45 protein-coding genes (2 of these 45 cut by a window edge) are annotated in these 57,671 nt (G+C 55.0%); 30 read left to right on the forward strand and 15 right to left on the reverse strand.

What is annotated here, in order from left to right; translation table 11 throughout:
* The 3 genes in view from NST43_RS06315 to NST43_RS06325 are tightly spaced (at most 28 nt apart) and all read left to right on the forward strand, a layout consistent with a single transcriptional unit that may run on beyond the window.
* Positions 1-335, forward strand: the final stretch of a protein-coding gene (locus NST43_RS06315) for a sugar ABC transporter permease (RefSeq protein WP_209993799.1). It extends 556 nt beyond the left edge of the window; 335 of the gene's 891 nt are visible here — the last part of the coding sequence; its start codon lies off the left edge, out of view; it ends in the stop codon at positions 333-335.
* Positions 336-353: 18 nt separating this feature from the next.
* The gene (locus tag NST43_RS06320; protein ID WP_209993862.1) at positions 354-1,196 is read left to right on the forward strand and encodes a carbohydrate ABC transporter permease; all 843 of its coding nucleotides are present in this window, start codon (positions 354-356) and stop codon (positions 1,194-1,196) included.
* A 28-nt stretch (positions 1,197-1,224) separates the two neighbouring features.
* A complete protein-coding gene (locus NST43_RS06325; RefSeq protein ID WP_339223179.1) occupies positions 1,225-2,187 on the forward strand; it encodes a family 43 glycosylhydrolase in 963 nt (320 codons plus the stop codon).
* 514 nt (positions 2,188-2,701) lie between these two features.
* On the opposite strand, the gene NST43_RS06330 is transcribed toward NST43_RS06325, so the two are convergent.
* The 5 genes from NST43_RS06330 to NST43_RS06350 all read right to left on the reverse strand — a co-directional run bounded on the left by NST43_RS06330 (position 2,702) and on the right by NST43_RS06350 (position 9,036).
* Entirely contained in the window at positions 2,702-4,024 is a 1,323-nt protein-coding gene (locus NST43_RS06330; RefSeq protein WP_209993797.1) for a DUF4179 domain-containing protein, read from the reverse strand.
* On the reverse strand, positions 3,963-4,559 hold the full coding sequence (locus NST43_RS06335; RefSeq protein ID WP_339223182.1) for a sigma-70 family RNA polymerase sigma factor: 597 nt from the start codon (positions 4,557-4,559) through the stop codon (positions 3,963-3,965). Before NST43_RS06335 ends, NST43_RS06330 begins: the two co-directional genes overlap by 62 nt.
* Positions 4,560-4,716: 157 nt before the next feature.
* Positions 4,717-5,571, reverse strand: coding sequence for an AraC family transcriptional regulator (locus NST43_RS06340; protein ID WP_209993795.1), 855 nt, complete (start codon positions 5,569-5,571; stop codon positions 4,717-4,719).
* A 130-nt stretch (positions 5,572-5,701) separates the two neighbouring features.
* Positions 5,702-8,299: a beta-L-arabinofuranosidase domain-containing protein gene (locus NST43_RS06345; protein WP_339223183.1), complete on the reverse strand. Its 2,598-nt coding sequence runs from the start codon at positions 8,297-8,299 to the stop codon at positions 5,702-5,704.
* 209 nt (positions 8,300-8,508) lie between these two features.
* Complete coding sequence (locus NST43_RS06350; protein WP_209993793.1) at positions 8,509-9,036, reverse strand: hypothetical protein; 528 nt, start codon at positions 9,034-9,036, stop codon at positions 8,509-8,511.
* 278 nt (positions 9,037-9,314) lie between these two features.
* Here NST43_RS06350 and NST43_RS06355 point away from each other — a divergent pair, with 278 nt between their 5' ends.
* The 5 genes from NST43_RS06355 to NST43_RS06375 all read left to right on the forward strand — a co-directional run bounded on the left by NST43_RS06355 (position 9,315) and on the right by NST43_RS06375 (position 16,945).
* Positions 9,315-10,718, forward strand: coding sequence for a helix-turn-helix transcriptional regulator (locus tag NST43_RS06355; protein ID WP_339223186.1), 1,404 nt, complete (start codon positions 9,315-9,317; stop codon positions 10,716-10,718).
* 149 nt (positions 10,719-10,867) lie between these two features.
* Positions 10,868-12,475 (forward strand): ATP-binding protein, encoded by a 1,608-nt coding sequence (locus NST43_RS06360; protein ID WP_209993791.1) that lies wholly within the window; start codon positions 10,868-10,870, stop codon positions 12,473-12,475.
* A gap of 258 nt (positions 12,476-12,733) precedes the next feature.
* The gene (locus tag NST43_RS06365; protein WP_339223188.1) at positions 12,734-14,500 is read left to right on the forward strand and encodes a sensor histidine kinase; all 1,767 of its coding nucleotides are present in this window, start codon (positions 12,734-12,736) and stop codon (positions 14,498-14,500) included.
* Positions 14,487-16,118, forward strand: coding sequence for a response regulator (locus NST43_RS06370; protein ID WP_209993789.1), 1,632 nt, complete (start codon positions 14,487-14,489; stop codon positions 16,116-16,118). Before NST43_RS06365 ends, NST43_RS06370 begins: the two co-directional genes overlap by 14 nt.
* Positions 16,115-16,945, forward strand: a complete 831-nt coding sequence (locus NST43_RS06375; RefSeq protein ID WP_209993788.1) for an AraC family transcriptional regulator — start codon at positions 16,115-16,117, stop codon at positions 16,943-16,945. Before NST43_RS06370 ends, NST43_RS06375 begins: the two co-directional genes overlap by 4 nt.
* Here the strand turns inward: NST43_RS06375 and NST43_RS06380 are convergent.
* Positions 16,932-18,449, reverse strand: coding sequence for an FAD-dependent oxidoreductase (locus NST43_RS06380; protein WP_209993787.1), 1,518 nt, complete (start codon positions 18,447-18,449; stop codon positions 16,932-16,934). The two genes, NST43_RS06375 and NST43_RS06380, sit on opposite strands and share 14 nt — an antisense overlap.
* Before the next feature lie 221 nt (positions 18,450-18,670).
* On the opposite strand from NST43_RS06380, the gene NST43_RS06385 reads away from it, so the two are divergent.
* The 13 genes from NST43_RS06385 (at position 18,671) to NST43_RS06445 (ending at position 35,718) form a co-directional block, all read left to right on the forward strand.
* Positions 18,671-19,894, forward strand: a complete 1,224-nt coding sequence (locus tag NST43_RS06385) for a hypothetical protein (protein ID WP_339223190.1) — start codon at positions 18,671-18,673, stop codon at positions 19,892-19,894.
* Between the two features lie 144 nt (positions 19,895-20,038).
* Positions 20,039-21,454 (forward strand): extracellular solute-binding protein, encoded by a 1,416-nt coding sequence (locus tag NST43_RS06390; protein WP_339223193.1) that lies wholly within the window; start codon positions 20,039-20,041, stop codon positions 21,452-21,454.
* Between the two features lie 68 nt (positions 21,455-21,522).
* On the forward strand, positions 21,523-22,422 hold the full coding sequence (locus NST43_RS06395; protein ID WP_339223194.1) for a sugar ABC transporter permease: 900 nt from the start codon (positions 21,523-21,525) through the stop codon (positions 22,420-22,422).
* A gap of 13 nt (positions 22,423-22,435) precedes the next feature.
* Positions 22,436-23,335 (forward strand): carbohydrate ABC transporter permease, encoded by a 900-nt coding sequence (locus NST43_RS06400; RefSeq protein ID WP_339223196.1) that lies wholly within the window; start codon positions 22,436-22,438, stop codon positions 23,333-23,335.
* Between the two features lie 35 nt (positions 23,336-23,370).
* Positions 23,371-24,759 (forward strand): FAD-dependent oxidoreductase, encoded by a 1,389-nt coding sequence (locus NST43_RS06405; protein WP_339223198.1) that lies wholly within the window; start codon positions 23,371-23,373, stop codon positions 24,757-24,759.
* A complete protein-coding gene (locus tag NST43_RS06410; RefSeq protein WP_339223200.1) occupies positions 24,756-25,802 on the forward strand; it encodes an SGNH/GDSL hydrolase family protein in 1,047 nt (348 codons plus the stop codon). Before NST43_RS06405 ends, NST43_RS06410 begins: the two co-directional genes overlap by 4 nt.
* Positions 25,803-26,587: 785 nt before the next feature.
* The gene (locus NST43_RS06415) at positions 26,588-27,595 is read left to right on the forward strand and encodes a glycoside hydrolase family 130 protein (protein ID WP_339223202.1); all 1,008 of its coding nucleotides are present in this window, start codon (positions 26,588-26,590) and stop codon (positions 27,593-27,595) included.
* 180 nt (positions 27,596-27,775) lie between these two features.
* Positions 27,776-29,584: a sensor histidine kinase gene (locus NST43_RS06420; protein ID WP_339223203.1), complete on the forward strand. Its 1,809-nt coding sequence runs from the start codon at positions 27,776-27,778 to the stop codon at positions 29,582-29,584.
* Between the two features lie 3 nt (positions 29,585-29,587).
* The gene (locus NST43_RS06425; protein WP_339223205.1) at positions 29,588-31,219 is read left to right on the forward strand and encodes a response regulator; all 1,632 of its coding nucleotides are present in this window, start codon (positions 29,588-29,590) and stop codon (positions 31,217-31,219) included.
* A gap of 172 nt (positions 31,220-31,391) precedes the next feature.
* The gene (locus NST43_RS06430) at positions 31,392-32,780 is read left to right on the forward strand and encodes an extracellular solute-binding protein (RefSeq protein ID WP_339223206.1); all 1,389 of its coding nucleotides are present in this window, start codon (positions 31,392-31,394) and stop codon (positions 32,778-32,780) included.
* A gap of 106 nt (positions 32,781-32,886) precedes the next feature.
* Positions 32,887-33,789: a sugar ABC transporter permease gene (locus tag NST43_RS06435; protein ID WP_209993777.1), complete on the forward strand. Its 903-nt coding sequence runs from the start codon at positions 32,887-32,889 to the stop codon at positions 33,787-33,789.
* A 14-nt stretch (positions 33,790-33,803) separates the two neighbouring features.
* Positions 33,804-34,640: a carbohydrate ABC transporter permease gene (locus NST43_RS06440; RefSeq protein WP_209993776.1), complete on the forward strand. Its 837-nt coding sequence runs from the start codon at positions 33,804-33,806 to the stop codon at positions 34,638-34,640.
* Positions 34,641-34,710: 70 nt separating this feature from the next.
* Positions 34,711-35,718, forward strand: a complete 1,008-nt coding sequence (locus tag NST43_RS06445) for a glycoside hydrolase family 130 protein (RefSeq protein WP_339223208.1) — start codon at positions 34,711-34,713, stop codon at positions 35,716-35,718.
* 610 nt (positions 35,719-36,328) lie between these two features.
* On the opposite strand, the gene NST43_RS06450 is transcribed toward NST43_RS06445, so the two are convergent.
* Together NST43_RS06450 and NST43_RS06455 are read right to left on the reverse strand one after the other, a co-directional pair.
* Positions 36,329-37,531 (reverse strand): ROK family protein, encoded by a 1,203-nt coding sequence (locus tag NST43_RS06450; RefSeq protein WP_339223210.1) that lies wholly within the window; start codon positions 37,529-37,531, stop codon positions 36,329-36,331.
* A gap of 181 nt (positions 37,532-37,712) precedes the next feature.
* Positions 37,713-38,168 carry a CBS domain-containing protein gene (locus NST43_RS06455; RefSeq protein ID WP_339223212.1) on the reverse strand — a complete coding sequence of 152 codons (456 nt, stop codon included), beginning with the start codon at positions 38,166-38,168 and terminating at the stop codon, positions 37,713-37,715.
* Positions 38,169-38,287: 119 nt separating this feature from the next.
* Here NST43_RS06455 and NST43_RS06460 point away from each other — a divergent pair, with 119 nt between their 5' ends.
* Entirely contained in the window at positions 38,288-38,722 is a 435-nt protein-coding gene (locus NST43_RS06460) for a MarR family transcriptional regulator (protein WP_339223213.1), read from the forward strand.
* 120 nt (positions 38,723-38,842) lie between these two features.
* Here NST43_RS06460 and NST43_RS06465 read toward each other — a convergent pair whose 3' ends face one another.
* Positions 38,843-40,348: an amidase gene (locus tag NST43_RS06465; protein WP_339223215.1), complete on the reverse strand. Its 1,506-nt coding sequence runs from the start codon at positions 40,346-40,348 to the stop codon at positions 38,843-38,845.
* A gap of 102 nt (positions 40,349-40,450) precedes the next feature.
* The gene (locus NST43_RS06470; RefSeq protein WP_339223217.1) at positions 40,451-41,032 is read right to left on the reverse strand and encodes a TIGR00730 family Rossman fold protein; all 582 of its coding nucleotides are present in this window, start codon (positions 41,030-41,032) and stop codon (positions 40,451-40,453) included.
* Positions 41,033-41,613: 581 nt separating this feature from the next.
* On the opposite strand from NST43_RS06470, the gene tyrS reads away from it, so the two are divergent.
* Positions 41,614-42,873, forward strand: coding sequence for a tyrosine--tRNA ligase (gene tyrS / locus NST43_RS06475; protein ID WP_339225352.1), 1,260 nt, complete (start codon positions 41,614-41,616; stop codon positions 42,871-42,873).
* A gap of 704 nt (positions 42,874-43,577) precedes the next feature.
* Here tyrS and NST43_RS06480 read toward each other — a convergent pair.
* The 4 genes from NST43_RS06480 to NST43_RS06495 form a co-directional block, all read right to left on the reverse strand.
* On the reverse strand, positions 43,578-44,516 hold the full coding sequence (locus NST43_RS06480; RefSeq protein ID WP_339225308.1) for an IS3 family transposase: 939 nt from the start codon (positions 44,514-44,516) through the stop codon (positions 43,578-43,580).
* Positions 44,498-44,836, reverse strand: a complete 339-nt coding sequence (locus tag NST43_RS06485) for a helix-turn-helix domain-containing protein (protein ID WP_039310863.1) — start codon at positions 44,834-44,836, stop codon at positions 44,498-44,500. The genes NST43_RS06480 and NST43_RS06485 overlap by 19 nt, the downstream gene beginning before the upstream one ends.
* A gap of 354 nt (positions 44,837-45,190) precedes the next feature.
* Positions 45,191-45,691 (reverse strand): YfbM family protein, encoded by a 501-nt coding sequence (locus NST43_RS06490; protein ID WP_339223218.1) that lies wholly within the window; start codon positions 45,689-45,691, stop codon positions 45,191-45,193.
* Positions 45,692-45,721: 30 nt separating this feature from the next.
* On the reverse strand, positions 45,722-45,907 hold the full coding sequence (locus NST43_RS06495; protein WP_339223219.1) for a hypothetical protein: 186 nt from the start codon (positions 45,905-45,907) through the stop codon (positions 45,722-45,724).
* A 221-nt stretch (positions 45,908-46,128) separates the two neighbouring features.
* On the opposite strand from NST43_RS06495, the gene NST43_RS06500 reads away from it, so the two are divergent.
* Positions 46,129-47,160, forward strand: a complete 1,032-nt coding sequence (locus NST43_RS06500; RefSeq protein WP_339223221.1) for an FIST N-terminal domain-containing protein — start codon at positions 46,129-46,131, stop codon at positions 47,158-47,160.
* A gap of 116 nt (positions 47,161-47,276) precedes the next feature.
* Positions 47,277-48,338, forward strand: a complete 1,062-nt coding sequence (locus tag NST43_RS06505; RefSeq protein ID WP_339223223.1) for a methyl-accepting chemotaxis protein — start codon at positions 47,277-47,279, stop codon at positions 48,336-48,338.
* Between the two features lie 276 nt (positions 48,339-48,614).
* On the opposite strand, the gene NST43_RS06510 is transcribed toward NST43_RS06505, so the two are convergent.
* Positions 48,615-50,603, reverse strand: coding sequence for a beta-galactosidase (locus tag NST43_RS06510; protein ID WP_339223225.1), 1,989 nt, complete (start codon positions 50,601-50,603; stop codon positions 48,615-48,617).
* A 485-nt stretch (positions 50,604-51,088) separates the two neighbouring features.
* Between NST43_RS06510 and NST43_RS06515 the strand changes: the two genes are divergently transcribed.
* From NST43_RS06515 to NST43_RS06535, 5 genes are all read left to right on the forward strand, one after another.
* Entirely contained in the window at positions 51,089-52,060 is a 972-nt protein-coding gene (locus NST43_RS06515; protein WP_339223226.1) for a sugar ABC transporter permease, read from the forward strand.
* Positions 52,061-52,076: 16 nt separating this feature from the next.
* Positions 52,077-52,961 (forward strand): carbohydrate ABC transporter permease, encoded by an 885-nt coding sequence (locus NST43_RS06520; protein ID WP_339223228.1) that lies wholly within the window; start codon positions 52,077-52,079, stop codon positions 52,959-52,961.
* Positions 52,962-53,003: 42 nt separating this feature from the next.
* The gene (locus NST43_RS06525; protein ID WP_339225353.1) at positions 53,004-54,605 is read left to right on the forward strand and encodes an extracellular solute-binding protein; all 1,602 of its coding nucleotides are present in this window, start codon (positions 53,004-53,006) and stop codon (positions 54,603-54,605) included.
* 90 nt (positions 54,606-54,695) lie between these two features.
* Positions 54,696-57,062 carry an AraC family transcriptional regulator gene (locus tag NST43_RS06530; RefSeq protein ID WP_209994183.1) on the forward strand — a complete coding sequence of 789 codons (2,367 nt, stop codon included), beginning with the start codon at positions 54,696-54,698 and terminating at the stop codon, positions 57,060-57,062.
* A 117-nt stretch (positions 57,063-57,179) separates the two neighbouring features.
* Positions 57,180-57,671 carry the 5' portion of a hypothetical protein gene (locus NST43_RS06535; protein ID WP_339223230.1) on the forward strand. It continues 2,406 nt past the right edge of the window, so 492 of the gene's 2,898 nt are visible here — the first part of the coding sequence; the start codon lies at positions 57,180-57,182; the stop codon falls past the right edge of the window.

A 57,671-nucleotide genomic window follows, 5' to 3' on the forward strand; every position in this document is an offset into this window, starting at 1 on the left:
GATCTTATTATGAAGCGGCGGAGCTGGATGGAGCGAATGGCTTCCAGTCCTTCTGGCATATCACCTGGCCGATGGTGCGCCCGGTAACGTTTTTCATCATCGTGACCAACATTATTGGAGGATCGCAAATTTTTACCGAGATGAACATTATGACCCCTACAGGCGGACCCGAATATGCTTCGGCCTCCGTGGTATTCTACATTTGGCAAAAAGCCTTCGGCAACTTCCAGATGGGTTATGCCTCTGCTATGGCGGTATTCCTCGGCGTGTTCATATTTGTTGTGACTCTTATCCAATTCCGAATGAACGAGAAGCAATCGTTCGATGTCGATTAACTGAAGAGGGAGGAGACCATAAATATGACGAGCAGAAGAAGAGTTACCCATAGCATTATCTTTGTTCTACTTTTAATCGGCGCGGTGTTCATGATCGGCCCGCTGCTCTGGATGCTGTCCACCTCATTCAAGGATAAGCAGGATGTGTTCGCCCTGCCTCCGGTGTGGATTCCCCGGCCGTTCCATTTCGATAAATACAGTGAGATCTGGGAGGCGGGGCCGCTGCTGAGCGGGATCAAGAACAGCTTGATTATCGCCGTCACGGTAACGGTCGTAGGTACGTTCACCTCCAGTCTGGCGGCGTTTTCCTTCTCCAAATTACGGTTTCCGGGTAAAAATAAAATATTCCTGCTGATGCTCTCATCCCTGATGATTCCGTATCCGGCAGTCATGATTCCGCAGTTCTTCATGTTCTCGAAGCTGGGCTGGATTGACACGCTGCTGCCGCTGATCGTTCCTGGCCTGTTCGGCAATATCGTGATGATCTTCTTCCTGCGGCAATACCTGAGCAGTGTGCCGAATGCCATTATCGAAGCGGCCAAAATAGACGGAAGCTCGTATTTCCGCCTGTACAGCTCGATTACCTTCCCGCTGATCAAGCCGGCGGTGGCTGCACAGCTGATCCTGTGGTTCATGGGCATCTGGAACGACTACCTGTCTCCGATTATCTATCTGAATTCACCGGAGAAGCAGACCCTCCAGCTGGTTATCGCCAACTTCAATGCGACCTATGCGATCCAGACGGACTATCCGCTGATTATGGCGGCTTCGATTATTGCCCTGCTGCCGATGCTGATTATCTTCCTTGTTTTCCAAAAGCAAATTATTGAATCTGTTGCCATCTCCGGAGTGAAGGGCTAACAGAGACAAGACCAAAGGAGAAACCATAATGAATACAAATAGAGAGTACACTAACCCGCTTGTCGAACAGCGCGCAGATCCCTGGGTATACAAGCATACCGACGGCTATTACTATTTCACTGCTTCTGTGCCGGAATATGACCGGATTGAAGTACGCAGAGCGTTAACGATTGAGGGGCTGCGGGATGCACAGCCGGTAGTCGCCTGGCGCAAATATGAGAGCGGCCCGCTCAGCGCCAATATCTGGGCACCCGAAATTCATTACATCGATGGTAAATGGTACATATACTTCGCGGCGGCCCGGACTACGGAGACAAAGGAAGGGCTGTTCGACCACCGGATGTACGCTCTGGAGAATACTTCAGCGAACCCGCTGGAAGGAGAGTGGACGGAGAAGGGGCAGGTGAGAACCGCCTGGGAATCCTTCGCCCTGGACGCTACAACCTTCGAGCATAGGGGCGTGCACTACTATGTATGGGCGCAAAAGGACCCTGAGATTGACGGAAATTCCAACCTGTATATCTCAGCCATGGAGAACGGCTGGACACTTAAGGGTCCGCAGACGATGATCTCAACACCGGAGTATCCTTGGGAGGTCATCGGCTTCAAGGTAAACGAAGGCGCTGCGGTGCTAAAGCGGGGCGGCCGGATCTTCATGAGCTTCTCGGCCAGCGCCACCGATCACAACTATTGCCTGGGACTGCTTACCGCAGACGAGGACAGCGATCTACTGGACGCTGCATCCTGGACTAAGCATCCAGAGCCGATGTTCCAGACCAGTGAGGAGAACGGGCAGTACGGCCCGGGTCATAACAGCTTCACAGTGGACGAGAACGGCGAAGATGTGCTGATCTACCATGCCCGCAACTATAAGGAGATTACCGGAGACCCGCTCTACGACCCGAACCGCCACACCCGTGCCCAGCGCCTGCGCTGGAACGCGGATGGTACGCCGGATTTCGGGGTGCCGGTGAGGGATGGCGTGAAGTAGGGCAGAGTTCAGTCGGGAAGAGAGTAGGATAGCACGCAGCACTGCGGAGTTCCGTTGAAGGCCGCTCCGAGGGTTGGTTAACGGCTGCATAGAGTGAAATGCAAAAAGTCCCGCAACCCTCTGGGGGAGCGGGACTTTTTGGTGCTGAGCTGCGGCAATAGGATATAGGAACAGAGGGGCTGTAACTGGACCTTGCGGTTGCAGTTACAGGATTTCCGCGCTGGCAGCTCCTATTGAGCCGCATTGTTGCACTTATTGCAGGAATTTTCTACACTTGTTACTGGCTGAGGCACATTGTTGCACTTATTGCAGGAATTTCATCGATTCGGTGCTAGTTTGGGCTACATTGTTGCAATTAGTGCAGGATTTTCACATAGGCCGCTTCTATTGAACCGCATTGTTGCAATTTGTGCAGGATGCTGGCATTGATCACGTCTAATGAGCCGCATTGTTGTATTCCGTGCAGGATTGCCATGCTGGCTGGTCGCCAGTACTTTATTCTGCGCAAACGCCCTTATTTGCCCCCTACAGGAACCGGAACAGTCTGTCTATAGAACTTAATATAGTGGAAGCCGTCCATCTCCAGGAATTCCGGCTTCTCTGTGGTCTGGAAGGAATATGTGCGTTCCCACAGGATATTGCCGTTCTTGAGATCCCACGGGCGGGAATCGGATATCGAAGTGACGGGAACGGCGGCACCTCCGGCTTGAACAGCCAAAGTATCCTTATCCAGCATAGTGAATTGTCTCCCGGCGATCACGATATCATAACCGTCAGCAGTCCTGGTGACACTGCGAATCCATAGTTTCTCCAGGCCGACCGTAACGGAGTGGTCTGAGGGTGAGGCCATCGAGATCGGCTCTTCTACGTTCTGATATCCGCTGAAATTATCCAGTACAAGTTCAACACTCTGCAGCTTGTCTGTCGGCAACACATCGTATTCAATTATAAATTCCGGGGCTCCCTTTTTGCTGGAATTCGTACCCCGCATAGACCTGAAATTCATTTCTATCCCATTCACATACAGTTTGGTTACAGCAGAGAATCTTGGATTTTCGCCATTATCCATCTTATAATGTCCCTTTACGATGGTTGACGTAGGAGAAGCCGTAATCGTGTCATAGTAGACGGTTCCCTGATCCACCGGTACAGCCTGGTCAATATCTGCGACGAGCAGGCTTTTCATGGCAAGGTTCGGGTCATATTTGAAGGAGACAGGATAGTGTGCCACTTTCCCGTTCTCCAGCAGCTCGCTGAAGGTAACGGTCAATGTTCTGGAGAAGGGGCTGGCCGGCTCGAATTTGTATACTCCCTCGAAGCGGCTACTGTCCTTGCTGCCGCCGCTCCCCCCCAGGGGATCTGAATCCGTCATGAACCCTTCCAGTTTATCTACTCCGTAACGGAGTGAATAGTTGCCGTCAGGGAAGTCGCCGGTATATATACTGCCCGAAGCCGGATCAATGCTGTAATACATCGTCAGGGCGTTGTCGTCTGCAATTACCCCGTTAATGGTAATCACCGTTCCGTCACCTAAAGTTTTGCTTTTGTTGACGCTTTGTCCGTATCCGTGGTCCGCCAATTCAGAAAAGGCCATCGTATTCAGCTCAGTCTGACTGAACAGCTTCCCGCCGTAATAAGCTAAGGCAGGATATTGATACACGCCTACAGTCAGCAGGAGTGCCGCAGCCGAAGCGGCGACCCATGTTCTTGCTCTTCTAATCCGGGATCTCGGCCGTCTAACCGGAGCCTGCTCCAGCGCCTTCCGCAATCTGCCTTCAAGTTCTGACGGCGTCATGGTCTGCTGATGCTCCTGTAATCTCTCCTCGATCGTTCTCATAACGGTCACCTCCAATCATAGCTTTTAGTTTCTGTATCCCCTGCGAAATTCTGGACTTGATCGTGCCGACCGGTGCTTCGGTAATATCGGCAATGGTCTGATACGGCAGATCGTGGACATAACGCAGCTCAATCGCTTCCCGCTGCCGGGGATTCAGATGCGCGAGCAGGACGGACAGATCCATTTCGGACTCGGTATCGCGGTACGGGTTAGTTGCAGTCCATGCCTCTATTGCAGGCTCCGGCGCCTCGTCCTCCTCCAGGGGAACGAACCGGTTCTGGTTGCGGAGGACGGTTTTGCAGCGGTTGACCAGAATGGTTTTGCTCCAGCTGTAGAAGGCCTCGCTCTTCTTCAGTTGCGCAAGCTTCTCATAGAGCGTGACAATCATATCCTCCATCACATCCATCGCGTCATGCTCATTCCTCATGTAGCTATAGGCAAGACGATAATAAGCGTCCTGTTCGGCTAGGATTAGTTCTAATAATGCTTCTTTGTTGCCACGCTGTGCGGCTCTGACAAGACGGCTTATATTCATGTGCTCACCCCTTTCACAGATAAGAGTGCGTAGCAGCCCGGAAAGTTCATTATGCTCTCAAAAAAATATCCACAGCCTATTCCAGAGAAATCGTTAGTCTCTGGAAGGGCTGTGGAGGGAGCGAAGAAGAGGCAGAACCTGACGCATGCTCTCACGCTCATTCGTAGAACAGCAGACGCTTGGCATAAGCGTTGCGGAACTCGGTGGGGGTGAGGCCGACAATTTTTTTGAACGATTTCATGAAGTTATGGCAATCCTTATACCCTAGCTGCAATGAGACTTCACTGACGTTCTGGTTGGTGTCGGTCAGCAGGAATTTCGCCAGCTCCATCTTCTGCTGCAGAATATATTGCTTCAGGGAGATCCCGGAGATGACGGTGAACAGATGGGAGAGATACTTCTCGTTATAGCCGAAATAGGCGGCGATCTGGGATACCTTAATATGCTCGCTGCGGCTCCATTTGATGTAGTCCACAATATCGTTGTAGAGCTGCTCCTGCTTGGTTCTTTTGAACGGATCGGCATCGGTTGGAAGGGTCTGGCTGTACAGCTCGCACAGAATAACGGTAGACATATAGTTATTGAGCGCCGTCTGATCATAGCTCCGCACCGAATCCTGGAGCTGCTTCATCATCACGATGATTTTCTCCACATTCCGCAGGCTTCCATATTGAGGCAAGTGAATTACATATTCTTCCTTGCCGCCGGTTAACGGAGGGGAGCCCGCAGTCTGACTGCTGTTCGCGGCGTGAAAATGCAGCCAATAGAAGCTACAGTCTGAAGACTTGTACCCGTATTGTCTGGTAAGCGGAGGCAGGAGCAGGAACTCGCCCTTGGAGACGACGAACTGCTGGTTGTCACCCGCCAGGTAGAGCACACCTTCGGTCATAACAATCAGCTCATAATCCTGCAAAATCCGGCTTAAGTGAATCCACTCTGCCGAGGGGGCCACGAATTTACCGGTCATCTCCAGATGTACCGGCTTATCTACCAGCAGCTTGAATGCAGTCATGTTATAATCTCCCTCGGTGTGAAAATAGTCTTATCCTATTACAATATCAAATAAGGGCTATCTTGAATACAGCAGAAGCTGCATCCGAGATAACCCTTGTGTGGAACAGTGATTTGCATTATGCCAATTGTTATTCTTTCACAATCTGAAGCTTATATTCCTGCACCGTAACATGATCCTCCGCCTTAACCGTGAGATTCACCTCAGTGCGGCTGTGCGGCAGCTTGATCTCGCGCGGGAGTGAATCCTCAATCAGAATTCCGTCTGCATAGACCAGGGCATTGTGATGGTGTGGTGTAACATTCAGTTGTACCTGGGATGCGGCTTGCGGAACGCTCAGGCTATACGTGGTTATGCCGCTGCTGAAGGAGGTAGACAGCGTTCCTTCACTGAAGGCGAGCTGGCGCAGTCCGGCATTGTGATCATAACCGGTCATCATGCGCAGCAGGTCGAAGATGCCGTTGTCCTTCTCTGGAACCACGAATTTGACCTCCACCTCAGTCTTCCCGCCAACCGCTTCAGCAGGAATCAGATAACTCCGCTCGTAGAAGCTGCGGGCTTCATCCGTATGCAGCACTTCGCTCGCAATCTGTTCCCCGTCTACATAAATCGCTATTTTCTTACCATTATTTCCTGAGAAATAAGTGACCGAGAGGTAGTTATCTGTGCGCGGTGCCACCTTCATCCGGTAGCTGAACCAGCCGCCATTCTCCGCTTTGCGGATGTTATACCCGTCCCAAGTAGCAACAGAGGTATTCTCTCCCTCAATGCTATGCTCCAGCTCGTACTGGTCATTGCCGACAGGCAGGCTGTCCAGGGTAGCGTCCTGCACACGCTGCCGGATTTTTCCTTGTAAAATATGCTTCTGCAGTTCAGCCGAATCGGCCTCCACCAGACGCCAGTAGATGCCGTAACGCTCATTATGCTGCTTATAATGCGGAGTGAAGACCAGCCGCTGATCCTCATCCGTTCCCCGCAGTGCAAAAGCCAGTTCGTCTTGCTCCAGCCGGACTGTACGGTCCGCAAGCTGCTCCAGCCACTCCTGCGGGCTCTCATTCACCGTCGTGATGAAGTCCTTCACCAACATATTACGGGTCGGCACACTGACAGCAACCCCTGTAGCCGATACAGACAGATCGCTCTGGCCCAGCGCGGCACTCAGCACCACCGGTCCATACTTGAACGCGACCACCTGGCGGGCATCCGGCAGGCTGAAGTGCGTCAGCTTCATCGGAAGCTTGAGTTGAAGCATGTCGCCGTCTTCCCATACTCTGTCCGTCAAGAGGTAACCTCCGCTGACCGCTGAGTTCACAGGCTGCCCGTTCAATAGAAGCTCAGGTTCTCCGGCCAGCCAATCCGGCAGACGAAGCTTCAGCGTGGTGGACTGAGCCTGGGGCTGCATCACTGAAATTTTGAACTCTACAGTATCGCTATAAGGCAAGTTGGCCGACTGGATCAGCATCAGGCCGTGCGCGGCAGAGTCCAGAGTAGAGCTGAAGTACTGGTTGACCACAATGCTGGCCGCATCATGGAAATACAGGCTGTCATTCAGCTTGGTGAAGCTCTCCATGCCGGTTCCCGTACAGCACCAGAAATGCTCGAACGGCGAGCTGTACACCTTGAAATACCCGGTCGCCATAGGCTGGAAATACATCGTCATCCCGGTATGCGGGTGCTGTGACGACACGATGGCATTCAGATAGGTGTTCTCGTAAAAGTCGGCGTAACGGGTATCCCCCGTGATTTTGAACAGCTCGCGGGTCAGCTTGAGCATATTGTAGGTGTTGCAGGTCTCCGCTGTGAAGTTGGAGCGTTCCCGGTCCAGCATATCCGGATCACCGAAGTGCTCCCATTCGCTGTTCCCTCCGGTGATGTAGCTGTGATGATGGACAACCATCTCCCAGAACTGCACCGCCGCTTCCAGATAAAAGACTTCGTTCTCCCCGAGCGTCCGGTAACGGTTCAGCGCACCGAGGAATTTCGGAATCGTAGTATTGGCGTGCTTGCCCTTGAGAATATCCTTGCCCTCATGGACTGGAGTGAACAGCGTCAGCTCGTCAAAGCTATGTGCGGCGCTTAAGTAGCCTTCTTTCCCGGTGACTCTATACAGCTCGTACAGGCAGTCATTCATCCCGCCGTATTCAACCGATAATACACGCTGATGGACCTCTTCAGACCAGGAGGCCGTGCGGCGGTATACCCAGTCACCGAGCTTATCCACCAGGGCATAGGCCGTTGTGCTGCCGGTGGCAGAATAGGACGCGGTGAGTCCGGCGATGATTTTGTGCATCGTATACCAGGGGACCCAGGCTGGCTGCTTGTTCTCCACATTATCGAAAAGGCGTTCCCCGAACGCGGAGAGGTAACCGCTCTCATGCTGGCACAGGGCCAGCTCTTCCAGAAGATAGTTCAGCCTGAGCGCCAGCCCGTCATCCCGTGTACAGGCATAGGCTTGGGACAGCGCCGACAGATAGTGGCCCAGTGTGTGCCCGCGGATCTCCGTGCTCTCCCAGCCGGGATATTTGTCGGCACGCTTCGGCAGTCCCCGGTTCTCGCGGAAGCCCGCCAGCAGGCGGTCTGGATCATAGCTGGTCAGATAATCGATCTCCTTGGCAAAGGCGTTTGCGATATACGGATCGGACACACGGACCTGGTCCATGCGGTATTCCTCGTACAAGGGCTTACCCTGAATCGGGATCGTAAGGGGCTGTGGGGGTGTAATTGTCATTTTTGTATCCTCATTTCTATGAATTCTGTAGGGTGAAGGGTGGTGAATATCCTATATTTAAGCTTATAGATAAAGGTCTTGGGGGTAAATAGTGATAGGATCGAATATGTGTGAAAAGGTTAGATTGGTGGGGGGAGATGCAAAAAAGCCACAACCGCTGCTGGGCAACAGGCTGTGGCTTGGTAGGGAAGGATTAAGGCAGGAGCTTCTTATGGAGTGTACTGCTGCACGATCGATACAATCTGGCCATCCTTGATCGTGAGGTGATAAGGCGAACCGCTTAGATCGAATACATCCGTCTTGGCAAATTCATGAATGAACTTCTCCAAAGTGAGCGATTCGTTCCAGTTAATATCTAATTCTTCAAGCTTGCCGGTGCGGTCATAAATCTGCATGGTGACCTTGGCATCCGGAGCTACCGTATAAGTGTTCAGCGAGTCGCTGTCATTCACGATATAGTAACCGTCCGGGGCACCGCCGATTTCGGCTGCGGATTCCGGCTCCCGCTGGGCGAAGACAGCATCGGCTGCTGCGCCTTGATACCATTCGATCTCATCTCCGGTGAGGGTCGTCTTACCGTTCCGGGTCTCTATGGAATGTATATACACCGTCAGATGCTGGGTTGGACTATCGCTTTTGGCATCTGCAGTTTTTATAGTTGTGCTTGCCGTAGTCACGAGGGAAAGAAACAACAGGACCAGTACAGGAAGCAGGTAGACGTTTTTGTTTTTTAACATTATGAATTTCCCCCTTGGCGTAATCTTACACGGCTTGAGTCTACACTCCTTATTTACCCTGCCGGCATATTCTCAAACTTGTTTATACCCTAATAAACGTTGGTTCAGCAGAAATGTTGCAAAAGATTTTTTAACTGGGTATATATAACAAATATTCCGTCTTTGTCAACCTCTTTTGAACCGTTCAAACCGGATTGACCTGCCTAATTAAGGGATTTATGATATAGGAATATCTGGATTTTTACTAGAATATCTGGTTCTTGAGGGGCGGTATTGGTTTGCAACAACATACTACAATTCAAACAGAACTGGCTGCTTTTCTTAGAAAAGAGGGCCAGACGATCAATCAGTTCGCAGGAATATCCGGTGTCAATTCAGGAACGCTCAGCAGCATTATTAATGGCAACCGTCCTATTGCCATGCAGCAGCTGGACCGGATTACCGCCGGAATGGGGCTTCCTGACGGAGCATTTTATGAGCTATATATAGATGAATGTGTCGTTCATTCCGCGCCCGACTGGCGGCGGCTGGGACCCTTCCTGCACCGCTGTGCGGAGCTGGACAAGCTGGAGTGTATCCGGCAGGTGGTTCAAATTATTATGGACAATATTACATATGCCCCGCTGCTGTTCGATACGGCGGAGGAATTCTACGGGCAAGGTAAGCTTCAGGCAGCGGCTCTGCTGTATGAAGGGGTAGCCGACAGTGAGAAATATCAGCATTCGGAGCGGCTGGCCCTGTGCCAGTACCGGCTGTTCACGATCCGGATCGGCCAGAGCCCGGAGGCGGATTTCCGCGCGGCGACACGGTTTGAGTATTTCGTGGAGCGTCTGGAGGAAATAGAGCAGCTAGAGGCGCTGCGGCAGCTGGCGGATATCTATATTACTTTACAGCACTGGGAGAAGGCCAGATTACTTGCAGAGAGTCTGTATCATAAGACATCTATCCAGTACGAAATCAGATATTACAAAACCAGAAAGAAGAAGGAGCTGAGGCAGGCGCCCAGACCTCTTTGCTTCTATATAATGTATGCTTACTGGCTGCAGTCCAAGGTATGCGAGGAATCCGGTGAATATGAGCGGGCGCTGGAATTTGTGGGCTTGTACTCTGAAATGAGCTGGATTGTCGAGGAATCCGAAGAGGTTCAGCAGATCAAAGAGCAGTTCAGCAGACTTGGTATAGTCTATGCGTGTCTGTACCGGCTCATGTGCGGTGAACTTGAAGTCCTTCCTGAGGTTATGGAAGCTATCGGCACTCACGAGCTGGAGCTGCTGGACGGGTTGCTTAAGGCAGTTCAAGCAGCTAACCGGTATGGCTGGGAGGTGGATGAGCTTATCAGCCGCTTCCAGCCGCTGCTTACGCCGGAGGGAGTGGCCTCCGGGCAAGCCGAAGGGGCTTCCGGCTGGGAGACGCCGGATCAATATCCGGTACTGCTCCATGAGCTGGCGGTGTATTCTTTCAAGGCTGAGAAGATAGAGCAGGGAATACATTATATCTTCGGGAGCCTGGAGGCTTCCGCCGCACTTGGCAGCATAGCCTGTGTGATCCGCTGTGTAAGATTATTCGAGCAGTTCCGGCCGAACGTTTCAGCGGAGGACCAGGAGTGGTATAAGCGTCTGATCAATAAAGTCCAGCTGGCCCACACCGGAGCGAAGCGGACCACAGAATCCCTGCGGGAGTAACGAAGTATCTTTTTCATCCCATCCAATTCCTTCCTCAGCCTATTTTTGTGAATTTTGCAGGTTGTTACTGTGTTTTTTCTGTTATGATAAGGACCAGTCAAGTTTATGGTAACATATTTAGGTTTTGGAAATGGGGTTCTGGAACGACGATGGAGATGAACGATACCGGCAGTTCGGCGATTCGCAATATAGAGGATGCCGCAGACCGGATGATAGAGCTGCTAAGCCAACTTTTCAAGTCAAACACGATTCTGATTTCGGTGCATGGTGTAAGCTCAGATCCCCTGCTGCGGATATTCAACCGGGAAGAGCTGACGGGGCCGGATACGGATCGATCTGCGTTTCTTGATCCTATTTGCAGTCTGATTATTCTGAATGACAATAAGCCGTTACTGGTCTCTGATACGCATAAACAGCCCGCGTCCCCTGCACTTGACTTCATACACACACAGGGAGTGCATTCATTCATTGGCGTTCCTCTGCACACTGAGGATGGCGAATCGCTTGGGACGATCTGCCTGATGGACCCTGCTGCCGGGCGGTATACGAAGGAAGAACTGGACATTTTAAGCGCTATGGCTTATTTTTTCACCTATATTATGAATTTGGAAAATAAGCTTGAAGATGTGGAACAGCGGAGCCAATCGAAAATGGAACTGTTCGCCATGCTCAGCCATGAAATCCGCACCCCTATGAACGGCATTATCGGCATGACGGATCTGATGATGACGACTGATATGAACGAGCAGCAGCAGTATTACATGGAGATCATTGAATCGAGTAATTCCAAGCTGCTGCAATTCCTGAACGATGTTCTGGATTTCAGCAAGATGGAAGCGGGCAAGCTGTTGATTGAAAAAGAACCGTTCGACATTATCACCGCACTGGAAGAGAGCGTCTATCTGTTCTCCACCAAGGCTTTTGAGAAAAATCTGGAGGTTATTCTGAATGTGGATTCGGAGATTCCCCTGTATGTTCTGGGGGATGCTCCCAAGATTCGCCAGATTATCATGAATATCGTAAGCAACGCCCTGAAGTTCACCCACGCCGGGGAAATCCTGATCGAGCTGAAATCCTTGCCTGTTCACCGTGAAGAAATAGGGATTAGGATCACGGTTACGGATTCCGGTATAGGTATAGCGCAGGACAAGCTGAAGCTGCTGTTCAACAAATATACCCAGGTTCACCAGAGCAGCGAGCTGCATCATTACGGAGGTACCGGACTGGGGCTGGCCATCTGCAGACAACTGGTGGAGCTGATGGGGGGAGAGATCTCTGCGGAGAGCCAGGAAGGGACAGGGACGAAGCTGGAAGTCACGCTGTACCTTGAGAAGTATACAAGCCTGCCCTCGATTCCCTTCGAGAAGGATGTGCTTGAGTCCATTAAGATTCTGGTTGTGGATGATAATCAGACCAGTCTGCAGGTCATCTCTTCGGTACTTGAGGACTGGAGTGTGGCAGTTTCTTCTGCCCGGACTGCCGGGGAGGCCCTGGAGTTTCTGGCGGCCAATAACGATTATGATCTAATCCTTATGGACAAGGATATTGCCGGGACAGAAGCCACAGAGCTTGCCAAGCATATGCGCCAGCTTGCTCCAGGCAGGAAGCTGCCCGTCATTCTGCTTGCTCCCCTGGGGACGAATCTGGACGAGGAGACCAAAGCACAGTTTGCCTCCATCATTATCAAGCCCATCCGCAAGGTGCATCTGCTCAATAACATATTGGCTTTGCTGAAGCACAGTAAGCCGGAGTCCTGATGGCGCATACTCCTCCTGGTGTTCTGCAACCAGTGAGATATTCATAGCCATACTTAATATAGCCTGTTTGAAGCCGGTGCCTGCCGGAATTCAAACAGGCTATTTGGTGCAGGCGGAGAGGGAGGCGGCGGGTTGCCCTGCACATACGGTAGAACCATGCTGCGCATACGGTGAATTCACTTTTTCATCCGCTGCGTATTGTCGGACTGAACGTTCAGGTGACATAATCGAAGAGCAGGCATCTGCACACAGGAAGGTGTGAAGAACTTGAGCTATTTCCGGAAGCAATCATTCCGCAGTAAATTAAAAACCGCATTCCTGGCCGTGATCCTCCTCTCCGTGCTGATGACCGGGGGGCTGTCGTATTCCATCTCGGCAGCGGTTCTGGAGAAGAATGCGCTGCAGCTTACCCAGGATAACGTTGTCAAATCGGCACAGATTATTGATGAGAAGCTGAACAAGCTGATGCTGATTATGATGACCTTCATGATCAGCCAGCCCTTTCACGATATGATGAGGGATGTCGTCACCGGGGACACGGGCCGGTATTATACTCACCTGAATGATCTTGATAACGTTTTCTCACAAGCACGGATTGCCGAGCCGTTGATCCATTCCATTTATGTGTCCACGCCGATCGGGGAGTTCTACCCTTCCTCGATGAACCGGAACCGTCTGACGGAGTTCAAGGATACCTTACTATATGAGCGGATCGAACAGGAGAAGAAGAATACATGGGTTGAAGGCCATGAGGACATGCTCTTCTCCGGGAAGGAACGGGTGATTTCACTGATTCTGGAACCTATATTTGATACAGCGGTCCGCGGGGTCTATATCATCGTCAACATCCGTGAAGACGGCTTCCGCAAGCTGGTGAGCGGGGACACCGGCGGCGGGGCGCGCAGCTTCCTGCTGAACGCGGCAGGCAGTCCCGTCTATTCTATGAAGGACCCGCTCGTCCTGCAGGCGGTGGAGGGCCGTGATCTGACCGGCATGATCAGCAGCAGCCGCGATCTCAGCAATACTTTTAAGCTGGGCGGGGAATCGTATCTGCTGAACTATGCGCATCTGGGCATCGCCGATTGGACGATGATCACGATTCAGTCCAAGGCCGGCGTGCTGAAGGATATGATCTATGTGAAATGGCTGCTCGTGGTGGTCGCCCTCGTCGCCTTCACTGTTACCATGATGGTATCAGGAGCTTTTACCCGTTATCTGCTGCGTCCGCTGCAAGGTCTGATGAAGGTGATGAAGCGGGTGGAGAGCAATGATCTGACGGCAAGATTCGAGAGCGGGGGCGGAGACGAGCTGGCCCAGGTCGGGATGCGGTTCAACCAGATGCTGGAGCAGATCGTAGTGCTGATCGGAGAGGTCACACAGGCGCAGACCAATAAGCGCTCGGCAGAGATCAAGGCCTTGTCGGCGCAGATGGACCCTCATTTCCTGTACAATACGCTGAATACGATCTACTGGAAGCTGAATCTGAAGCAAGTGAAGCAGTCGCAGAGCATGGTCATGTCGCTGTCCCGGCTGTTCCAGCTCGGGCTGAACAAGGGGCAGGAGATCACTACGCTGTCTAAGGAACTGGAGCATGTCCGCATGTATCTGGAACTGCAATGCAGCTGCTATGAAGGGCTGTTCCGTTATGAGATTTATGTCGAGGATGAAGCGCTGGTTACCCTCCCGATTCCGCGCATTCTGCTGCAGCCGCTGGTGGAGAATAGTATTCTGCATGGCTTCCGCAACCGGGAGAGCGGGGGGATAATTGAGCTCGAAGTCTTCGATGAGGGAGCACGCTGGTGTATCAAGGTCAGCGACAATGGAACTGGTATGGACGAGGAGGCGGTCCGTGCATTGTTCCGGCGGGAATCGGAGAAGGGCTATGCCGTATCCAATCTGATCCGCAGGCTGCAGCTCTACTATGGGGACAGTGCTGCATTACGGGTGGACAGCGATCCTGGCCGGGGGACGGCAGTTAGTATATCTTTACCCAAACGGGAGGAGCATCAGGATGGACGATCATAAGGTAACCCTCTGTATCATTGATGATATTAAAAGCGTGGTGGAAGGCCTGACCTGCATGAACTGGGCGGAGCACGGCATCCGGGTGGCAGGGACCGCGGCCAACGGTGAGGATGGGCTGGACCTGATCGCGAAGCTGCATCCGGATCTGGTCATTACGGATATCCGTATGCCAAGGATGGACGGGCTGGCCATGCTGCGTGCCGTACTGGAACACCACCGGGACTGCAAAATTATTCTGGTCAGCGGGTATGCCGACTTCGAATATGCGCAGCAGGCGGTACAACTCGGCGCATTCGACTTCGTGGTTAAGCCTTTTACAGAAGAGGAGATCATGAAGGCGGTGCTGCGGGCGAAGTCGGAGATTATGGAGGAGCGTTCCAGACAGCATACCCTCCGGGAGATGGAGAACAAGCTGCGGGAGAGTCTGCCGGTGCTCCGGCAGGAATATTTCGCCCTGCTGGTCAGTCACAGAACGCCGTGGGAGCAGGCGAAGGCGCGCTGGGAATTCCTGAATATCGATCTGAATCCGCTGGGGTTCGTGGTGATGCTGCTTGAAATCGATCACTTTCAGGAGCGGGCGGCAGAGCTGTCGATCCGCGAGGTGGAGCTGATCCGCTTCTCCCTGCTGAATATCACCCAGGAGACCATTGCCGAGCATACGCGATGCGTGGTGTTCCGGGCCAAACATAACCGCTATCTTGCGGTGATGAATGACTGTGGTCCGGCCAGTGCAGTGGAGATTGCCGAACGCTGCTGCAAGAACATTGAACGGTATACCAAGTTCACGGTATCTGCCGGGGTAGGAGGCCGGGTGGAGGAGACCAGCGAGCTGCCGGATTCCTACCGCCAGGCGCACCGGGCGCTGGCCCACCATCTGTTCACCGGAGGCAACGCGGCCATTATGTATGATGATGTTCACCAGAACGGAAGCCAGGAGCCGCTGGCGCTGGAGTACAAGGACGAGCTGCTGCTGGCGCTGCGCTCCGGCAATGTCAGCCGGACAGGCGCGATCCTCTCAGCGATCTCAGAAACGCTGCAGAGCCTGAGCTCCGGGCATAATCCCGATTATCTGCTCGTTCTGTATGAGGAGCTGGCCGCATCAGCGATCCGCACCTTCTATGAGCTGGTTCCGTACGGAGAGATTCAGCCGCTGATCCAGCGGTTTCGGGCGGTGCAGGGAACAGCGGGACTGCCGCTGGCTACCCTCCAGCGGCTGCTGCTGGACCTGTGTACAGAGGGGGCCGCCCTGGTGCGCCGCAATAGCCTGTCTGAAGGCCAGAAGGTGATTTATGAAGCGGTAGAGTATATCAAGGGCCGCTTATCCGAGGATATCACGGTCGGTGAATGCGCGGCGCATGTTCATCTCAGCACCAGCTACTTCTCCAGCCTGTTCAAGAAGGTGAACGGAGTGACCGTTACCCAGTATATCACCGCAGCGCGCATTCACCGGGCCAAGCTGCTGTTGGTGGAAGGGGCGCAGGTGCAGGAGGTGGCCTTCGCTGTGGGGTATGAGGAGCGCAGATACTTCAGCGAGATGTTCAAGAAGATTACCGGCCAGACACCGTCGGAGTTCAGGGCGGGGTACCACCCGGACCGCCAGGAGGAGCCCTACCATTGACAGCATCCGATCCGCAACGTTGCAGCGTTCTTTATGCCAATTATTTCTCACACACGCAGCCACACTCCGTTCAGTATCAAGAGGGGCTATCCTTCTATCTCTTCAGACTTCAGATGGAAGGGACCTGCCACGCTATGGTGCAAGGAAAGTACGAGACCATCATCCCCGGGGATCTGCTGATCTATGCTCCGGATCAGCCGTATGAGCTGATTGTACAGCCCCGCAGCGCTCCAGGCTCTGGGGGAGTTCAGCCCGCCTCGGATTATTTCCTGATCGGCAGCGGGGAGTGGCTGGACTCCTGGTGGCAGGACCGCGGGCTGCCGGCCCGGACGAATATCGGCTTCGACGATACGGTCATTACCTTATGGAAGCATATTGCCGGCGAGAAGAAGAAAGTGATGGAGCATCAGGAGGAGCTGCTGGATTATCTGTTTAGAACGTTCTGCCTGACGCTGCAGCAGGTGATTCAGGCCAGGCGGCGCACCAAAGGGGCGGAGACCGCCTGTAAGCTGAAGCAATTCATTGACAATCATGCCCATGAACCGCTCAGCCTGGAGCAGATCTCCGCCTCCGCCGGGTTAAGCATCTCCCGCGCTTCCTCCCTGTTCAAAGCCGCTTTTGGCCAATCGCCGTTCGCCTACTGCATTGATGTCAGGCTGAAGTCTGCCGAGCAGCAGGTGCTCTACAGCACACTGTCACTGGAGCAGGTTGCCGACAAAGCGGGCTTCCAGAGCTACGCCCATTTCAGCCGGATGTTCCGGGAACGTTATGGCGCTCCCCCGGGAGAGTACCGGCGCAGCTTCGGCTTCCGGTTCAATCCCAGGTGAGTCCGGTGGTGTACAGCACCTGATTGGACGCAAGGAGTAAGGCTTGCAGCTTCCCATACTCAACATCCTGAACAATGCCGTCCGCTTCAAGTGCCAGCACGGCAGCGGTTGCCGCTGATTGTCCCAGAATCATGAAGACCGGCTCCATCCGGATGGAGCCGTAGGCCGCATGAGTGGCCGACACGCAGACCGGTACGATCAGGTTAGTGCATTCGCTCCGCTTAGGCACCATTGCCCGGTAGCTGATCGGATAAGGCTCGGCCAACCGGATATAGAATCCGCCTTCTGTGCTCACATGTCCGTCCTCGTTCACATAGTATTGCGTATGATGCGAGTCCATGGCGAAGGAGCCCATTCCGGCCGAATCCGGCACCGGGTTGTCCCGCCTTACATCATGCTCTGTCACCACATAATCTCCGGTCATTCTGCGGGACTCCCTGATGTAGAGCTGGGAAGGCCAGTGGCCGCTGTCCCCGAACTCATCGAGCGGCAGGCCCCACGGCTTGTAGGCTTCCCGGATCTCCTCCGGCACCCGCGGATGGTTCTGGATCGTCCAGACATACCCCTGCTGGTAGATACGGTGGGCCTCCCATATCTTTTCCCGCGCCGCATATTCCGCCTCCGGATAGCTGTGGTTCATTCCGTTGTAATCTGTAGAAATGCCGCTGTTGTTATTGGAATCAGTCTTATCCGCAGTGACCCGGTTCAATTTGAAGAAGCGTGAGCGCTGCCCCTGCTCAATGGCCCGGAACAGAATCTCATAATCGGCTTCGTTATAGCCCTCAGGCTTGCCGATCATCATCCGGTTGTCGGGATTGTCTGTCAGACACATGCGGAAGTTATAGGCTTGCAGCTTACGGTCCCCCTCGCCGGCATTGCCGCCGCGGTCTGCATTTACACGCGGGAGTAGTCCGCTCGAAGGCACTCCTTTAATGACATAGGGGTCAATTCCCGGAGGGAGTTCGTTCAGTTCAGGTCCGGGCTGAATGCCGTTTAACGTCTCCCCGTATTGTGCGTTCGGCTCCCGTCCGACCACATAGGACACGCCGCAATGGCCCATCAGGTCTCCCTCGTAAGAGGCGTCAATGAACATTTTACCGTGATAGACCTTCCCGGATTCCATAGTAATGGAGGTGATTCTTGCGCCTTGCCGGGTTACCCCATTCTTAAGCTCCAGCCTTTCCCCGCAGACGACTTCAAGATGATGCTCCGCCACCCAGTCCTGCAGCACCTCAAGCGCAACCTTGGGCTCGAACAGCCAGCACGCCCCGTCCTGCGCATATTTCTGCGCAATCCGCTGATAGAATTCCAGAGACAGGCCGCCGACTGCCTCTTTCATTCCCACATCCGTATCCCCCAGCCCTCCGGTGGTCATGCCGCCGATCCTCCGGCTCTGCTCGATAACTACCGCACTTTTCCCCATGATAGTTGCCTGGACAGCCGCTGTAATGCCTGCAGCCGTTCCGCCGTATATGACAAGATCATACTGTTTCATCCGGCTCATCTTCCTCCTTGGTAACGATTTTGCCTGCAAAAATGATTATAAGCCGCTGCCCGGACCCGCGTGAATGATGGATCTTCCTGATTCAGTTGACGGATCTTACTGTTTTGTCCGAAAGTCCGTTTTCAGGGGAAAAGTCTTTTGAATTCGCGGATGGCCTATGATAAGTTGATTGCTGAAAAACGGAATATGCCCCTGCTTCAGGAGGCAGACCAGGAGGAACTATGAAACCACAATTTCGCTATTTGGACAAACCGGCGCTTGAACCTGTACCAGGCTGTGACTGGGCGGACAAAATGGTTCTGAATCCGGCGATCATTCAGGACCCTGACTCGGATGACATTCATATGCTGTTTCGGGCAACCGGCCCGTGGCCGCAGAAGAGAAGAGAGGGCTGTCATGATCCCTATCCGATTTTTTTGGGCTATGCGCGGAGCAGGGATCGGGGAGAGACCTGGGAGGCAGATTTTTCAAGACCAGCTCTGGCTCCGGCCCTCGGGTATGAAGAGGATGAATTGTACATCACGGACATTTACGGAAAAAAGGTGCGGAATTATGCCAACGGCTGTGTGGAGGACCCCCGTATCTTTTATATCGGGAACGAGCTGTATGTCACGGTGGCCTGCCGGGCGTTTCCCCCTGGCCCTTACTGGCTTAGCAGCCAGCAGCCTCCGGTCCAGACGCGCTTTGAATACGTACCGGATTGGATTTTTGCTGGAGAGGGTACGGACCCGTTCATTCAATCAGCCCGGGTGAATGATACGGTCAGCGTTCTGTACAAGCTGAATTTAGCCAAGCTGAAGGAAGGGGAATATGAAGACGCTTTCGGGTACGTAGGCCCGCTTACCGAGGGGCATGTCAGCGATAACCGTGATGTGTTCCTGTTTCCTGAGCAGATGAGGATTGCAGGTAAATGGCAATATGTGATGCTGCACCGGCCGATGAATGTCCTTCCCTTTGCCGGAGGGGAGCGGGCGGGCAAGCCTTCTATCTATCTGGCAGCGGCGGAATCGATCGCGGATTTCGCTTCACCTGCAGCAGTCCACCGGCTGCTGGCCAGTCCGCTGTTTGATTGGGAGGATAACCGTGTGGGGGCAAGCTGGCCGCCTATAGCCCTTGGGAATCAGGAGTGGCTGGTGGCTTATCATGCGAAGAAGAATGTGCAGTTTGGATATACACAGTCCTTCATGATCCTACGGGAGCAGGAGAATGATTTCCCGGTCATTGTCCACCGCTGCTCCGACCGTCTGATGTACGCCGAGCGGGATTGGGAGATGCCGGAGGATTACCCTACGCCTTGTCTGTTTACCACGGGAGGCATTGTCATGGGGGAGGACTTAATCATGTCTTATGGTGCTGCGGATCAGAAGGCGGGCATCGCCTGGGTCCATTTTGCGGAGTTATTGGAGTACATTCGGACATTTGATGAGAACGGCATCCTGCTGTAACAAGGAGCCCGGCCGGACCTTCGTGGAGCATATCATAGAATTCTGTCCCTCAAGAGTGAGTCTGCCGCACTCCTTTGGCAGGCGGGGTAGCCTATAATAGAGAACGAGCTCACAATACAAATGTTAATCAAAGGGGTAGAACGTATGCAGAAAAAATGGTTGGGTCTCAGCCTGAGCCTCATGCTGGCCGCCGGAATCGCCGGCTGCGGCGGTAACGGGAACAATAACGGTAACGGTGCTACGGCGGAGGGAACACCCGGAGCGGCAGCGAGTCCCGCAGCTTCGGCCGCAGCAGAAACAGGTGAGCCGGTACAGCTTAAGTACTGGACGGATGACCGTCATGACCAGGAATATATCAAGGAACTCATCAACAAGTTCAATGAGACGAACGGCGAGAATATCCAGGTGGAACTGACAGTCATGTCTGAGAATTACGCGCAGAGCGTTGACATTGCCTTCACCAGCAACCAGGCACCGGATATCCTCCGTCTGAAGAGCGGCAATACCCCCGAATTTGTCAAAAAAGGCTATCTGGCTCCGATTGACGGTTACCTGACCGATGAGATCAAAACGAAATTCGGCAGTCTGCTGATCGATGGTGTCAACCGTTTTGACGGCAAGGTGTATTCTTTGGCCAATACCGGCCTCACCCTGCGTCTGATCTACAATAAGGATCTCTTTGACAAAGCAGGCATCGCGAATCCTCCGGCATCGCTGCAGGAAATGGTCGATGACGCCAAAAAAATTACCGAAGCCGGCAAATCGGAGGGCGTATACGGCTTCGCGCTGAACTTCAAAAGCCCGAAGGCGGCCTTTGACCGTTCGATCCGCGAGATTCTCTCCTTGAGCGGCTACCAGGGCCTTGGCTTTGACCTGAAGACAGGCCAGTTCGACTTCGCGCCTTACTCTCAGGTTATCGAGTATTTCAAGCAGATGTACGAAGACAGAAGTATTCTGCCGGGGGCGGAGACACTGGATATCGACCCGCTGCGCGCCCAATTTGCCGCAGGCAAAATCGGCATGTACCTCAGCTTCTCGACGGAGCCCGGCGTATACCAGGACCAGTTCCCGACAGAAATCAACTGGGCAGGTGCCCTGGCCCCTACGCTGGACGGGCAGATTAAGGGAACCTCGGAGATCGTATCCGCCGGCACCTGGCTCGGGATCAGCGCGAAATCGGCGCATCAGGAGGCCGCCTGGAAATTCATGCAGTACATGTACGGCGACGATATTCTGAAGACGTATCATGAGAAGGGCTTCGGGATTGCTGTAGTGCCGAGTATTGTGGAGCAGGCCAAAAAGCCGGAAATTGGCGGTATGGAAGGCTTCCTGGTCGGTGAGCATGACTCGCTCTGGCCTGCTGTGCCGAACGTCACGCCGGAAGGCTCTACCTATGCGGATGCTTTCTTCAAGTATATGCTCTCGGGCGGGGATGCCAAGGCCATTGCTGCTGATCTGAATACAAGATACAATGACGCATTGTCCAAAGCAGTGGAGAAGGGTGAGGTTACCGTTACACCGGACCCGGCCTTTGATCCAATGAAGCCGCAGGGAGAATAACGGGTTACACAGGGGCTTGTACGGGATTCCCGGATCAGCCCCTTTGCTATCCTTGAAGGAGACTAATTATGATTTACAAATGGAAAAGACTTGGGGAGAATTCCCTGTTCCTGGCACCGAGCATCATTCTGACACTCACGCTCGGCATCTATCCTCTGATCTGGATGCTGCGCTATATGTTCTATGATTATGCCGGATACGGCGAGGCGCTGTTTACCGGGCTGGACAATTTCAGCCGGCTGCTGCGGGATACCCTGTTCTGGGAATCGGTCGGCAATACCTTCATTTTTGCCGGAGGGAAGCTGCTGCTGACCCTGCCGCTGTCGCTGCTGCTGGCTGTTATTCTCAACGGCAGACTGCGCGGGTCAAATCTGCTCAGGGGAATTTATTTCATGCCGACGGTCATTAGTACCGCGGTCATCTCTGTTGTTTTTTATAACATCTTTAATTCCTATAACGGGATGGTTAACACAGTTCTGATGAAGCTGCATCTCGTCTCCCAGCCGGTCGACTGGCTCGGTCCGAAGCACGCCATGCTGACGGTTATTCTTGTGGCCGTATGGGGTGCCGTCGGGAACTATATGCTGCTCTTTCTCGCCGGGCTGCAGAGCATTCCGCAGGACCTGTACGAGAGCGCGTCCATCGACGGAGCGAACGCCGGAAGACGCTTCTGGAATATTACGCTTCCGATGCTGGCTCCGGTAGCCCAGATGGTCATTATGCTGGCGATTATCGCTTCGCTGAAGGGCTATGAGAGCATCATGGTCATCACCGAAGGCGGACCGATCGGCAAAACGGAAGTCATGTATCTCTATCTCTACAAGCTGCTATTCCCTGTATCCACCGGTTCACCGGTAACGCAGCAGCTCGGTTACGGCAGCGCCGTGGGCTTCGCCACCGCTGTGATTGTCGGAGCGGTAACCGGCCTGTACTTCTTCTTCAGCCGCAAAATGAACAAGGTGTATTAGGAGGCTTATCCAAATGAACGAATCTGTGATATCCAAGCAGCCCGCAGGGCGGCCGCAGACGGCTAGCCGGACGCCCGGTTTTGCCGGGAGAATCGTGACCCGGACCGTGATGTGGCTTTTCCTGCTGGCAACGGCGGTCCTGACCCTGTTTCCGCTGCTGATGACGCTGACCGGTTCCTTGAAGACCGGGGCCGAGATGATGACCGGCGGCAGCCTGCTTCCGGCGAAGCTGCAATTCAGCAACTATGCCGAAGCCTGGAAGCAGGCCAATTTCGCCCGCTATACCTGGAACAGCGCTTTTATGAGTGTGATGGTGACAGTAGGAACACTGCTGGTGGCCTCAATGGCTGCTTATGTGGTGGACCGGCGTGATTTTCCGGGGAAAAGGATCTATGTAACGGTGCAGGCGTCCATGATGTTCATTTCGGTCGGGGCCATCGTCCTGCGCCCGCAGTTCGATCTGATGGTTGCGCTGAATCTGAATACTACGCTGTGGGGGGTTATTCTGATTCTGGTCAGCGCCCATTCCAGCACCTTCTTCATGCTGCAGGGCTTCTTCAAAGCGATCCCCCGGGAGCTTGATGAAGCGGCGATGGTGGACGGCTCGGGCTTCATCCGCACCTTCTTCCGCATCATTCTGCCGCTGCTGACTCCGGGGCTTGGGGTGGCCGGATTATTCGCCTTCCGCCATGCCTGGAACGAATACATTCTGCCGCTGGTGTTCACGATGACCAATCCGAAGCTGCAGACGCTGACAGTCGGGCTGGCGAATCTCCGCTACGGCTCCTCCGCTGCGATGCAGATTCATCTGATGATGGCCGGGGCCTGCCTGTCCATTCTGCCGATGCTGCTGGCGTATATTCTGGCGAACAAGACCTTCATCCAGGTGACGGCGGGTTCGGTGAAGGGGTAACAAATCTGAAGATAGAGTGTATAGGAGGGTGAAAAATGAATTACGGACATATTACAGTGCCACAGTCAGAAGTGCCTGTCTCCCGCGAGGTGGATGTGCTGGTCATCGGCGGCGGGGCGGCAGGGATTGCCGCTGCCATCTCCGCTGCCGAAGGCGGGGCAAGCACCATGATCGTGGAGCAGCGCGGGTATCTGGGCGGAATGGGCACAGTGGCGCTGGTGCCTGCCTTCTGTCCCTATACGGACAAGATCAAGCCGATTATCCGCGGCCTTGGCCTGAAACTGATGGAACAGATGAAGCAGGCCTGTGATCCGGGGTATCAAGAGGAATACCGCGAGCAGCTGGACTGGGTGCCGATTGATCCTGAAGTGTTGAAGCGTGTCTATGACAATGCGGTTCTGGAGAGCGGTGTGACGCCGCTGTTCCATACCTTTGTCTACGATGTGGTGCGGTCGCCGGACGGCCAGACGATAGAGGGCGTAATCATTGTTAACAAATCCGGGAGGTCCTTCATCCGCTGCCGTTATATCATTGACTGTACAGGAGACGGCGACATTGCTGCCTTGTCGGGCGTGCCGTTCCAGAAGGGGGGCGGAGACGGGGAGCTTCAGCCTGGCAGCATGTGTTATCTGCTGGCGAATGTAGACCGGCCAAGCTTCAGCCGCTTCCTTGCGGAGACGGGAGATACAGGTCAATTGCACCGGACCGTGGAGCAGGCCATCCTGGAAGGGGCGCTGCCGGAAGGCCGCAAATCCATCTCCGGCCTGGCTTGGGTGAGCGACGAACTGGTCGGCGTTAACTTCGGCCATGTGTTCGGGGTGGACGGAACGAAAGCCGAGGACCTTACACGCGGAGCCATTGAAGGCCGCCGGACGGCGCTGCGGCAGCTGGAATTCTTCCGGAAGTATGTGCCCGGCTTCGAACAGGCACATCTGGTGGCAAGCGGAGAGCAGCTTGGCATCCGGGAGACGCGGCGTATCCAGGGCGATTATATGCTGACTGTGGACGATTTCCTGGCGGCGCGTTCTTTCCCTGATGATATCGCCCGCAATGCCTATTACATTGATATTCATCTGGCGACCAGCAAGAGTGATATGACCTTCAATCATCTGCCGCCGGGAGTCTCCCACGGGGTGCCTTACCGGGTGATGCTTCCGGTGGGCATCCGCAATCTGTGGGTAGCGGGACGTTCGGTGTCCTCGGACCGGGCGGTGCAAGGCTCGCTGCGGGTAATGCCGAACTGCTTCTCGATGGGCCAGGCCTGCGGCACGGCAGCAACGCTTGCGCTGCGGGACGGCACGGATTCCCGCAGCATCTCGGTTCCTGAGCTTCAGCAGCGCCTGCTGGAGCAGGATGTGTGGCTCGGGGAGAATTTCGTTCCGGGTGCAGTGGCTCAGGATGCGGAAGCGGGGCAGGCGCAGTGAGCAGCGCGAAGAATGTGAAGCGCGTGAACAACGCGAACAACGTGAGGAGCCTTCCTTTGCAGGAGGAGTGGTTTCACGGGGCGGTCTCACTGGAGCACCGGCAGCAGGGAATCAAGCCCTGGCGGATTCCCTTCCGGGACTATGATCTGTATCCGCCGGATGGGATCGGCGGCAAAGCGGAGATCTGCTCCGGGATCCGGCTGCGGCTGTCCACCGATTCCGGGACCCTCCTCCTCTGGTTTGAACCACTTGCGGAGGACGCTTCTCTGGATTGTGTGGCTGACGGTAGTCTGGTTCAGACGCTCACGCTTGCTGCGGGGGCTAGAGAGGCTCGTTTCACGGGGCTTCCCCCTGGAGTGAAGGAACTGGATATCTATCTGCCGCAGAACACCGGTATGACGATCAGCGGTCTTGCGATTGATGATGACGCTGCTGCTGAACCGCTGGCGGACCTGCGGCCGCGCTGGGTGACGTATGGAAGCTCGATTACCCAGTGCGTGGCGGCACGGGGCCCGTCGCGCACCTGGCCGGTGATTGCCGCCGGGGAGATCGGCTATCACTTGACCAATCTCGGCTTCTCCGGCAACTGCCTGATGGAGCCGATGATAGGCCGGCTGATCCGGGATCTGCCGGCTGATCTGATTACCCTGTGCGTCGGCGTGAACATCTATGGCGCAGCGTCTTCCGGCCCGCGGATGTTCAAGCCGCTGCTGATCGGTCTGCTGGAGACCATCCGGGAGAAGCATGTAGAGACACCGCTGGTGATCATCTCGCCGATCTACGGAACGGAGCGTGAGACAGAGGAGAACCCGCTCGGGTTCACCCTGCCGCTGATGCGCCGGGAGATCGTGGATACGGTGAAGCTGCTGCGGGCGCGGGGAGACCGCCGTCTGCATTACCTGGATGGTCTGGAGTGGTTCGGTCCGGCGGACGGGAACCTGCTGACCGATGGCCTGCACCCAGGTCCCGAAGGCTACGAGCTGCTGGGCAGCCGCTTCAGCGGCAGGCTGGCGGCTGCTCTTCGGGGCGAGATGCTGCAATAGTAGAACATCAGATTTAGAACTGTAAGAATGGACCTCAGGGGTGTTAAAGGCTGAGCATGAACATCAAGCTAGATGTTGGGCTGATCCTGTACCCGTTACCGCTTTCTGCTCTTACATTCAAGTAGGTGATTGTATTTCCTGCAATAGAAAATGGATTGCTGACCGTAAAATGAGATTCTATGCCTTTTTTACAGTATTCTAATGTACAAAATGCAGTTACTATCGTTCCAGCGCCTAAGCATCCGAATGACTGCTGTGCGAATGAGACGCTAGCTCGTTAAGGTCCGGTAATGGTCCCATATTCACAATATTAAATCTGATGCTGCACCAGTAGAGCATCCAATCTCACTCTGAGGGTTTGCTATGACCCGATTAAGTACCAGCAATAGGCTTAAGTGTATTTTGTACAACTAAATCTTCTGATGTACCGCTGAATATGCATTTAGTTGTATTTCATACATTTAAACTGGCATCCCTACCTGGGTTATCGCCCATTCCGGCAGATTTAGTTGTACAAAGTACAGCTAGAAGAGGCGAACCTTTCTTTTCACGGTTTTTAGATGTACAGAATACAACTATCGCCGAATACTCGGTTCAAATGCAACTTTAACGTTACCATAATTATTAACTAAATTCAGTCCTTGTGCTCTAATGCTCTGCTAGCTGACAATGGAAGATTTCATGTGAACATAATATAGCTTAACTATTCAAGATGATGCATAATAGGGTTGCAAAGACACTGATTGCGCTTTCATCTATCAAAATTACAAAGGAGAACATGCACAATGAACGATCTGGCAACAGGAAAGCTGACTTCAAGTCCGGTGATGGTCCGGCATCCGCTTAACCCGATTCTGAAGCCTTCGGATGTACCCTATGGACCGGCCATGGTATTCAACGCCGGGGTGACGAAATTTAAGGGCAGATATGTCATGGTGTTCCGCAATGATTACGGGGATGAGAGCAAGGGAATCGTGGCTCCCCATCATACGACTAATCTGGGCCTTGCCTTCAGCGATGACGGCGTCCATTGGGAGGTACAGCCGGAGCCTTGCTGGTCCTGGCATGATGAAGAGGTGGTCCGGGTGTATGACCCGCGCTTGAGTGTCTTCGGTGACCGCTGCTATATGTGCTTCGCTGTTGATACGCGTCACGGGCTGCGCGGCGGGATCGCCGTTACTGACGATTTCAGTTCGTTTGAAGTGCTAAGCCTGTCGCTGCCGGATAACCGCAACATGGTATTGTTCCCGGAGATGATCGGAGGCAAGTATGTAAGGCTGGAGCGCCCGCTTCCGGTCTACAGCCGGGGCGGCCGCGACCGCTTCGATATGTGGATGAGCGATTCTCCCGATCTGAAGTACTGGGGGAACCATAAGCTGCTGCTGGCCGTGGAGCAAGTGGCTTATGCCAACGATAAGGTAGGTCCCGGCGCGCCTCCGGTTAAGACGGACAAGGGCTGGTTAACCACCTTCCATGCGGTGGACCTCGACCCTGCCCGAGGTAAAAACGGCTGGGAGGATACCTGGAAGAAGCGCTACACCGCCGGAATTATGCTGCTGGATCTTGAAGATCCCAGCCGGATTATTGGCCGGGCGGCAGCTCCGCTGCTGGTGCCGGAGGCGGTGTATGAAACGGCAGGCGGCTTCCGTAACGATGTGATTTTTCCCGGCGGGATGATCCTGGAGGACACAGGGGAGGTCAAGATCTATTACGGTGCAGCCGATACTGTGGAATGCCTGGCCACGGCCCATGTGGATGATCTGCTCCGGCTCTGTCTGGAGCCAAAGGGATAATTAGACCGGTTATATAGGCAGGGGACCTTCCGTTATACGGGGCCCCTGCCTTTTTCATAATAATCAGCGGAATCCGCTAAATAATCATGCTCTGTCTTGACGCCGGGCCGGAGCAGCCGTATGGTACAAGGGACCAGAGTCGACAATCGTAGGGAGATACATGCTCAAGAAGGGGGAACCATGAATACATTCACAGACTATGGCCGCAAGCTCCGGCGGCAGATCGCCGGCAGGTATTACCGGATATCCATTAAGCAGAGGATTCTGTTCTCGTTCATCGTGCTGATCACGCTGTCCATCGGTGCAATGGGCAGCTTCTCGTATTGGATTGCCGCGCAGGAGATCGAGGATAATGCCTACGCCGGCAGCCGGGAGACTGTAAGCAAGACGGCACAGCTGCTGGATTCCCGCCTGAATGATGTGGCGCTGTCCGTGCAGTCCCTGATGCTGAGCGATGCATACCGCAAGATGATGCTCGATGTGTTCAGCCATGATGTGTCGAATTATTATGTGCATCTGTCGGATCTGCAATATGTGCTCTCCCAGGCAACGTTCAATCAGCCGATCATTGAGAACGTGCTGATCGTTACCCCGATTGGCGATTTCTATTCCACTACGCAGATCCGGGCGCAGGACAACTCGTTCTACGGCTCGGAATTATATGATCTGAGCAAGGAGCAGCCGGGCGGCTATTGGGCCAAAGGACATTATGACCGGTTGTTCACGGGCAGCCAGCGGGTGGTCTCCTTCGTAGTCCGGGGAATTTATGAATACCCTTACACGCCGATCAGCAATGTATTTATTGTAGTCAATATCAGGGAGGGCCGGATAGATGAGCTGCTGAATACTGGCGGAGCACAAGCAGGGAGGAATTATTATCTGGTGAGCAGGGAAGGAGAGGCGGTGGTGGAGTCCCGCTGGCCGTTCCGGGGCAGGTTCCCCTGGAAGCCGGTGCTTGCCGAAGCCGGGAAAGCAGCCGATCCGCAGGATCACTATTACAGCTATGGCGGCAAGGAATATCTGGTTAATTATACAAGCTCAGCCTCATCACCCGACTGGATCATCTCCGGCATGCAGTCGCGGGACCAGCTGCTGGGCAAGCTGCAGCGGGTGCAGCGCATCACCCTCTATGTCATCGTTGTCTTCCTGCTGGCCACCTGGCTGATCTCCAATCAGCTGACATCTGCGCTGCTGAAGCCTCTCTTCAAGCTGCGGCGGCTGATGCGCAGAGTCGAAGAGAACCAGCTCAGTGTGGTGTATGAGAGCCGTTATGAGGACGAGGTTGCCCAGGTCGGCTTTCAGTTTAACCGGATGATGTCGGAGATTAAGACGCTGATCGCGGATGTGAAGAGCAAGGAGGAGGACAAGCGGCATGCAGAGATCCGTGCCCTTACGGCGCAGATGGAGCCGCACTTTCTGTACAATACACTCAATACCATCTATTGCAAATCGGTCATGGGCGAGAATGACGATGTGAACGAGATGATCCTGTCGTTGTCGCAGATGTTCCAGATCGGGCTCAGCGGCGGCAAGGATCTGATTACCCTTGCGGATGAGCTGTCCCACATGCGGCAGTATTTCGCTATTCAGCAGAAATGCTATGAAGGTCTGTTCGAATACACGGTGACGGTAGAAGACGAGGCCCTGCTGTCCTGCCTGCTGCCGAAGATTATCCTGCAGCCGGTGGTGGAGAACAGCATTCAGCATGGATTCAGCGACCGGACAATAGGAGGCAGGATAGACATCGCGGTCAGCCGGGAGCAGGGGCTGCTGCATATTAGCATTACCGACAACGGGCGGGGGCTTGATCCTGCACGGGTCAGGCAGGGGATGGACAATCCTCCGCAGTCCAGGAAGGGCTATGCCCTGTTCAACATCAGGCACCGGCTGGTCTTGTATTACGGGGCTGAAGCCCGTATGGACGTTGGCGGCGAACCATGTAAGGGATCACGGATGGATCTGTGGATTCCGCCTAGGGAGGAGAGTTGAAGGATGGACCGGAAGCTGGAGCCGGAAAGGTTCAAATTATGTGTAATTGACGATATCAAAAGTGTGGTGGACATGGTCTCGCGCAAACCGCCATGGCAGGAGCACGGTATTGAGGTCGCCGGTACGGCGCTTGACGGGGAAGCGGGGCTACGGATTATCGGCGAGACCCGGCCGGACATTGTGCTGACGGATATCAAGATGCCAAGAATGGACGGCCTGCAGATGACCCGGGCAATTCTGGAGGTGCTGCCGGACTGCAAAATTATTATCCTCAGCGCGTACTCGGAGTTCTCTTATGCCCAGGAAGCCATCCGGCTGGGGGCGCTTGATTTCGTGAAGAAGCCCTTTTCCCTGGAGGAGATTGTGAATGCAGTGCTGAAGGCCAGGGAGCTGTGCCGGGAGGAACGTCAGGAGACTGCCAGACTTGCTGTGATGGAGACCAAAATCAGGGAAAGTCTGCCTATTCTCCGCCAGGAATATCTCACCTTCCTGCTGCACCACCAGACGACAGAATCGGATGCCCGTTCCCGCTGGGCCTATCTCGATATCCCGCTGAACCAGCATGATTTCTTCGTGTTTGTCGCCGAGATTGATCATTTCGCGGAGAAGCTGAGCGGCCAGCCTGTGCAGGAGGTCGAGCTGCTAAGGTTCAGCCTGCATAATATTCTCGAAGAGACGATTTCCGCCCTGACCCGCGGCGTTATTATCCGGGAGGCGACAGACCGGTACGTCTGCATCATGAACGGCTCGGACCCGGACACCGCCGCGCTGATAACGGAGGCTTGCTGCATGAATGTAAGCCGCTTCTCCCGACATACCATTTCTATTGGCGTGGGCCTGGGCACGGCGGCGATTCAGGAGCTGGGTACGGCTTACAGGCAGGCGCTTAGCGCTCTGGGATATCATTTCTATACCGGAGGCAACGGTGTATATCATTATAGTAATATCGAGAATAAACCACTCTCGCTCCACAGCTATTCCGCTGCCGCCGAGCAGGAGCTGTTGTTCGCCCTGCGTTCCGGCAATTCCGCCAAAAGCCTGCAGATGCTGGACCAGCTGTTCGCGGAGCTGCTGGACAGCGGGCTTTTGCCCGAGCCGCGTTATGTTGAAAGCGTCGGCTTTGAGCTGAGCTTCAGGATCTGCCGCGTTCTGCTGGAGCAGTTCCCTTACGGGCAGGTGGAGCCGCTGGAACTCAGAATTGCCGCCATGAAGAACCAGGTGCATCCTTCCCTGCAGGATATCCGGGACCTGCTGTCCTGGCTGTGCCGGGAGGCCTGTGCTCTGGTGGTGGAGGCCCGTTCTCAGGAATCGACGCGGATTATCCGTCAGGCCGTCACTTATATCCATAGTCATCTGGATACAGGGCTGTCGCTGGAGCAGGTAGCGAAGCAGATTAACCTCAGCCAGGGGTATTTCTCCAATCTGTTCAAGAAGGTGCAGGGGATTTCGTTCCAGCAGTATGTGATGCATGAGAAGATGGAGAAGGCGAAGGCGATGCTGATTAGCGGCCGGCAGGTTCAGGAGATCGCCCAGGATCTCGGGTATGAGCACAGGCGCTATTTCAGCGAGGTGTTCAAGAAATATACCGGCATGACACCGTCCGAGTTCAAATTGCATTATCTTGGAAAAGAATAGGCATCAGCAAGGGAGGGATTTCCGCAGGGCGGAAATGACCTCCCTTGTCTGTATCTAACTCCTGCAGAAATCTGCCCTTAATGTGGGTTTACCCGCCTTATCCAGATGCGCCAATCCGTCTATAATCAGATTGTAAGCGAGTACATAAGGGATATATAAGGGGGCACAACCAATGATGAAGCGTATGCTAATGACATCTCTGAGCCTAGTTCTGGCACTTGGCTTAGCAGCCTGCGGCAACGGTAACAGTGGCGGCGGCAATGCAACTGAAGGCACGGGAGACGGGGCGAAAGCTGGTTCGGGGGAAAAAACTAAAATCAGCTACTGGACAGGCGACCGCCATGATGCAGATTTTGTGAAGGAGAAGGTAGCCGAGTTCAATGCATCCAATAAGGGCGGGATTGAAGTGGAACTGGTCGTCAAGGGAGATGACTTTGATACCGCACTTGATCTGTCCTTCCAGACCTCTGATGCGCCGGATGTGATCCGGGTGAAGGAGAATACCGTCCAGACCTTCTACAAAAAAGGCTTTCTAGCTCCGATTGACGAGTTCCTGAGCGATGAGCTGAAGGCGAAATTCCCGGCTATGCCGGATCTGAACGAATTCGATGGCAAGCGTTACAGTCTGCCGAACTATGGAACGACCATGCGTCTGGTGTACAACAAGGAACTGTTCGCCAAAGCGGGCATTGAGCATCCGCCGGCTACCCTGCAGGAGCTGGTGGATACAGCCAAGAAATTGACAGAAGCCGGCAAAGCGGACGGCGCTTACGGCTTCGCCCTTAACTTCAAGAGCCCCGGCAGTGCGTTCGCGCGTTCGGCACGGGTGATTGCGGAGATGAGCGGCTATGGCGGCTTCGGGTATGATTTCAAGACGGCCCGCTACGACTTCAGCGGCTTCGAGCCGATCATCAATGCCTTTAAGCAGATCAAGGACGACGGCAGCATGCTGCCGGGTGTAGAATCGCTGGATATTGATCCGCTGCGGGCACAGTTTGCGGAAGGTAAGATCGGAATGTATATGTCCTACTCCTCGGAGCCGGGCGTCTATAAGAATCAGTTCCCGGCCAAGATCGACTGGGCGGCAGCTCCGGTTCCTACCATCGACGGTAATGTGAAGGGGGCTTCCGGCTTCCTCGGAGGACAATGGCTGGCGCTGAGCTCGAAATCAGAGCACAAAGAAGCAGCCTGGAAGTTCATGGAGTTCATGTACGGCGATCAGGTGCTGACGGATTATCAGGAAAAGGGCTTCGGTATCTCCATGGTTCCATCCGTCAGCGCAGCAGCCAAGACACCGGATGTGAATGGCATTGAAGGCTTCCTGCCGAACAAGAACGATGGGGTGTGGCCGGTCTATCCGTCTGTAGCACCGGAAGGAATGAAATCGGATGACGCCTTCTTCAAATATATGCTGAACGGCGGCGACCTGAAGGCAATTATCGCTGATCTGAACAAACGCTATAACGCTGCACTGGACAGTGTGATTGCGAATGACGGCGTGAAGGCCGAGCCGGATGCCGGCTTTGATCCCGCCGCTCTGGGCGGCAAGTTCGCCAAGTAGATAGAAGGTTAGGGATAGAGATACAGGCCGGGATAGCGGGGGATGGGGAAGCAGCTTCCCCATCCCTCTGCTCTGGCCGCAAGGGAGAGGAGCCGGAAGAAACCAGATGAACAAAACGAAACATGCTTTATTTTCATATAGCTTTCTTTTTCCAAGTGCCTTGCTCACGTTAGTCCTCGGAATTTACCCGATTGCCTGGGCATTCCGCTATATGTTCTATGATTACAAAGGGTTCGGAACGGCCCGGTTTACAGGCTTGGCCAATTTCAGCCGCATCCTGAAGGACACCCAGTTCTGGGATTCGGTGGTGAATACGTTTGTCTATGCAGGCGGCAAGCTGCTGATCACCATTCCGCTGGCCCTGCTGCTGGCCGCCATATTGAACCGGGGACTGCGGGGCAGACAGCTGCTGCGGGGGATTTTCTTCATGCCGACCGTCATCAGTACCGCCGTAATGGCTGTAGTGTTCTTCACGATCTTTAACTCATATAACGGGATTCTCAACCAGTTCCTGATCCGCTCGGGTCTCTCGGATTCCGGCGTGGACTGGCTGGGGCCGAAATATGCCATGCTCACCGTCATTCTGGTTGCGGCCTGGGGCGCGGTCGGCAATTACATGCTGCTTTTCCTCGCCGGTCTGCAGAATATCCCGGAGGATGTGTATGAAGCCTCTTCCCTGGACGGGGCAGGGAAAATTCAGCAGTTCCGCTATGTCACTCTGCCAATGCTCGGACCTGTCATGCAGATGGTTATTATGCTGGCGATCATTACAGCCCTGAAGGGCTACGAGAGCATCATGGTACTGACTGAAGGCGGTCCTGTAGGCAAGACAGAGGTCATGTTCCTGTATTTGTACAAATTATTTTTCCCTGTCGGCGGGGGCAGCGCGGCTGTTCAGGTCCAGGAATTCGGATACGGCAGTGCGGTTGCCTTTGTGTCTGCGGTCATTGTAGGGATGATATCACTCATTTATTTCTACGCATCCAGACGCATGAATCAGACCGATTGAGGAGAGAGGCTATTATGAGACTAAGAACCATACTGAGCAATATCATCCTGTGGATTTTTTTGCTGGCGTTTGCTTTTATCACCCTGATTCCGGTTGTGATCACTATCCTGGGCTCCTTCAAGACCAATGCTGAGCTGACCGCGGGAGCGACCTTCCTGCCGGAGAGCTGGCACTTCTCGAACTATGGCGAAGCCTGGTCGCAGGCGAATTTCTCCAGATATACGCTGAACAGCCTGCTGGTCTCCCTGGCGGCGGTGGTCGGCACGCTGCTGGTATCATCCATGGCGGCTTATGTGGTGGACCGGATGGATTTTGCCGGCAAAAAATTGTATATCGGACTTCAGTCCTTCACTATGTTCGTGGCTGTAGGGGCGGTCGTGCTGCGTCCGCAGTTCGATCTGATGGTCAAGCTTCATCTGCACAGCAGCCTGTGGGGGGTTATCCTGATTCTGATCTCCGCCCATGCTTCAATCTTCTTCATTCTCTCCAGCTTCATGAAGGGGATTCCCCGTGAGCTGGATGAGGCAGCGCTGATGGACGGCAGCTCTCCCGGACGCACCTTCTGGCGGATTATTCTGCCGCTGCTCGGACCCGGACTCGGCGTAGGTGCCCTGTTCACCTTCCGCGGCGCGTGGAATGAATATCTGCTGCCGCTCGTGTTCACGATGACGAAGCCGGAGCTGCAGACGCTGACTGTCGGGCTGGCGAACCTGAAATACGGGATTTCGGCCGCTTCCCAGACCCACTACATGATGGCGGGAGCCTGCTTATCCATTCTGCCGATTCTCGTCGCCTATCTGTTTGCCAACAAATCCTTCATGCAGATGACGGCCGGTTCCCTGAAGGGGTAGCTGTCCGGTCCTGCACAGACTATAGACAACATGAAACACTCAACATTCAACATTTAAGGAGGTACACCCCATGACACTACACATTCCGGCGATTCTGCAATCCGCCCCGTTCATCCGGAGGTATCCGGGCAATCCGGTGCTGGATGCAGCGAAGGTTCCTTACCCCACCGCACTGGTATTCAATGCCGGTGTAACGAAATTTAACGGCAAATATGTGATGATCTTCCGCAATGATTACGGCTCACTGGCCGATCAGACGCTTGAGCCGCACCACACCACAGATCTCGGCATTGCCTACAGCGACGACGGGCTGAGCTGGACCGCCGGCCCGAAGCCGGTGTTCAAAATGCACGATGAGGAAATTATCCGTGCCTACGACCCGCGCCTGACCGTGCTCGGCGGCCGCTGTTATATGTGCTTTGCCGTGGATACACGCCATGGCATCCGCGGCGGAATTGCCGTCACCGATGATCTGGAACACTTCGAGGTACTCAGCCTGTCTACACCGGACCTGCGCAATATAGTGCTGTTTCCCGAGCCCATCGGCGGCAAATATGTCCGGCTGGAGCGTCCCTTCACGGTGTACAGCCGCGGCGGCCGGGACCGCTTCGACGCCTGGATCTCCGAGTCGCCGGACCTTGTGCATTGGGGCAACTCCAGCCTGCTGCTCGCCGTCGAGCAGGTGCCGTTTGCCAATGACAAGGTCGGTCCAGCCGCGCCTCCCGTCCGGACGGACAAGGGCTGGCTGACCACCTTCCATGCGGTGGATGTAGACCCGGCCAGAGGCAAGCACGGTTGGGAAGACACCTGGAAGAAGCGCTACACCGCCGGAATTATGCTGCTGGATCTGGAGGACCCCCGCAAGGTGATCGGCATGAGCAGACAGCCGCTGCTGGCACCGGAGACGGATTATGAGATCAGCGGGGGCTTCCGCAATCATGTGATTTTTCCCGGCGGAATGATTCTGGAGGCTGACGGCGAGGTCAAGATCTATTACGGTGCAGCGGATACGGTGGAATGTCTGGCAACGGCCCATGTGGATGATCTGCTCCGGCTTTGTCTGGAGCCGGGGGAATAAGTAAAGTTGCAAGCTGGCTGAAAGCGGGAATGAGGAGCGGTAGTGGGGGATGCTGGCTCAATAGGGTCGGCTCGAGTGGAGTGGGAATAAAGTGCAACAATTCTAACTCAGTAGGAGCGGCTTGAGCAGAGTGTGCTTAAAATGTAACATTTCTAGCTCAGTAGCAGTGACCGTAGGCAGATTATGCATAAAGTGCAACAATATAGCTTCATAGGAGCAACCAAGGCGGAAATCATGCACAAAGGGCAACAATACAGCTCTAACTAGCACCGGATCGCCGAAATTCCTGTAAAAGCTGCAACAATATCTCCACAGCCAGTAACCAATTTAGAGAAATCCTGCATAAGGTGCAACAAAGCGAGGAGCCTAACCAGCACCGCTAACCAAAAGCGGGCGCAGGGCGGGAATGAGGTGTAGAAATGCACCTGAATTGGCCGAAAGTTGGCATTGGGCGGGAATGAGGTGTAGAAATGCACCTGAATTGGCCGAAAGTTGGCATTGGGCAGGAATGAGGTGTATAAATACACCTGATTGGGCCGAAAGCGGGCGCAGGGCAGGAATGAGGTGTATAAATACACCTGATTGGGCCCAATGCGGGCGTTGGGCACCGTCAGCTCGTCAACTGGTGCAGCACCAGAGCACAGGCGCCTGTTGCGACAGCGCGCTCGCCCAAGCTGCTCCGGGTGAAGCGGACGTTATACTGTCCCCGGTAGTAGGTCCGCTCCAGCGCGATCTGTGTGGCTGTCTCGTAGAAATCTGCGGCGAGGAACAGCGGGCCGCCCAGGATGACCTCCTCCGGGTGGAGGATATTGATCAGATTCGCCAGCCCGATGCCGCAGGCTACCGCCATCTCATCGAATAACCGGACCATCACTGGATCGCGCTCCTGGAGCGCTTCCAGCAGATGGGCGAATTCTAAAGCCTCCGCATGCTCTGCCAGAGCACGGAGGCTTGTGCTGCTGCCCAGCCGCCAGGCTTCGCGGGCTTGCCCCTCCAGCGTCCGGACCGACACATAGCTCTCCCAGGCCCCGGCGTTGCCGCCGGGAATCTGCGGCGGCACTCCCGGGCGGTCAATGATCATCTGCCCGACTGCGCCTTCGGTATCGGTCATGCCGTAGAGCAACCGTCCATCGTTCATAATGGCGGAGCGCAGGCCGATCCCGGCATGGAGATAGAGAAGATGCTGCTGCATCCGGTTGCTGCTGGCCCAGTATTCGCCAAGCAGAGCCGTATTGGCTCCATTATCCAGATAGACAGGCACCCCCAGGCGCTGCTCGAGCTGTACCTTGATATGTACCTGTGACCAACCCTCTGCAGGAAAACGGGCCGGATTCAGGATGACTCCGGCCGTGCGGTCCAGCGGACCGACTGCGCCGATGCCAAGTCCGGCGACCCGGCTAAGCTGGATGGAGGCTGCGTCAAGCATCTGCGAGGCTTGTTTGTGGAGCGAGTCCATCAGCAGCTCGGGGGTAAGCCCCGCATCCATGCTCCAGGTATACTCGCCCAGCAGCCGCAGATGAAAGTCCGTCAGCACAAGCTTGGCATGGGTACGGGAGATCTCCAGTCCCAGCAGATAAGCGTAAGACGGATTCGTCTCATAGAGGGTAGGGCGGCGTCCTCCGGTGGATTCGCCGAAGCCGACTTCAACCAGAAGCTCCCGGGACAGCAATTCGTCCAGTATACGCGTTAAGGTGCTTATCGTCAGTCCGCTTTCTTCCAGCAGGGTCTGCTTGGAGACGGTACCATGTGTTCTTACGGTGAGGTAGATTTCCCTGGCTTTGGGATTGGCGATGATTTCTTGAATAAGCAGCACAGACGATTCTCTCCTTATGATGTACTAGACCTGATTTTACAATGACATAAAAATCAGGGGGCCGCAACTATCACAGGGAGAGAATGAAAGAAGAGTCTAACCGGGGGTGAAAGCAGGGAGCGGCTTGCCGGAGTATGCATGCGGGCATAAACGGGCGCTGTTCCGGGACACAGGGCTGAGGCTAGAGCAGCGCCTTGAAGGAATGACGGATCACATCGCCGCGGCTGATAATGCCGACCAGCACATGGTTCCGTTCAACGGGAACCTTTTTGATCTGCTTTTTGCCGAGGATGGTGGCGATGACTTCGAGGTCCTCTTCAGCATGCACAGTGATGACCTTCTTCTTGGCGATAGCCATTACGTTCAGACCCAGCAGCTTCTGCGCCCGTTCCTCGAACAGCTCATTATCCCCGACGAACACATTAATCTGGAAAAAAGAATCCACAATCAGATCCTCATGCCTGCCGATATAGCGCATAATATCCCCGTCGCTGAGGTAGGCGACAATCTCATTCCGGTCATTCACGACAGGCATACCGCTGATCCGGTGGGCAATACATTTCTCAATAAAAGTCCGTACGGTGTCTTCCTGCTTAACCTTGTACACCTGACGGACCATGAATTCATGGGCTTTCATACCGGTTCCCCCTGAAAATTAGCTTTTGCATAAATAAGTTGTATCATGAAAGTATATACTTGTATTATACAAGTGGAAAGAGTAAAGTCAATGAATAAAAGAGAAGAGGGGCAACCGGCATGGACAAACATTCAATTGAGACAATAGAGCTGGAAATGGCGGTTCTGTTCCGCCGGCTCACTTCCATTACCACGTTCAAAAAAATCGGCAATCTGGATCGTGCGGCCTACCTGCTGCTGCATCACATTGCATCTCGTGAGGGAACTGCCGGGATAAAGGTAATCTCCGATGAGTTTCAGTTGGATATTTCTACGGTCAGCCGACAGGCTGCCTCACTGGAGAGCAAGGGGTATATCACCCGGGTACCGGACCCTGTGGACGGGCGGGCCTATTCGCTGCAGATTACGGAGACGGGCCAAGCGAGTCTGGAGGAGAACCGGCAGGTCCGGCAGGAGATGATCGAACAACTGCTAAAGGGCTGGTCGGAGGAGGAGGGGCATTCCTTCGGGGAGCTGCTGCAGAAGTTCAATGCAACTTTTCTGGAAGAGGGCTGATGGGGCTCGGAAGTCGATGGAAGCTGCCGTAGACATCACAGCATAAGGGCCGTCCGCAGCGTGAAGTAACGCTGCGGACGGCCCTTTGTGTCTAATTGTATTCAGGCAACGGAACAGGCTTCAAGCAAAGCCTGCATTCCCGCTCATCCCCACCCACAGCGGGGATTGCTCCAGACAAGCGGCGAGCTGGAGCAGCAGGTCCTCGCGCCCTTTGGAGGCCATGACCTGGACGCCGACCGGCATTCCTTCGGCCGTAAGATGCACCGGCACGCTCATGGCGGGCTGGCCGGTCAGGTTGGCAAGCTGGGTGAAGGGCGTGTACGTCAGGCTCGGCTCGAACATCTCGTAGATCATCCGCCGCTGCGCGTCCTTCGGCAGCCCGCTGATCTGCATCAGCTTCTCTGTCTCCGCCGTGGTCTGGGTCAGCTCTCCGACCTTCGGGGCGGAGTCTGCATTAGCCGGAGTAATATACAGATCGAAGCGGTCCATCAGCGCGGCCATTTGCGCAGCGGCTACATCCCATTCGTGCAGACTGTGCACGAATTCTGCCGCCGAGACCTGCTTCCCGGCTTCGGCCAGCACCCAGGTGACAATATCCACTTCCTCTGCCTTAATTGCACGGCCCATGGCGCTCTCCAGCGACAGGAACATGGCGGATACTTCTCCGGCGTTCATCGTATAGTAGTTGTCCATCAGCCGCACCCCGTTGACCGGGCTCAGCTTCTCTTCCACCTCATAGCCCTCGGACTCCAGCCACTTGACCGTCTTCCGCACGGCCTCTACCGCCTCAGCGGATACCGGTGTTCCCACCGGCGAAGCGGTGGTGAAGGCGATCCGCAGCTTCCGCTGCGCAGGCTTCAGCAGATCGTCCAGGTAGACGCCCGTATACAGCGGCGTCTGAAAAGCCGCTTCCGGCTGCACCACCTGCAGCAGATCCAGCATCGCGGCGCTATCCCGCACAGAGCGGGTCAGCGCAAAATCAATCGACGCGCCCTGCCACTGGCGGCCGATCCCCGGGCCGACCGGCGTACGCCCGCGCGTCGGCTTCAGCCCGAACAGGCCGGTGAACGAGGCCGGTATGCGGATGGAGCCGCCGCCGTCACTGGCTCCGGCGGCCGGGACGATCCCGGCGGCAACCGCTGCCGCCGCACCGCCGCTGGAGCCGCCGGGTGAACAGGCGGGGTTCCAGGGATTGCGGGCCGGGCCGTGGAGCAGGGGCTCGGTGATGTTTTTCAGCCCGAATTCCGGCGTATTCGTATGGCCCAGCGGGATGAAGCCGCCGCGCCGGATACGGGCCACATAGTTAGAGTCCCGCTTCGCTACATTGTCCTTCATCAGCAGAGCGCCCGAGGTCAGCGGTTCGCCGCCAATCGCCTGGGAGATATCCTTCAGCAGGAAGGGGACGCCGGCGAAGGGGCGGGTGAAGTCGTCCGGATCTACGGGCATTTCCATGGCCTCCTTCAGCGCGGCCTCCCGGCGGGTGCGTACCACCGCATTCAGCAGAGGATTCACCTCATCCATCCGGGCGTAGGCGGCTTCCACAAGCTCATGTGCTGACACCTCCCGTGCCTTAACTAGGGCGGCAAGCCCCAGCGCATCATAACCGGAATAAGCAGACAACGACATAGGTATAACCTCTTTCTGGCAGGAACAGGCAGGCTACTTAGGTCAGGCTATAGCTGCAGTCTCGCGCATAGTATATTGCGTTATAAGGAAGGCAGAGACTTTTCAAATGCGCTCATCTGTAAGATATTGCTTCACTGGAGGCGGGGTATACTCTGCGAACTGCTGCAAAATGCCCTCCGGCGTGGTAGCGTTCAGCATGATGGAATGATGCTTCTCCTGCATGAATTGTTCCCGGGCCATGTTGCTGAACAGGGTAATCAGCGGATCATAATAATGATTCACATTAAGCAGTCCGCAGGGCTTCTGATGCAGGCCGAGCTGAGCCCAGGTGAAGATCTCGAAATACTCCTCCATCGTGCCCGGGCCGCCCGGCATAGCAATGAATCCGTCCGCCAGCTCAGACATCTTAAGCTTCCGTTCGTGCATAGAGTCTACCATAATCAGCTCCGTCAGACGGGTGTGCTCGATTTCCCTTTGCTTCAGAAAATGCGGCAGCACCCCGATCACGCGGCCTCCCGCCTGCATCACGCTATCTGCAATAGCGCCCATCAAGCCTACAGTAGCTCCGCCATAGATCAGCGTAATGTTACGTGCGGCAAGCTCCTTGCCGAGTAGAATAGCGGATTCCTTGTATACGGGCGAAGCCCCTTCACTGGAACCGCAGAACACTGCGATACTCTTCATAAGCTGCTGACTCTCCTTTGTCTTAAGGTAATGTAATGTGCTTTGAAGAACGGTTGTTTCCTCTACCTAATGTATCACGGATTCAGGTGCATGTAACATTTTTCTCGCTGCCGGAGCAGGCGGTTTAATTGCGGTGGTGCTCTGCATTGACAACCTTTTGCGGAGCGGCTATACTTTCTGTAATCTTATAGTTGGTATACGTTGAACGAGCCAGTAGCAGCCTTGTCCCTGTTCCCAGAGAGCCGGGGGTCGATGGAACCCGGTACACACAAGCGGACTGCGAATTACGCCTCGGGAGTATCTTGGGTAATGCCAAGCGGAGCTAAGCGAACGATAACTCGCCTGAGAGTGGTACGGACCTGCCTGCGGTATTAGGTCTGTGCAATTTGGGTGGTAACACGGTTAATACTAATCGTCCCTGTGTCTGAATAGACAAGGGGCGATTTTTTGTTGTCTGTGCGGTTTGCTGGCTGGGTGCGTGGCGGGCTTAAGCTTCTGAGGCTGATGCGGTATAGCTGCGGTTTTTTTGACGGATATCAAGGGATATAGAACAATCACATACACAAAAGGGGCTGTACATGTTGAACATTATCGACGAGCTATTATGGCGCGATGCCATTAACCAGCAGACAGATGCGGACGGACTGCGTGAATTAACGAATACGAAGGCGGTATCGCTGTATTGCGGCGTGGACCCGACAGGCGACAGCATGCATATCGGCCACCTGATTCCGTTCATGATGCTGCGGCGCTTCCAGCTGGCCGGCCACCGTCCGGTCATTCTGATCGGGGGAGCTACGGGAACGATCGGCGATCCGAGCGGACGCCAGAGTGAGCGCTCTTTGCAGACGCTGGAGCAGGTGCAGGCGAATGTGGACGCCCTGACCGCCCAGATGAAGAAGCTGTTCCTTACTGACGGCGACAACCAGGTGCGGATGGTGAACAACTACGACTGGACCAAGGATATGAATGTTATCGAATTCCTGCGCGACATCGGCAAAAACTTCAGCATCAACACCATGCTCGCCAAGGATGTTGTCGCCAGCCGTCTGGACAGCGGGATCTCGTTCACCGAATTCTCCTACCAGATCCTGCAGTCTATGGACTACCTGCACCTGTTCCAGCACGAGGATGTGCAGCTGCAGATCGGCGGCTCGGACCAATGGGGAAATATTACCAGCGGCCTGGATCTGATCCGTAAAAAAGAAGGCAACGAAGCCAAAGCCTTCGGCCTGACCATTCCGCTTATGCTGAAGGCTGACGGGACGAAGTTCGGCAAATCCGCCGGCGGCGCCATCTGGCTCGATCCGAAGCAGACCACACCTTACGAGTTCTACCAGTTCTGGGCGAACACCGATGACCGGGATGTGGTCAAATACCTGAAGTACTTCACCTTCCTGAGCAAAGAGGAGATCGAAGCGCTGGAAGAAAAGGTAGCTACCGAGCCGCATAAACGCGAAGCGCAAAAAGCGCTGGCTGAGGAAATGACCCGGTTCGTACACAGCGAGGAGCTGCTGGAGCAGGCCAAGCGCATCAGCGCGGCGCTGTTCAGCGGCGATATCCGGTCGCTGACTGCCGACGAAATCGAGGAAGGCTTCAAGGAAATGCCGACCTTCACGGCGGGAACTGAGACCAAGAACATTGTAGACTGGCTGGTGGACCTGGGAGTGGAGCCGTCCAAGCGCCAGGCGCGTGAGGATATTACTAAGGGCGCAATCTCGATCAACGGGGAGCGTGTGAATGAGCTGGAGACGGAGATTACAGCTGCAGATGCCATCGGCGGCAAGTTCATCATCGTCCGCAAGGGCAAGAAGAATTACAGCCTGGTGAAGCTGGTCTAAGCGGAAGCTGCCGGGTGATGGATTGCGGAAGGCGAGTAGAGTGGGCTGGATGTTGAGCCAGGTGAGCTAGAATGAGAATGGTGTGAAGTAACTGAGTGATTTGGCTATCCCGCTGTCAGCAGTGACGGGGATAGCCTTTTTTGGTGGTCGCGGAAGGTGAGACGGTCTTCCGCCTTCTCCCCTGATCACCGTAGGCCGGAAGCGTAGCTGCATGGTGAGATTAGAGGGATAAATCCCTCTAATCTTGCCGGAAATACCCTGAATGAGGGAATCAAGTGTATAAATCCCTCTAATCTTGCCGGAAATACCTTGAATGAGGAAATCAAGTGTATAAATCCCTCTAATAGGCTGCCGGGTGGGAAGAGGGAGGCAAATGAGGGGCACAAGTGCCCTTGAATTTAGCGCAAACGGCCGAAATGAGCCATTCAGGAGCATTAGTGCACCCGAATTCGGCAAAAGTCAGCGGCGAGCGGAAATGAGGAGCATTAGTGCACTTGAATTCGGCGCAAACGGCCGAAATGAGCAAATCAGGAGCATTAGTGCACCCGAATTCGGCAAAAGTCAGCGGCGAGCGGAAATGAGGAGCATTAGTGCACTTGAATTCAGTGCAAACGGCCGAAATGAGCAAATCAGGAGCATTAGCGGTTCGGCCCCCTAATTATGGAGACATTCTGCTAAAAACTCGTGTTTTCGCAGGATCTTGTTTACAGCTTTATTTCTATCGGTTTTAGCTTGCCTGCTTTCCATGCGGCGTGGTATTGCTTGGGGCTCATGCGCTGCAAACTGCCATGAAAACGGCGCTCGTTGTAAAAATTAATATAAACTGCGACCGCTTCATAGGCTTCTTCAAACGTTTCAAAGTACCTTTTCGTGTACAAATCTCTCTCCAAAATACTGTGAAACGACTCAATGTAGGCGTTCATATTCGGCGTTTTTGGAGGAATCCGCTCATGCTCCAGAGGACGCTGCGTTTCCGCACACAGCTCGCCAAAGACGTCGCTTAGGAATTGCGGGCCGTTATCGGAACGGATCACCGGTGAGGGATCTCCAGGCTGTAAACGTCGGCCCAGCGCCTCCCTTAACGTGGCACAGACTTGCTTCGCTGTACAGCTCGCGCCCACGTGGTAGCCGACGATACAGCGGTCAAACACATCAATCATATCAAAGATAAAAAAGAAGCGGTCGTAGCCATGAATGTATCCATATTTAATGTCAATCTGCCAGAGTTGGTTGGGGCCGGTGACCACTCGATTTCGCGCTAAACGTCGAGGGTATTTTAGGTTCCTCACCGGCTTTTTCTGAAGCAATCCGAGCTTCTTGCACAGCCGGTACGCCTTCTTGTGGTTGAGGATTAAGCCCTGCTGGACCGATAGGGCATACGCCAGGTTCCGGTAGCCATAGCCGTTCTCCTCGCCCTCTACCAGCTCACTCAGCCACTCCTCGATCTGTAGGTCACTGACCCGCAGACCGCCGGTAGTGAGGGAATAGGCGGGGATCGGACGACCCGAAGTCACGACCGCATCCGGGGCACTCCAAAGCCCCAGGAAACGTTTTTTATGCGCATAATAGGTGGAAGGTTGAACCTCCACGATACGTAGAACCAGTGTAGCCGAATAACCCCGCTTTATCGCTTCGTCGGCCAGTTCGAGTTTGTCTTGTAAGCGGGGTTGGCTTTTTTTAAGAGTTCACGCAGCAGTTCGATTTCCAGATCCTTTTCACCCAATAACTTAATGGCCGTCTCCATCTTCGTCTCCAGATCTTGGACACGCTCCGCATCTTCAATCCGTTCTTGGACGGACGGAGTGGCCTCTTCTCCAAATCGTTCTTTGTAGAACTTCACCCAATTGGCAATGGTGCTGGGAGAGACGGAATACTTTCGGGCCAGGAAGGAAACCTTGGTTCCATTGATCGCTTCTTGGGCTACTTTGATCCGCTGTTCGTCATACAACTTGTTGCTTCTCATCGGCTCCACTCCCTCTTCTTAGTGTACCTCTTACATGTCAAGGTCTCCACTTTGATTAGGGGGCTTAAGAGTTAGTGCACCCGAATTCGGCAAAAGTCAGCGGCGAGCGGAAATGAGGAGCATTAGTGCACTTGAATTCGGCGCAAACGGCCGAAATGAGCAAATCAGGAGCATTAGTGCACCCGAATTCGGCAAAAGTCAGCGGCGAGCGGAAATGAGGAGCATTAGTGCACTTGAATTCAGTGCAAACGGCCGAAATGAGCAAATCAGGAGCACAAGTGCCCCTGAATTCAGCGCACGCACCTCTTCCACCCTACCCCAGTCCAGCCCGCCATCAGGCGGGCGAGTCAGGCTTCAAAACAAATAGAAAATAATGCCTTTATCAGCGGCCACAGTCTGGCTGTAGAACCGCTGGATCTCGGTGAAGAACTGGAGCAGGTAGGCAAAGAACGCATCCGCGTCATCGTCAGACACCGTATCAGGGTCCAGCGGGTAGACCTCCTCCTTGGCCATGGTCCGGAAATCATACCGCAGGCGCAGCTGCGCTTCATCCAGTCGGAAAATAGCGTCAAGCGCTTCGGCCACTTGTGCGGCACGCAGGCAGAATGCCCCGTATGCCCCAAACTCGATGCCTTGGTCTGAATGCAGCGGAACCACATATCCAAGTGGCGCAGGCCCGTCCGATATATCACCGCATAGCAGGTAGTGAATCGCCTCCCAGGTGCGGTCGATATCCAGCCCCGGGTATTTGTCTATGTTCAAGCTCCCAAGCTGGGTGCTGCCTGCTACAATCTGCTGTACCAGTTCATCTTCCATTGCAAAGTAATATCCGCGTATCGCCATTGTATCAGCCATCCTTCCATGGTTGGGTTAGAGCAGTTGTACTTAATCCTCAAGCAGTGCAAGCTTGTCTTCGAGTTCAGTAATCTTAAGCCGGATGGCTTCTGCCCGGGGCTCGTCCTGCGCCTTCACAGCAACTGCTAATTCATCGGCGGCTATGCCGAGCTGATACTCCAGGTACGTGTAGTCTGATGCGGCGGCAGGGTGGGTGGAGCGTTGGGAATAGGTCATATGCCGAAGCCTCTTTTCTGTGATCTGTGATATATTCATGATACAGGGTTTGCAGGAAGGGCTCAACCTCGTTCCAGGGAAACTCGGCACAGGCTGCGACATTGTTCACAGACAATGAACCCGGTTCTGGATTTACCATGAGTAGTATTGAAAATTATAGCTTAATTTTTCAGTAACAGTATGCGGGAGAATTTTCCGCAAAGGAAGGTTTGGTATACATAATGATTGCTGTATCTTTTAACACCTTGGATGAGGCCAGGCGCTATCTGGAGGAGCTGAACGTGAACCGTGGGCTGGTGCTGTTCGCTGCGGCTGCGGCTGTGCGGGAATTATCCCGTCATGCGCCTTCGCGGGCTGTATTGTGCTCAACCAAGGGGGAATATACTCCGCAGGGCTACCGCAGCGGCGTAATTACTGGTTTTGAATACGAAGCCGGTATAGCAGATATTGTGGGCATTCTGCACCCTCCCGTGCTTAGCGCAAGTACGCTGGAGACTGCATACCGCAATGTCCAGGGCAACCCTAACGCATTTCTGATGCTGCTCTGTGACGGCACAGGCGGGATGGAAGAAATGCTGCTCTCCTCGCTGTATTTTATGGACCCGCAATTCAAGGTGGTTGGCGGCAGTGCGGCTGACGATGAGTGCGGCGAGACTTACCTCTTTATAGGAACCCGCCGGGTGCGGAACCTGGGGATTTATTTCAATATGCCTGCACGCACTGCCCTGGTCAAAGAGAATATATATGTCCCGGCCGGGAAGACGCTGCTGGTGACAGAAGCCGATGTGTTCGGCAGAAGGGTCTATTCCTTCAATGGCCGGCCTGCAGCCGGGGAATACGCGCGTGTCCTGGGCGTGCCGGAGAAGGAGCTGGCAGAGCATTTTCTGAGCAGCCCGCTGGGCAAAAGATACGAGGATGATCTGATCATAGCCTCCCCGAAGGTGGTTCATCCGGACGGCTCGGTCACCTTTTACAGCCAAATTATGTCTAGTACTTATGTGGAGCTGCTGAGTTCAGCTGATCCGCTGGCAGTGCTGGAGGAGACGCTGGGCGGCAGTCCGTTCAAGCCTTCGTTTGTCCTCAATATTAACTGTACGCTGCGGGACCAGCTGTTTTCACGGGACGGTCTTTGGGGAGCTTTTGACAAGAGGATGCTTGGGTTCTGCGGCAACACTACAGGCTTCATCAGCTATGGAGAGCAATATTATACTAAGCATGCCAATCAGACCATGATTCTGCTGCTGGTTGAATAAGGGAGAGTTGAAATCGGATGCAGTGGTTAAGCAAACTGCGCACAGCTTGGGGGAGAACCCCCTCTGCTGAAGGCGTTCAAAGTCACAGTAATACAAGCGGGTTAGCGGAGAGAGCCATGGCAGAGCGTGTGATCGCGGCTAAGGATACGGTCGCATCAACAGAAACGGTTATAGCAGAGGGAAAAGTCGCAGTAGAGGATGCAGGCGCTAACGCACCTGTACCTCACAGCGGTAACGATAGCGGAGAGCCGTCTGCACATACTTCAGGCACGGTGTCTTATGGGGAACACGCTTATGCCTTGGCGGAGCAGATCCGCCTTGAGACCGGAGCTATCCTGAAGGAAGAGGCCCAACTGGTGGAGGAGTTTGAGGCCTTGCGGGCAGGCGGCGGGGAGATGATCAGCCAAATCGCCGGAACCCAGCAGCTGCTGGAGCATTTGAAAACTAACAACAGACAGACTGAAGATCTGATTAATGAAATGTACGGCAGCTTGTCCTACTCTTCCAACAAAATCGAATTTGCCAAGGAAGCCAATATCCAGATTTCTGCGGAAATGCAGAAGGCCTCGGCGGTATTCACTGAGTTCGTTGCTTTGAATGAGGATCTGCTGGAGCATTTCCACAGCATTGAGCAGCTGGCCAAGATCATCACGGATATTGCCGAGCAGACGAATCTGCTCTCGCTGAATGCGGCGATTGAGGCGGCGCGGGCCGGTGAGCATGGACGCGGCTTCGCCGTTGTCTCCACGGAGATCCGTAAGCTTGCTGACGGCACCCGCAGCCATGTGAAGGAGATCATGGGTTCACTCTCAGGAATGACCCGTGTCATGGAGCAGATCCATAGCAAGTCCGGGGATGGAACGCTCGCGATGAACGAGACCACGGCGAAGATCGGCGAATCTACTATATATATGAATGAGATTGTAGTCGCTGAAGAGCAGGTCTTCGAGCATCTGGAGAAAATTCAGGAGTCCCAGGACAGCAGCATGGAGGACGTCGAGCAGATCAACGGTGACCTGCTGCGCATTTTGGAGAAATCAGGCCAGGACTCAGACCAGTTCCGTAAGCTGGTTCTTACCGTCCAGAAGAAGGCCGACCATTACCAGCAGCTGCTGAATCATTTGCATCAGATCGGGCTGCTCCAGCAGGCGGAAGAAGCAGAGAAGACTAACGTATAAGCAGATATATTAAAAGGAAAACACCCGGCGGCGGGAGATGCTGCCGGGTGTTTTTGTGTTGTGACCGGCAACCGCGCTCTGCCAAAACAGTAATTGGATAAACAGCACTTAAATGAACGCATTTCCCCCAAGCTGGCCTAAACGACCAAAATTAGTTGTTGTTAATCCACTTGCTTCCGGAAATCCCTTGGAAACCAGAATAGTAAGCTGCGTTTTTCCACTTGTGTGCTGGGAGACAGCGTTCTCCGCCATCTGCAGGAGGATTATGATTCACTACTACAGGGCGATCAGCCTGTATTCATAAGCGCCAATGGACAGTGGACCGGCGGGCACAGCAGCGCCGGTCAACACATCCTGCCCGCTGCGCGGCAGGGTGACGCTGCCGCCAAGCCCGTCCATGTTGACGAGCGTCCACAGGTCTCCGGAAGCGCCGCGTCTCGGGCAGAGGATGGTGCCCGGCGTGACATCGCTGCGCAGGGTGACCCCGGCCCGGGCGGCGTAATGCTCAATCAGCGCGCATAGCTGCTTGTCGCCCTCGCCGCCGGAGGGCAGAGAGCCGAGCATGACGATGGCTCCCCGGCCATAGGGCTGCTCGGTCAGGTAGGCCAAGCCCGGCGTCCGGCCTTCCTTGATAACGCCGATCACGGAAGCCCCGCCCGGCAGCGGCTCGAATACCGCGCTCCACAGGGATAGCGGTGCGGAGCAGCCGAAGGCCTCCCCGATGGTGCCTGTTCCCTCCATCGGGTAGACGAAGGTGGTATTCACTCCGGCGAAGCGCTCCAGTTCCCCCAGCGCAGCATCTGTATGGAGGGTATGCTCGGCGGTACGCCCTCCGCTAAGCGGGCCGACGATCCAGATGCCGCCGGCTTCAGCGAAGGCGAGCGCCTTCTGCATATATTCCGGCGACAGATAATGGACAAAAGGCGTGAACAGCAGCTTATAGCCGCTTAAATCGCCGCCTTCCGGCAGCAGGTCACGGTGAACCCCCTGATCGAGAATCCGTCTGTAAAAGTCCCCCAGCAGGGAACGGTAGTTCAGCTGCCGGTGGGGCTCCGTGGCCAGAAACGCCTTGGCCCGGTCCGAATAAGTAATCGCCACCTCGGCCTTGAGCGGCCGGGTATTCAGCATGTGCGGCTCGATCCGCAGCCTGGCGGCGGAAGCCTTGCGCACATTGTCATACCCGAGCGCAGGCTGGCCCCAGGCGCTGATAATCGAGCTGTGCGTCTGTTCGCTGCCCGTGCGCTGCTGCCGCCACAGCCAGTAGCAGAAGGCGCCTGCCCCTAGCGCGTAGGCGGCCACGGCTTCGGCGGTGAGATAGCCATCCGGGTGCGGCTCGCCATAGCTTGTGAGCGAAGCGGCATAGGCCGGGCCGGTCTCCATCAGCCAGAAATCCCGCCCGGGCTTGAACCCGCGCCACAGATCACAGTTCAGCAGATAGGCGTGCCTGTTAGCCTGGGAAGCATAGGTATCGAACGAAGCGAAATCAAGCGTAGCGAACAGCTGCTCATTGTCCAGATGAAAAGGGACATTGCTGTTGTGCGTGATCGGAGCCGCCGAATAGCGGCGGATGATCGCCGCCTGTTCCCCTGCAAACTCTGTGACCTTCTCCATCTGGAACAACCGGTGCTGGGTGACGAGCGATGAATTATGCAGGAAAGGCGTAGCCACCGGCTGCGGCACCTGATCGAACCGCTGGTAGGTGTGGCTCCACACGCCGGTTCCCCACGCCGCATTCAGCTCAAGGATGCTGCCGTAACGGTGCTCCAGCCACTCATGCCACAAGGAGCGGCAGGACCCGCACATGCATTCCGCCACATGTGCCTTCAGCTCGTTGTCGAGCTGCCAGGCGACTAGGCCGGGGAGCGGCCCCAGCACCCGGGCCAGCTCTTCCGTGATCAGCGCGGCCCGCTGCCGGAAATAAGGGTTATTCGTGCAGACATGCTGTCTGGACCCGTGGCTCATCACTGCCCCGTCTGCCCGGACGAACAGGCGCTCCGGGTGCCCGTGAGTGAGCCAGATTGGCGGGGTCGCGGTGGGCGTACACATAACTGTGTCGATGCCATGGGCATGGAGCTGCCGGATATGCTCAGCGAACGGCCGGACATCGATGGAGTCTTCCTCCGGCTCCAGCAGCGACCAGATGAACTCGCCCATGCGTACCAGATTAATGCCGGTCTCCTGCATGAGCTGAAGATCCTGCTGCCGCTCAGCTTCTCCCCACAGCTCCGGGTACCACGCGGCACCGTAATATAGCTTTTGCTGCATTTCTTTTGACCTCCTGGAAAAAGCCCCACACAGGCTCTGTATGATCTTATCTTTCTATTCCCCATCCCTAAGCTATATAGTTTGAACTTGAAAACATAAATTTTGGGAGGAGTGGCGGAAGGGAATTTTGGAGCTGGAGGAGCGGTAGCGTCCGCTTTGTCTGCGGATTTCTACCGCGAACAGCGGTCTAATCAAAGAAATCTGCAGACAACAGCGGCCGGAAGCCCAAAACTTCTCTGGAGTCACGACTCTCCCAAAAATGGAATTATTAATTCAATCTATATAGTGTCCGCCCCCCACATGCAATAGTAAAGTTTTGCCGGTTTTGGACTTTATTGCGGAAGCGGTGCAGAAGCCGTACAAAGCGCTGTCCAAAAAGTCCGATTGCCGGAAAAACACCCGCCAACCATAATAGAAAGCGCAGCCACGGCAATGTAGTGAAGTGTAGTAGCGGAGGCTGCTTATCCATACGGAGGTGAATGTAAATGAAGCAAGGAGCGGCATTGGGGGCAGCAGAGGTAAGCGCAGGTACAAGCTTCCGCCGCAGCAGGCGGGAGCAGCGCTTCAGACGTCTGAAGCGGGACAAATGGCTCTATATTCTGCTCAGCCCCGGACTCCTGTATTTCCTGCTGTTCAAATATGTGCCGATGTGGGGAGTGCTGCTCGCGTTTAAGGATTATCAGCCTTTTCTGGGCTTTTGGAAGAGCAGCTGGGTCGGCCTGGAGCATTTCCGCACGTTTTTTCAGAATCCTGATTTCTTCATGCTGCTGCGCAATACGCTGGTGCTGTCGCTGTATAATCTGGTGTTCTTTTTCCCGGCACCGATCATCCTGGCGCTGCTGCTGAATGAAGTCCGTCTCTCCTTCTACAAAAGGACGGTTCAGACGCTGATCTATGTCCCCCACTTCATCTCTATGGTCATCGTCGCCAGTATCTCCTACGTGTTCCTTACAACACAGGGCGGTGCGGTCAATGAATTCCTCTACACGGTTACCGGGCGCAAAATTGATTTCCTCGCCAATCCCGACTGGTTCCGCCCGATGATTATTCTGCAGACCATCTGGAAGGAATGCGGCTGGGGGACGATTATTTTCCTCGCTGCTCTGGCCGGTGTCGATGTGGAGCAGTATGAAGCAGCCGTGGTGGACGGGGCCAGCCGCTGGCGCCAGACCTGGCATATTACGCTGCCCGCAATCCGCAGCACGATTGTCATTCTGCTGATTCTGCGGATGGGCACGATTCTGGATAACGGCTTCGAGCAGATCTATCTGATGATGAATGCGCTGAACCGCGAGGTGGCCGAGGTGTTCGATACCTATGTGTATGCGCTGGGGATTACGCAGGGGGCATTCAGCTATAGCACCGCCGTCGGCCTGTTCAAATCAGTGATCGGGGTCGTGCTGGTGCTCGGCACCAACTGGCTCGCCAAGAAGTCGGGCGAATCTGGATTATATTGAAAAGGAGGCCAAGAGTGTGGCTAAACGTTACCGGAACGCCGGAGAGATTACCTTTGACGTGTTTAATTACGTGGTGCTGGGCATCATCGGGATCGCGGCAATCCTGCCGTTCCTGTTTGTAGTCGCCGGTTCCTTCGCCACCGAGGCGGAAATTACGAAGCGCGCTGTCTTTCTGATTCCGACGACTATCTCGCTGGACGCGTACCGGTTTATTTTCTCCACGGATACCATTGTCCGCAGCATCGGGGTGTCGCTGTATGTGACGGTGATCGGGACGGCAGTCAATTTGTTCTTCACAGTCACGATGGCGTATCCGATGGCGAAGCGGTACCTGATGGGCCGCAATCTGATCCTCAATCTGGTCATCTTCACCATGCTGTTCGGGGGCGGGATGATTCCCACCTATCTGGTGATCCGCGAGCTGCATCTGCTCGATACGCTGAATGCCTTAATTCTTCCGGGGGCGATCAGCGCCTTCAATCTGATTATCGTCAAGAACTTCTTCCAGGAGCTTCCGGCTGAGATGGAGGAGGCAGCCCGCATCGACGGCTGTACCGAGCTGGGGCTGCTGTGGAGGATCGTGCTGCCGCTGTCGAAGCCTGTGCTGGCAACGTTCACCCTTTTTTATGCGGTCGGACACTGGAATAACTTCTTCTCGGCGCTGCTCTACATCAATGATCCGTCCAAGTGGCCGCTGCAGGTGATGCTGCGCCAGATCGTCATGCTGTCACAGTCGGCAGCGGGGGACCTTAGCTCGATGGACCCTAATTTCGTGCAGCCGCCTGAGCAGTCGATCAAAATGGCCGTAATCGTAGTCGGCACCCTGCCGATTATGTGCGTCTATCCGTTTCTGCAGAAGCATTTTGCCAAAGGGGTGATGCTGGGTTCAGTCAAAGGGTAAGCGGTTAGTCAACATATAAATGGAGGCCAAGTGATGAAGAAGATGAAGCGGAGCAGAGGTTCACGGTCTGCGAAAAAAGGGTTGTTCATGCTGCTGGCTATGATGATGATGCTAAGTGTATTGTCCGGCTGCGGCGGCAATGGGGAGAATGCGGGAGCGGGACAGAAGGAGCCTGCCGGGGACAACGGGAAGGCAGACAGTACAGCTAAGGGGGAGAAGCCGCTTGAGCTGACGTTGATGCTGCCGATTTTCAAAACCAATTATCCGAAGGACGGCAGTCCGGTGGCCGCCAAGCTGGAGGAGCTGACGAATACCAAAATCCACTTCGAATGGGTGCCGAATGCATCCTATGCCGACAAATTCAATATTACGCTGGCTTCCGGCAAGCTGCCTGATATTATGTATGTAGGTGATGTGAAGGCATCCAGCTTCGTCAATGCGGCCAGATCCGGCGCTTTCTGGGAGGTGGGTCCGTATCTCAAGGATTATCCGAATCTCAGCGGGGCGAAGGAGGTCATTCTGAATAACTCGGCCATCGACGGCAAGAATTACGGGATCTACAGGGGGCGGGCGCTGGGACGTAACGGCGTGGTGTTCCGCAAGGACTGGATGGAGAAGCTGGGGCTTGAGAACCCGAAGACCGTGGATGAGTTCTATTCGATGCTGCAAGCGTTCAAGGAGCAGGACCCGGACGGCAACGGTCAGGCGGATACTTACGGCATGGTGCTGGTCAAGTGGACCGGCCAGTGGGCCAGCGGCTTCGATACGATGAAGCTGTGGTTCGGTTCCCCGAACAAGTGGGGCGTGCAGGAGGGGAAGCTGGTACCTGAGCATGAATATCCCGGTTATTTGGAAGCGCTTAAATTTATGAAAAAGCTGTACGACGAGCAGCTGATCAACGCCGACTTCGCAGTGATGGACAGCTCCAAATGGAATGATCCGGTCGTCAACAACAAGGCCGGTGTCATTGTCGATGTGGTCGATAACGCGGCACGGCTGGATGACAAGATTCATGCCGCTCTGCAAAAGGAAGGCAAAGACGAGCCGGAACGCCATTATATGGATGTTATCGGCGGTGTGAGCGGAGCGGACGGCGCGCTGCATACCCTCCCGACCTCCGGCTTCTCCGGCATGCTGGCGATTCCGAAGTCTTCGGTCAAAACCGAGGAGGAGCTGAAGCAGGTGCTGGCCTTCCTGGACCGGCTGAATGATGAGGATCTGCAGACGATGCTGAATTACGGTCTTGAAGGGGTGCATTACAAGCTGGTGGACGGATATATCGAACGCTCCAGCGATACCGTTCTGCTGGAATCGGAAGTGGAAGGCCTGAACCAGATGCTGCCGTTTATCCCTGAGGACAAGGCGAAGCAGGTGAAGCAGACGCCGCTGCGGCTGAAGCAAACTGATGTACAGAAGACGAATGAAGCGACGATTGTGACCAATCCGGCGGAGGCACTGATCTCGGCAGTCTATACGCAAAAAGGCTCGCAGCTGGATAACGTAATCAACGATGCGCGTATCAAATTTATTGTCGGCCAGATGGATGAGGCCGGGTTGAAGTCCGCTTTTGAGGTATGGCGGAAGACTGGCGGGGATGAGCTGGTGAAGGAAATGAATGAATTGTACGCCTCAGGCGGCAAGTAAAGTCCGGCACTTCTCCAGTCTCCGGCCGGTCTGTCCCCGCTGCGGCTGCATGACTGCAACGCTAAACTAAGGATTCGGCTGGTGAAACGAATGGAGAATGAAGCAGCAGGAGCGCGGAACAGGTATACCGGGGCCCGGGCGGAACGCAAGGGCCGTTATTACCGCAGTAATCTCATTATTGTGCTGATCGTCTCGTCCATTCCTGGGCTGATTATTGGGCTGCTGGTCTATTTTATGGCCGGGGGGAGTCTGGAAAAGGAGCTGCTCCGGATGCATAACCGGCAGATTGAGCAGCGGGCGGACAACATTAATGAGCAATTGTCCAATCTGGAGCTGATGCTGGCCCACTGGGCGTTTGATCCGAAGTTCGATTACGGACTGAGCAACATGGATTTCACCCGGAATCATGAACGGGCCTGGGATATTACGAAGACGCTGGTAGTCATGCAGGGCTCGAATTCCATGGTGCGGCAGGTTGAGCTGTATCTGGCCGGTAATCAGCCGGTGCGCTTCGGGACGGAGTACGGTACGTTGTCTGCGGAGGAGGAAGTGCTGTACGGGAAGCTGCTGAAGCAGGAGAGGAGCACGTACTGGACGGAATGGGCTTTTGATCCGGTGAACCCGGAGCAGAAGGAGCTGACGCTGGTGCACCACATCCCCGGCGGCAGCCGTGAGCCCTTCGGGGCGCTGCTGCTGCGGATGGATACAGAGAAGGTATCGGCGATGCTGCGGACCATGACCCCGTATAACACCGGGGAGGTCTTCATGCAGCAGAAGTCCGGCGGCCTGTTCATCTCGGGGGGCGGAATGGATGCGCCCACGCCGCTGGTTACGGCGCTCCAGGCAGCTATTACAGCCAGGGGCAGCCAGGCCAGCGGATCATTTCTATACGACTGGGACGGGATTACTTATGCGGTGACCTATGGTGATTTCTCGCGGATTGCCAGTGAGTGGCGGTATGTGTCGGCTTCACCAATCTCCAGCGTAACCTCTCCGGTGGTCCGGCTGTCCCGGATCATTATCCTGGTCAGCTTGTCCGCCTTGCTGCTGGCGGCGGTCCTCTCCTGGATTGCTTCCCGCCGGATCTATTCGCCGGTCCGCCGCCTGCTTCAGACGCTGCTCCCTGAGCATGCGGCCTCCGGTGACCGGGTGGATGAGCTGACGCTAATCGAGCGGCACTGGCAGAACCTGCACGGGCAACAGCATGCCCTCGAGTACACGCTTTCGGAGCAGCTTCCGTACGTGCAGCAGAGCTTCCTCCACCAGCTGTTCCAGGGATATCTGTATGCCTATTCCGAACAGGATCTCCAGAGCCGGATGAAGCAGTACAAGTGGGAAGTGGAGAACTGTACGTTCGTGGTGCTGTATATCCAGCTGACCGGCATCTCCAGTCTGGAGGCCAAGTTCCGCAGCGGTGACGAGAGTCTGGTGTCGTTCGCGGCTGTGAATATTATCGGGGAGCTTGCTAAGGAGCATTTCGGGCGGGCGGAGACGGTCAATCTGCATGACCTTACCTCCGGTATGCTGCTGATGGAACCGGGAAGCGGCCCGGACCCGGCCCGCGTGGGGGCCTTCGGTGAAGAGCTGGCGGCTACCCTTAGCCGGATGCTTAAGCTTCAGGCTACGGTGGCGTACAGTGCAAGGATCGGGAGCATTTCCGCGATTCCGCGGTCGTTCGAGGCGGCGAAGCAGGCGGCCAGCCACAGCAGGTACGGGGGCGGGAACCAGATCATCAGCCTGGAGCAGCTGGAGCGGGAGGGGCAGGGTACACCTATGCCGCAGTATTCCTTCACGCTGGAGCGCGGGCTGATTCAGGCGATGCGGACCGGTGAAGCGGAGGAGGCGGACCGGCTGCTGGAGGAATTCCTGGAGACGCTCTCCGCAGGCGGCGCGAAGGTGATTGACGTACAACAGGGCATGCTGCATCTGCTCGGCGCGATCCTTCATGCCGTGCTGGAGGCCGGGATGGCCCAGAGCCAGCTACTGCGCGGCAGGAATCTGTATGCCAGTCTCTCGCAGATTCATGAGCCGGGCCTGATTCTCTCCTGGTTCCGCACGCAGGTGATCGCTCCCTTCCTGAAGGAGCTGTGCGAACGCTCTGACGCCGGTATCAGGCGGACGATTGATCAAGCGATGCTGTACATTCAGCAGCATTATATGGACAATATCTCGCTGGACAGCTGTGCGGATTATACAGGGACCAGCCCTTTTCTGCTCAGCAAATCGTTCAAGCGGGTCACCGGACAGAATTTCATCGATTATGTAACGGAACTGCGGCTCACCAAGGCGAAGGAGCTGCTGCGGGACACGGATCTGAAGATGAACGATGTCGCCTTGCAGGTCGGCTATCAGCAGAGCTATTTCAACCGGATTTTCAAAAAACAGGAGGACATCACTCCGACACGTTACCGTGAATTGAGCCGGCAGGAGGGGAAGAAGGAGAACGGGACCCGTTAAGCGGGAACCGGTTTAGAATGACTGCGCTAACTTCATGTGATCCCGGCGTCCGCAAGCCTCCTGCTCCGGGAACGGTTCATTCGTCCGGGTGATGTCCCATCAAGGAGATGACAGAAGATGACCTCTTTATCCTCGGCCCTGCCGGTCCAGCTACGGTGGCTGAAGCCGCCTGCTGCAGCTGCAGGGGTGACCTGGGGTGTCCCCTGGTCCAAGGGAGATCTGAAGCGCGGAGAACTGGCCGCGCTATATCTTGGCGGGGCGGATGACAGCTCCCGCCTGCCGCTGCAGAGCCGCCCGGCTGCGTATTGGCCGGACGGCAGCATCAAATGGTCTTTGCATTCTGCCGTATGCCCTGAAGGGAGTACGGCAGGATATACGCTGGAACGCTCTGCTGGACAGAGTGCTGAACCCGCAGCCTTCCAGGTATCCGTGGGAGAGACGGAAGAGGCTTACATTGTCGATACCGGCAGCATTCGTTGCACCGTGGTCAAGCATGGCCCGGGCGTAATCTCGTGGATCATCCGCCGGGACACGGCGGCACCCGGGGAGCCGGATGGCAATCGCGGACATTATGGAGCTGTGGAGGCGGCGTTGGGATCAGGTGTGGAT

The organism is Paenibacillus sp. FSL H8-0332 (assembly GCF_037963835.1).
GTDB lineage: Bacteria > Bacillota > Bacilli > Paenibacillales > Paenibacillaceae > Paenibacillus_AQ > Paenibacillus_AQ rhizoplanae.

Bases quoted from the DNA above. Each gene is read 5' to 3' on its own strand.
- NST43_RS06435 (WP_209993777.1), top strand. From the start codon at position 32,887: ATGAACAAAACGAAACATGCTTTATTTTCATATAGCTTTCTTTTTCCA.
- NST43_RS06505 (WP_339223223.1), top strand. From the start codon at position 47,277: ATGGCAGAGCGTGTGATCGCGGCTAAGGATACGGTCGCATCAACAGAA.
- NST43_RS06490 (WP_339223218.1), bottom strand. From the start codon at position 45,691: ATGGCTGATACAATGGCGATACGCGGATATTACTTTGCAATGGAAGAT.
- NST43_RS06495 (WP_339223219.1), bottom strand. From the start codon at position 45,907: ATGACCTATTCCCAACGCTCCACCCACCCTGCCGCCGCATCAGACTAC.
- NST43_RS06340 (WP_209993795.1), bottom strand. From the start codon at position 5,571: ATGACTGCATTCAAGCTGCTGGTAGATAAGCCGGTACATCTGGAGATG.
- NST43_RS06455 (WP_339223212.1), bottom strand. From the start codon at position 38,168: ATGAAAGCCCATGAATTCATGGTCCGTCAGGTGTACAAGGTTAAGCAG.
- NST43_RS06485 (WP_039310863.1), bottom strand. From the start codon at position 44,836: ATGAGAAGCAACAAGTTGTATGACGAACAGCGGATCAAAGTAGCCCAA.
- NST43_RS06400 (WP_339223196.1), top strand. From the start codon at position 22,436: ATGAACGAATCTGTGATATCCAAGCAGCCCGCAGGGCGGCCGCAGACG.
- NST43_RS06370 (WP_209993789.1), top strand. From the start codon at position 14,487: ATGGACGATCATAAGGTAACCCTCTGTATCATTGATGATATTAAAAGC.
- NST43_RS06445 (WP_339223208.1), top strand. From the start codon at position 34,711: ATGACACTACACATTCCGGCGATTCTGCAATCCGCCCCGTTCATCCGG.
- NST43_RS06350 (WP_209993793.1), bottom strand. From the start codon at position 9,036: ATGTTAAAAAACAAAAACGTCTACCTGCTTCCTGTACTGGTCCTGTTG.
- NST43_RS06395 (WP_339223194.1), top strand. From the start codon at position 21,523: ATGATTTACAAATGGAAAAGACTTGGGGAGAATTCCCTGTTCCTGGCA.
- NST43_RS06460 (WP_339223213.1), top strand. From the start codon at position 38,288: ATGGACAAACATTCAATTGAGACAATAGAGCTGGAAATGGCGGTTCTG.
- NST43_RS06390 (WP_339223193.1), top strand. From the start codon at position 20,039: ATGCAGAAAAAATGGTTGGGTCTCAGCCTGAGCCTCATGCTGGCCGCC.
- NST43_RS06335 (WP_339223182.1), bottom strand. From the start codon at position 4,559: ATGAATATAAGCCGTCTTGTCAGAGCCGCACAGCGTGGCAACAAAGAA.
- NST43_RS06380 (WP_209993787.1), bottom strand. From the start codon at position 18,449: ATGAGCCGGATGAAACAGTATGATCTTGTCATATACGGCGGAACGGCT.
- NST43_RS06470 (WP_339223217.1), bottom strand. From the start codon at position 41,032: ATGAAGAGTATCGCAGTGTTCTGCGGTTCCAGTGAAGGGGCTTCGCCC.
- NST43_RS06345 (WP_339223183.1), bottom strand. From the start codon at position 8,299: ATGACAATTACACCCCCACAGCCCCTTACGATCCCGATTCAGGGTAAG.
- NST43_RS06515 (WP_339223226.1), top strand. From the start codon at position 51,089: ATGAAGCAAGGAGCGGCATTGGGGGCAGCAGAGGTAAGCGCAGGTACA.
- NST43_RS06530 (WP_209994183.1), top strand. From the start codon at position 54,696: ATGGAGAATGAAGCAGCAGGAGCGCGGAACAGGTATACCGGGGCCCGG.
- NST43_RS06325 (WP_339223179.1), top strand. From the start codon at position 1,225: ATGAATACAAATAGAGAGTACACTAACCCGCTTGTCGAACAGCGCGCA.
- NST43_RS06500 (WP_339223221.1), top strand. From the start codon at position 46,129: ATGATTGCTGTATCTTTTAACACCTTGGATGAGGCCAGGCGCTATCTG.
- NST43_RS06465 (WP_339223215.1), bottom strand. From the start codon at position 40,348: ATGTCGTTGTCTGCTTATTCCGGTTATGATGCGCTGGGGCTTGCCGCC.
- NST43_RS06430 (WP_339223206.1), top strand. From the start codon at position 31,392: ATGATGAAGCGTATGCTAATGACATCTCTGAGCCTAGTTCTGGCACTT.
- NST43_RS06420 (WP_339223203.1), top strand. From the start codon at position 27,776: ATGAATACATTCACAGACTATGGCCGCAAGCTCCGGCGGCAGATCGCC.
- NST43_RS06330 (WP_209993797.1), bottom strand. From the start codon at position 4,024: ATGAGAACGATCGAGGAGAGATTACAGGAGCATCAGCAGACCATGACG.
- NST43_RS06415 (WP_339223202.1), top strand. From the start codon at position 26,588: ATGAACGATCTGGCAACAGGAAAGCTGACTTCAAGTCCGGTGATGGTC.
- NST43_RS06360 (WP_209993791.1), top strand. From the start codon at position 10,868: ATGGAGATGAACGATACCGGCAGTTCGGCGATTCGCAATATAGAGGAT.
- NST43_RS06405 (WP_339223198.1), top strand. From the start codon at position 23,371: ATGAATTACGGACATATTACAGTGCCACAGTCAGAAGTGCCTGTCTCC.
- NST43_RS06525 (WP_339225353.1), top strand. From the start codon at position 53,004: ATGAAGCGGAGCAGAGGTTCACGGTCTGCGAAAAAAGGGTTGTTCATG.
- NST43_RS06385 (WP_339223190.1), top strand. From the start codon at position 18,671: ATGAAACCACAATTTCGCTATTTGGACAAACCGGCGCTTGAACCTGTA.
- NST43_RS06425 (WP_339223205.1), top strand. From the start codon at position 29,588: ATGGACCGGAAGCTGGAGCCGGAAAGGTTCAAATTATGTGTAATTGAC.
- NST43_RS06510 (WP_339223225.1), bottom strand. From the start codon at position 50,603: ATGCAGCAAAAGCTATATTACGGTGCCGCGTGGTACCCGGAGCTGTGG.
- NST43_RS06440 (WP_209993776.1), top strand. From the start codon at position 33,804: ATGAGACTAAGAACCATACTGAGCAATATCATCCTGTGGATTTTTTTG.